Origin of the sequence: Methylobacterium aquaticum (genome assembly GCF_016804325.1) — a bacterium.
Classification (GTDB): Bacteria; Pseudomonadota; Alphaproteobacteria; order Rhizobiales; family Beijerinckiaceae; genus Methylobacterium; species Methylobacterium aquaticum_C.
This window is the reverse complement of record NZ_CP043627.1, coordinates 3,036,145-3,092,375: the sequence shown is the minus strand read 5'-3', so window position 1 is coordinate 3,092,375 and position 56,231 is coordinate 3,036,145. Positions and strand designations below refer to the sequence as shown.

At 71.6% G+C, this 56,231-nt stretch carries 49 protein-coding genes and 4 pseudogenes (2 of these 53 only partly in view); 25 read left to right on the top strand and 28 right to left on the bottom strand.

Annotated features, from left to right (window positions below):
- Together clpS and F1D61_RS14045 are read right to left on the bottom strand one after the other, a co-directional pair.
- On the bottom strand, positions 1–342 hold the 5' portion of the coding sequence (gene clpS / locus F1D61_RS14050) for an ATP-dependent Clp protease adapter ClpS (RefSeq protein WP_048433572.1). 36 nt of this gene lie to the left of the window's left edge; only the first 342 of its 378 coding nucleotides appear in the window; it begins with the start codon at positions 340–342; its stop codon lies beyond the left edge, outside the window.
- A gap of 437 nt (positions 343–779) precedes the next feature.
- Positions 780–1,106: pseudogene (locus F1D61_RS14045) on the bottom strand (phasin family protein); the annotation flags it as partial.
- 329 nt (positions 1,107–1,435) lie between these two features.
- Here F1D61_RS14045 and F1D61_RS14040 point away from each other — a divergent pair.
- Positions 1,436–2,923: a D-alanyl-D-alanine carboxypeptidase gene (locus F1D61_RS14040; RefSeq protein ID WP_203158540.1), complete on the top strand. Its 1,488-nt coding sequence runs from the start codon at positions 1,436–1,438 to the stop codon at positions 2,921–2,923.
- A 293-nt stretch (positions 2,924–3,216) separates the two neighbouring features.
- Here the strand turns inward: F1D61_RS14040 and F1D61_RS14035 are convergent, their stop codons facing one another.
- The 4 genes from F1D61_RS14035 to egtB all read right to left on the bottom strand — a co-directional run bounded on the left by F1D61_RS14035 (position 3,217) and on the right by egtB (position 7,037).
- Positions 3,217–3,969 (bottom strand): DnaJ domain-containing protein, encoded by a 753-nt coding sequence (locus F1D61_RS14035; protein ID WP_203158539.1) that lies wholly within the window; start codon positions 3,967–3,969, stop codon positions 3,217–3,219.
- 42 nt (positions 3,970–4,011) lie between these two features.
- Positions 4,012–4,707 carry a VWA domain-containing protein gene (locus tag F1D61_RS14030; protein ID WP_203158538.1) on the bottom strand — a complete coding sequence of 232 codons (696 nt, stop codon included), beginning with the start codon at positions 4,705–4,707 and terminating at the stop codon, positions 4,012–4,014.
- 7 nt (positions 4,708–4,714) lie between these two features.
- Entirely contained in the window at positions 4,715–5,698 is a 984-nt protein-coding gene (gene egtD, locus F1D61_RS14025; protein WP_203158537.1) for an L-histidine N(alpha)-methyltransferase, read from the bottom strand.
- A 61-nt stretch (positions 5,699–5,759) separates the two neighbouring features.
- Entirely contained in the window at positions 5,760–7,037 is a 1,278-nt protein-coding gene (gene egtB, locus F1D61_RS14020) for an ergothioneine biosynthesis protein EgtB (RefSeq protein WP_203158536.1), read from the bottom strand.
- A gap of 222 nt (positions 7,038–7,259) precedes the next feature.
- Here egtB and murI point away from each other — a divergent pair, with 222 nt between their 5' ends.
- The 3 genes from murI (at position 7,260) to rpsD (ending at position 9,754) form a co-directional block, all read left to right on the top strand.
- Complete coding sequence (gene murI / locus F1D61_RS14015; protein ID WP_203158535.1) at positions 7,260–8,135, top strand: glutamate racemase; 876 nt, start codon at positions 7,260–7,262, stop codon at positions 8,133–8,135.
- 21 nt (positions 8,136–8,156) lie between these two features.
- Complete coding sequence (locus tag F1D61_RS14010; RefSeq protein WP_203159070.1) at positions 8,157–8,975, top strand: alpha/beta hydrolase; 819 nt, start codon at positions 8,157–8,159, stop codon at positions 8,973–8,975.
- A 161-nt stretch (positions 8,976–9,136) separates the two neighbouring features.
- Positions 9,137–9,754 carry a 30S ribosomal protein S4 gene (gene rpsD, locus F1D61_RS14005; protein ID WP_048430210.1) on the top strand — a complete coding sequence of 206 codons (618 nt, stop codon included), beginning with the start codon at positions 9,137–9,139 and terminating at the stop codon, positions 9,752–9,754.
- Between the two features lie 120 nt (positions 9,755–9,874).
- On the opposite strand, the gene F1D61_RS14000 is transcribed toward rpsD, so the two are convergent.
- The 4 genes and pseudogenes from F1D61_RS14000 to F1D61_RS13985 form a co-directional block, all read right to left on the bottom strand.
- Positions 9,875–10,306, bottom strand: coding sequence for an HIT family protein (locus tag F1D61_RS14000; RefSeq protein ID WP_203158534.1), 432 nt, complete (start codon positions 10,304–10,306; stop codon positions 9,875–9,877).
- Positions 10,307–10,773: 467 nt separating this feature from the next.
- The gene (locus F1D61_RS13995; protein ID WP_203158533.1) at positions 10,774–11,943 is read right to left on the bottom strand and encodes a M20 aminoacylase family protein; all 1,170 of its coding nucleotides are present in this window, start codon (positions 11,941–11,943) and stop codon (positions 10,774–10,776) included.
- Positions 11,944–12,177: 234 nt separating this feature from the next.
- Positions 12,178–13,179: pseudogene (locus F1D61_RS13990) on the bottom strand (serine hydrolase domain-containing protein); the annotation flags it as partial.
- Positions 13,180–13,506: 327 nt separating this feature from the next.
- A complete protein-coding gene (locus F1D61_RS13985) occupies positions 13,507–14,727 on the bottom strand; it encodes a GNAT family N-acetyltransferase (RefSeq protein ID WP_203158532.1) in 1,221 nt (406 codons plus the stop codon).
- Positions 14,728–14,872: 145 nt separating this feature from the next.
- Here F1D61_RS13985 and F1D61_RS13980 point away from each other — a divergent pair, with 145 nt between their 5' ends.
- On the top strand, positions 14,873–15,202 hold the full coding sequence (locus tag F1D61_RS13980; RefSeq protein WP_203159069.1) for a hypothetical protein: 330 nt from the start codon (positions 14,873–14,875) through the stop codon (positions 15,200–15,202).
- Positions 15,203–15,449: 247 nt separating this feature from the next.
- Here F1D61_RS13980 and F1D61_RS13975 read toward each other — a convergent pair whose 3' ends face one another.
- Positions 15,450–16,706 (bottom strand): polysaccharide biosynthesis/export family protein, encoded by a 1,257-nt coding sequence (locus F1D61_RS13975; protein ID WP_203158531.1) that lies wholly within the window; start codon positions 16,704–16,706, stop codon positions 15,450–15,452.
- Between the two features lie 550 nt (positions 16,707–17,256).
- Between F1D61_RS13975 and F1D61_RS13970 the strand changes: the two genes are divergently transcribed.
- Together F1D61_RS13970 and F1D61_RS13965 are read left to right on the top strand one after the other, a co-directional pair.
- A complete protein-coding gene (locus F1D61_RS13970) occupies positions 17,257–18,042 on the top strand; it encodes an exopolysaccharide biosynthesis polyprenyl glycosylphosphotransferase (RefSeq protein ID WP_246775880.1) in 786 nt (261 codons plus the stop codon).
- Positions 18,043–18,142: 100 nt separating this feature from the next.
- Entirely contained in the window at positions 18,143–19,342 is a 1,200-nt protein-coding gene (locus tag F1D61_RS13965) for a glycosyltransferase family 2 protein (RefSeq protein WP_203158529.1), read from the top strand.
- Positions 19,343–19,619: 277 nt separating this feature from the next.
- Here the strand turns inward: F1D61_RS13965 and F1D61_RS13960 are convergent, their stop codons facing one another.
- A complete protein-coding gene (locus tag F1D61_RS13960) occupies positions 19,620–20,390 on the bottom strand; it encodes a glycosyltransferase (RefSeq protein WP_203158528.1) in 771 nt (256 codons plus the stop codon).
- Positions 20,391–21,256: 866 nt separating this feature from the next.
- Between F1D61_RS13960 and F1D61_RS13955 the strand changes: the two genes are divergently transcribed.
- Positions 21,257–21,988, top strand: a complete 732-nt coding sequence (locus tag F1D61_RS13955) for a hypothetical protein (RefSeq protein ID WP_203158527.1) — start codon at positions 21,257–21,259, stop codon at positions 21,986–21,988.
- Between the two features lie 813 nt (positions 21,989–22,801).
- On the opposite strand, the gene F1D61_RS13950 is transcribed toward F1D61_RS13955, so the two are convergent.
- The 6 genes from F1D61_RS13950 to F1D61_RS13925 form a co-directional block, all read right to left on the bottom strand.
- On the bottom strand, positions 22,802–23,485 hold the full coding sequence (locus F1D61_RS13950) for a LuxR C-terminal-related transcriptional regulator (RefSeq protein WP_203158526.1): 684 nt from the start codon (positions 23,483–23,485) through the stop codon (positions 22,802–22,804).
- A 900-nt stretch (positions 23,486–24,385) separates the two neighbouring features.
- Positions 24,386–25,546: a DegT/DnrJ/EryC1/StrS family aminotransferase gene (locus tag F1D61_RS13945; RefSeq protein ID WP_203158525.1), complete on the bottom strand. Its 1,161-nt coding sequence runs from the start codon at positions 25,544–25,546 to the stop codon at positions 24,386–24,388.
- Positions 25,543–26,577: an NAD-dependent epimerase/dehydratase family protein gene (locus tag F1D61_RS13940; RefSeq protein WP_203158524.1), complete on the bottom strand. Its 1,035-nt coding sequence runs from the start codon at positions 26,575–26,577 to the stop codon at positions 25,543–25,545. The genes F1D61_RS13945 and F1D61_RS13940 overlap by 4 nt, the downstream gene beginning before the upstream one ends.
- On the bottom strand, positions 26,561–27,676 hold the full coding sequence (locus tag F1D61_RS13935) for a DegT/DnrJ/EryC1/StrS family aminotransferase (RefSeq protein ID WP_203158523.1): 1,116 nt from the start codon (positions 27,674–27,676) through the stop codon (positions 26,561–26,563). Before F1D61_RS13935 ends, F1D61_RS13940 begins: the two co-directional genes overlap by 17 nt.
- Complete coding sequence (locus tag F1D61_RS13930; RefSeq protein WP_203158522.1) at positions 27,676–28,707, bottom strand: Gfo/Idh/MocA family protein; 1,032 nt, start codon at positions 28,705–28,707, stop codon at positions 27,676–27,678. Before F1D61_RS13930 ends, F1D61_RS13935 begins: the two co-directional genes overlap by 1 nt.
- On the bottom strand, positions 28,704–29,195 hold the full coding sequence (locus F1D61_RS13925; RefSeq protein ID WP_203158521.1) for an acyltransferase: 492 nt from the start codon (positions 29,193–29,195) through the stop codon (positions 28,704–28,706). Before F1D61_RS13925 ends, F1D61_RS13930 begins: the two co-directional genes overlap by 4 nt.
- 248 nt (positions 29,196–29,443) lie before the next feature.
- Between F1D61_RS13925 and F1D61_RS13920 the strand changes: the two genes are divergently transcribed.
- Positions 29,444–30,250: a WecB/TagA/CpsF family glycosyltransferase gene (locus F1D61_RS13920; protein ID WP_203158520.1), complete on the top strand. Its 807-nt coding sequence runs from the start codon at positions 29,444–29,446 to the stop codon at positions 30,248–30,250.
- Positions 30,251–30,669: 419 nt separating this feature from the next.
- Here the strand turns inward: F1D61_RS13920 and rplS are convergent, their stop codons facing one another.
- Positions 30,670–31,074 carry a 50S ribosomal protein L19 gene (gene rplS, locus F1D61_RS13915; protein WP_203158519.1) on the bottom strand — a complete coding sequence of 135 codons (405 nt, stop codon included), beginning with the start codon at positions 31,072–31,074 and terminating at the stop codon, positions 30,670–30,672.
- Positions 31,075–31,321: 247 nt separating this feature from the next.
- Here rplS and F1D61_RS13910 point away from each other — a divergent pair, with 247 nt between their 5' ends.
- Positions 31,322–31,609, top strand: a complete 288-nt coding sequence (locus tag F1D61_RS13910) for a GCG_CRPN prefix-to-repeats domain-containing protein (protein WP_246775879.1) — start codon at positions 31,322–31,324, stop codon at positions 31,607–31,609.
- A gap of 49 nt (positions 31,610–31,658) precedes the next feature.
- Here the strand turns inward: F1D61_RS13910 and F1D61_RS34200 are convergent, their stop codons facing one another.
- From F1D61_RS34200 to F1D61_RS13890, 5 genes are read right to left on the bottom strand one after another with little or no spacing between them, the layout of a single operon-like run.
- Complete coding sequence (locus F1D61_RS34200; protein ID WP_246775963.1) at positions 31,659–32,330, bottom strand: PP2C family protein-serine/threonine phosphatase; 672 nt, start codon at positions 32,328–32,330, stop codon at positions 31,659–31,661.
- Positions 32,213–33,322 (bottom strand): sensor histidine kinase, encoded by a 1,110-nt coding sequence (locus F1D61_RS34195; protein ID WP_246775878.1) that lies wholly within the window; start codon positions 33,320–33,322, stop codon positions 32,213–32,215. The genes F1D61_RS34200 and F1D61_RS34195 overlap by 118 nt, the downstream gene beginning before the upstream one ends.
- Positions 33,319–34,260 (bottom strand): GGDEF domain-containing protein, encoded by a 942-nt coding sequence (locus F1D61_RS13900; protein WP_203158518.1) that lies wholly within the window; start codon positions 34,258–34,260, stop codon positions 33,319–33,321. The genes F1D61_RS34195 and F1D61_RS13900 overlap by 4 nt, the downstream gene beginning before the upstream one ends.
- The gene (locus F1D61_RS13895; protein ID WP_203158517.1) at positions 34,257–34,643 is read right to left on the bottom strand and encodes a DUF1987 domain-containing protein; all 387 of its coding nucleotides are present in this window, start codon (positions 34,641–34,643) and stop codon (positions 34,257–34,259) included. The genes F1D61_RS13900 and F1D61_RS13895 overlap by 4 nt, the downstream gene beginning before the upstream one ends.
- 11 nt (positions 34,644–34,654) lie before the next feature.
- Entirely contained in the window at positions 34,655–35,209 is a 555-nt protein-coding gene (locus F1D61_RS13890; RefSeq protein ID WP_203158516.1) for a SiaB family protein kinase, read from the bottom strand.
- Positions 35,210–35,696: 487 nt separating this feature from the next.
- Here F1D61_RS13890 and F1D61_RS13885 point away from each other — a divergent pair, with 487 nt between their 5' ends.
- The 12 genes and pseudogenes from F1D61_RS13885 to F1D61_RS13830 all read left to right on the top strand — a co-directional run bounded on the left by F1D61_RS13885 (position 35,697) and on the right by F1D61_RS13830 (position 47,467).
- The gene (locus F1D61_RS13885) at positions 35,697–36,200 is read left to right on the top strand and encodes a universal stress protein (protein ID WP_203158515.1); all 504 of its coding nucleotides are present in this window, start codon (positions 35,697–35,699) and stop codon (positions 36,198–36,200) included.
- A gap of 129 nt (positions 36,201–36,329) precedes the next feature.
- A pseudogene (locus tag F1D61_RS13880) lies at positions 36,330–36,895 on the top strand (NifU family protein).
- Positions 36,896–37,165: 270 nt separating this feature from the next.
- Entirely contained in the window at positions 37,166–37,864 is a 699-nt protein-coding gene (gene tsaB, locus F1D61_RS13875; RefSeq protein ID WP_203158514.1) for a tRNA (adenosine(37)-N6)-threonylcarbamoyltransferase complex dimerization subunit type 1 TsaB, read from the top strand.
- Positions 37,865–37,875: 11 nt separating this feature from the next.
- On the top strand, positions 37,876–38,358 hold the full coding sequence (locus F1D61_RS13870; protein WP_203158513.1) for a GNAT family N-acetyltransferase: 483 nt from the start codon (positions 37,876–37,878) through the stop codon (positions 38,356–38,358).
- Positions 38,359–38,805: 447 nt separating this feature from the next.
- Entirely contained in the window at positions 38,806–39,675 is an 870-nt protein-coding gene (locus F1D61_RS13865) for a lysophospholipid acyltransferase family protein (protein ID WP_203158512.1), read from the top strand.
- A gap of 69 nt (positions 39,676–39,744) precedes the next feature.
- Entirely contained in the window at positions 39,745–41,115 is a 1,371-nt protein-coding gene (miaB, locus tag F1D61_RS13860; RefSeq protein WP_203158511.1) for a tRNA (N6-isopentenyl adenosine(37)-C2)-methylthiotransferase MiaB, read from the top strand.
- Between the two features lie 11 nt (positions 41,116–41,126).
- On the top strand, positions 41,127–42,254 hold the full coding sequence (locus tag F1D61_RS13855; RefSeq protein ID WP_246775962.1) for a PhoH family protein: 1,128 nt from the start codon (positions 41,127–41,129) through the stop codon (positions 42,252–42,254).
- The gene (gene ybeY, locus F1D61_RS13850) at positions 42,251–42,760 is read left to right on the top strand and encodes an rRNA maturation RNase YbeY (RefSeq protein WP_246775877.1); all 510 of its coding nucleotides are present in this window, start codon (positions 42,251–42,253) and stop codon (positions 42,758–42,760) included. The genes F1D61_RS13855 and ybeY overlap by 4 nt, the downstream gene beginning before the upstream one ends.
- Before the next feature lie 33 nt (positions 42,761–42,793).
- Positions 42,794–43,834: a hemolysin family protein gene (locus F1D61_RS13845; RefSeq protein ID WP_203158510.1), complete on the top strand. Its 1,041-nt coding sequence runs from the start codon at positions 42,794–42,796 to the stop codon at positions 43,832–43,834.
- Positions 43,835–43,990: 156 nt separating this feature from the next.
- A pseudogene (lnt, locus tag F1D61_RS13840) lies at positions 43,991–45,690 on the top strand (apolipoprotein N-acyltransferase).
- Positions 45,687–46,115 carry a helix-turn-helix domain-containing protein gene (locus F1D61_RS13835; RefSeq protein ID WP_203158509.1) on the top strand — a complete coding sequence of 143 codons (429 nt, stop codon included), beginning with the start codon at positions 45,687–45,689 and terminating at the stop codon, positions 46,113–46,115. Before lnt ends, F1D61_RS13835 begins: the two are co-directional and overlap by 4 nt.
- A gap of 134 nt (positions 46,116–46,249) precedes the next feature.
- A complete protein-coding gene (locus F1D61_RS13830) occupies positions 46,250–47,467 on the top strand; it encodes an MFS transporter (protein ID WP_246775876.1) in 1,218 nt (405 codons plus the stop codon).
- Positions 47,468–47,486: 19 nt separating this feature from the next.
- Here F1D61_RS13830 and F1D61_RS13825 read toward each other — a convergent pair whose 3' ends face one another.
- Positions 47,487–47,909: a GNAT family acetyltransferase gene (locus tag F1D61_RS13825; protein WP_203158508.1), complete on the bottom strand. Its 423-nt coding sequence runs from the start codon at positions 47,907–47,909 to the stop codon at positions 47,487–47,489.
- Positions 47,910–48,057: 148 nt separating this feature from the next.
- Positions 48,058–48,993 (bottom strand): LysR family transcriptional regulator, encoded by a 936-nt coding sequence (locus F1D61_RS13820; RefSeq protein ID WP_246775875.1) that lies wholly within the window; start codon positions 48,991–48,993, stop codon positions 48,058–48,060.
- A 93-nt stretch (positions 48,994–49,086) separates the two neighbouring features.
- Between F1D61_RS13820 and F1D61_RS13815 the strand changes: the two genes are divergently transcribed.
- The 3 genes from F1D61_RS13815 to mmsB all read left to right on the top strand — a co-directional run bounded on the left by F1D61_RS13815 (position 49,087) and on the right by mmsB (position 53,428).
- Positions 49,087–50,586, top strand: a complete 1,500-nt coding sequence (locus F1D61_RS13815) for a CoA-acylating methylmalonate-semialdehyde dehydrogenase (protein WP_203158507.1) — start codon at positions 49,087–49,089, stop codon at positions 50,584–50,586.
- 217 nt (positions 50,587–50,803) lie between these two features.
- Complete coding sequence (locus F1D61_RS13810; RefSeq protein ID WP_203158506.1) at positions 50,804–51,946, top strand: isobutyryl-CoA dehydrogenase; 1,143 nt, start codon at positions 50,804–50,806, stop codon at positions 51,944–51,946.
- Positions 51,947–52,540: 594 nt separating this feature from the next.
- Positions 52,541–53,428 (top strand): 3-hydroxyisobutyrate dehydrogenase, encoded by an 888-nt coding sequence (mmsB, locus tag F1D61_RS13805; RefSeq protein ID WP_203158505.1) that lies wholly within the window; start codon positions 52,541–52,543, stop codon positions 53,426–53,428.
- A 254-nt stretch (positions 53,429–53,682) separates the two neighbouring features.
- On the opposite strand, the gene bcsN is transcribed toward mmsB, so the two are convergent.
- Entirely contained in the window at positions 53,683–54,717 is a 1,035-nt protein-coding gene (gene bcsN, locus F1D61_RS13800; RefSeq protein WP_203158504.1) for a cellulose biosynthesis protein BcsN, read from the bottom strand.
- A protein-coding gene (locus F1D61_RS13795) for a hypothetical protein (RefSeq protein ID WP_203158503.1) crosses the window boundary here: on the bottom strand, positions 54,714–56,231 show its 3' portion. It continues 432 nt past the right edge of the window; only the last 1,518 of its 1,950 coding nucleotides appear in the window; its start codon lies beyond the right edge, outside the window; it ends in the stop codon at positions 54,714–54,716. The genes bcsN and F1D61_RS13795 overlap by 4 nt, the downstream gene beginning before the upstream one ends.

Here is a 56,231-nt window from a genome sequence, read left to right as displayed (position 1 = left end):
ATGTTTCCGCGCAAAGTCCATGACCTGCGTCACCTTGGTCTCTGCGACCTCGTAGGTGAAGATGCCGCACTCGCCGACGCCGTTCTGGTGGACGTGCAGCATGATGCGGGTCGCGTCCTCGCGCGACTTGTTGAAGAACCGTTCCACGACGTGGACCACGAATTCCATCGGGGTGTAGTCGTCGTTGAGGAGCAGCACGCGGTAGAGGTTCGGCCGCTTGGTGCGCGGCTTCGTCCGCGTGATCACGGCGGTTCCCGAGCGCCCGTCGCCGTTCCCGGGGGCGCGGGGGTTGGCCGCGACCGGCCTGGTGGAGGGTTCTCCCTGCCTCGGGACCTGAGCCATCTGAATCGTACCGACCTCGCTCTGGGCGACCGCGCCGAGCCGCGCGGGCCTCCTCGCGGGGGTCCGGGCAGTGGTGCGGAGCGGCAGCCTAACACGTCGGCCGCCGGTGCCGAGCCTAATCTATAGGCCGAGTCGGCGCTTCGCCAGTCGGCTGCGCGCTCTTGTCGTTGCAGGCTCCCCCGCGGGGCGTGCAGGCTCCCTCGCGGGGCGTGCGGACCTCTCGATGGACCCCCAAACGCGCGCGACCGGCACGGGGGGCCCGTGCCGGTCGCGATCATGGTCTTCCTGCGCGGAAGAGCGGCGGCCCGAGGGCCGACCGCCCGTGCGCGACGCCCGGCTTACGCGGCGTACTGAACCTTGGCGGCCTCGTCCTCGACCTTCTTGAAGCCGTCCTTGGCGCTGGCGAAGGCGCGGTCCTGGGCCTTGAAGGCCTGCTCCTGGGCCTTGGCGGCGAAGCCCTCGTACGGCTTCACCATCTCCTTGGCGAGGTTCTGGTAGAGCTCGGTCATCTTGGTGGTCTGGGCCACGAGACGCTCGTACGAGGTCTTCATGTAGTCGGTCTGGATCTCGAGCGCCTTGTCGAGCGAGCGCACGCCGGCGAGCTTCTCGAGGGTGGCGGTGCCGAGCTCGAAGGACTGCTTGGCGAAGTCGGTCGCCTCGACGGCGATCGCCTGGCTGGCCTTCGACAGGGTGCCGAAGCTGCGCAGCATCGCGTCCATGCCGTCCTTGCCGAACTTCTGGGCGGCCTCGGCCTGCTGGCTCATGGTCTGCTGGTTCATGGTATGGTGACGCCCTGAAGGGGCGCCCCTCCTCGCGCGGCATTCGGGACGTCGCCGGGACGCCCGCGCGTCGCGCCCCGCTGCCCTGCAATATGTGCAGCGCACAAAATTCGTCAAGGGCGAATTGTGCGTTGCACAATGCAGCGAATCCGAGCATCGGAATTCGTCGCCGGTTAACCGGGGCGTAACCGAGCCTCCCTAGCCTGATTGACAGTGATGCCGATGCGCCACGCCGTTCGTCGCGGGGCGCGGTCGGTCCAGGGCGTCGCCTCCCGTCGCAGGCGCCCTTTTCCATCGAGTGGGGTATGTGCGTGATGCGTTGCGTTCACGGCCAATCTGGACCCGCGTTGCCGGCCGTGCTCGCCGCCGCGGCGGTGCTGACGGCGCTCACCGCCTCGCCCGCCGAGGCGCGCCGGCGCGCCCATCCCGGCGGCGGCGGGGGCTACAACCCGCCCTACGCGGCGATGGTGGTCGATGCCAAGACCGGCCGCGTGATGCACGCGGTCAACGAGGATGCCCTGCGCCATCCGGCCTCGATCACCAAGGTGATGACGCTCTACCTGCTGTTCGAGCAGCTCGAGCGCGGCAAGCTGGACCTCGATTCGCCGCTGACCGTCTCGGCCAACGCCTCCCGGATGCCGCCCTCCAAGCTCGGCGTGCGGCCCGGCTCGACCGTGACGGTCGAGGAGGCGATCAAGGCGCTGGTGACGAAATCCGCCAACGACATCGCCTGCGCCATCGGCGAGAACATCGCCGGCTCGGAAGCCGCCTTCGCCGAGATGATGACGCGCAAGGCCCACGCCCTCGGCATGACGCGGACCCACTATGCCAACGCCTCGGGCCTGCCGGACGCCGACCAGATCACCACCGCCCGCGACCTGACGATCCTCGCCCGCGCGATCCAGGAGCGGTTCCCCCGCTACTACCGCTACTTCCAGACCCGCTCCTTCGCCTTCAAGGGCCGGGTGATCGGCAACCACAACCACCTGGTCGGCCGGGTCGAGGGCGTGGACGGCATCAAGACCGGCTACACCCGCGATTCGGGCTTCAACCTGATGACCTCGGCGCGCATCGGCGAGCGGCACATCGTGGCGGTGGTGCTCGGCGGCAAGTCGGGCGCAAGCCGCGACGTCATCATGACCAAGCTCGTGCGGGCCAACCTGCCGATCGCCTATGCCGGCGCCCGCACGGCGCCGCCGGTGGTCGAGGTGGCCGAGCGGCCGCGTCCCGCCGTGGTCGCCGAGCGCCCGGTGGCGACCCGCACCCTCGTGGCCTCCGCCGACGAGGACGACGCGGTCGAGACCACGAACTCCACCGGCCAGCCCCTCGACATCGCGCCCCGGGGCGGCGCCACGCCGCAATCCTCGCCGAAATGGCGCGCCGGCCTCGGCGCGGTGCCGGCGAGCGCCCAGGCCTATGCCCCGGCGCCCGCCGCGGCCTTCCCGGCGGCCGGGGGGACGAAGTACGCCTCGCGCCTGCCGGCGGCCGAGCCCGGCGAGGCCCGGGCCCCGGCCCCGCGCGAGACCGCCGCCCCCGCGGCGAAGGCCGTCACCGTGACGCCCTGGGTGATCCAGCTCGGCGCCATGGACGACGAGGGCAAGGCCAAGTCGATGCTCAGCGAGGCGCGCCAGCGCAGCGGCGGGGCGCTCGGCAAGGCGGCCCCGTTCACCGAGAAGGTGACCCATGGCGGCACCACGCTGTTCCGCGCCCGCTTCTCCGGCTTCTCGGAAGCCGAGGCCGCGCAGGATGCCTGCCGGGCGCTCAAGCGCAACGGCTTCACCTGCTTCGCGACCCGGAGCTAGGGTTTTCCCCTCCCCAGGAGGGGAGGGCTGTACGGAACAGGAAAAGGCGCGGGTCCCCCCTCTCCCGTGTGGGAGAGGGGCCGGGGGTGAGGGTGACACGCTTCAGTGTGAAACGCTGAACGTGGTGCTGGCAGCGGGACGGTCAGAGCCCAACTCAGAACAGTAGCACCCTCACCCCTACCCCTCTCCCACACGGGAGAGGGGATCCCGCGCCACACTCGTCAAGACTTGAGAACGACCTCCCCCGCCGCGGCGCGTCCCTGCCGCGGCTTCGTCGACACGCGCGTGGAGTATCAGCGATGTCGGTTGAGCAGAAAGTCCTTGGCCGCGTTGACACGGGCCGCCAGGTAGTCGGACCCGCCCTGGTCCGGGTGCAGCCGCTTCATCAGGGTCCGGTGCGCCCGGCGCACCTCCTCGAGGGGCGCCCCGCGCTGAAGCCCCAGGATCTGATAGGCCTCCTCCTCCGTCATCGGCCCTGGCTGCGCCGTACCGCGCGGCCCCGGGTCGCGGTCAGCCTCAGCGTCTACGCGCCATCCGGCAAACCGGCGGTCCAGATACGCCTCTAGCAGCCGGGCGCCGTCCGGGTCGCCCGAGCGGCACTCGGACAGGAGCGCGACGAGGCGCGGCAGCGGCAAACCGTCGAGGGCCTGGCCGGCCAGCGGACCGGCGAGCACCGTGCCGCGCATCGCGCCGCTGGCATGGTCCAGCTCCATCTCCAGCCGGGCGGAGCGCACCCGCGAGACGGCGTCCGGCCGCGGGCCGGCAGTGCCGAGGCCGAACCAGCCACCGAGATTGCCCATCCGCCCCAGGCCGAAGGGAAGGGGCGAGCCCTGGCGCCAGCCGAGCAGCCAGGCGCCGCCGAGGCCGAGCGCCCCGGCCATGTCGAAGCGCCCGCGCAGGAACAGGAGGGCCGCCGCGGCCAGCGCCAGCCAGCCGCCGGCCTGGCGGATCACCCGCGCGATCACCGCGGGATTGGCGGTGGAATAGTGGCGGCCGAGCCACCAGAGGCCGACGAGGACCAGGACACCGAGTCCGAGGGCGATCATGCGTTGTCCGTCACCCTCACGATGCGTGCGGGAAGACCCTGTCTACCCGCCGGTCATGCCGGCGAGGAGCCGGCGCGCCGCCGCATCCTCATGCGCGGCCAGGCGCAATCCGTCGAGTCCCCGGGTGGCGTAGATCGCCGCGGCGCGCAGGAGCGCGGCCAGCACCTCGGGCGCCGTGAGGTCGAAGCGGGCGGCAGAACCGCCGCTCAGCCGGGCGATCTCCGAGAAACCCGCGGCGACCGTGGGATCGGGGCCCTCGTGAAAGCAGAAGGCCGGCAGGCCGAGGAGGCCGAGTTCGCCGGCGACGCCGCACAGGTCGTCGATGTCCTCCTCGATCGCGTCGCCGACCAGCACCAGGGCCTTGACCGGGCCGCGCCCGGCCTCGTTGCGGGCGTGGCGCAGGACCCGGCCGATCTGGGTCTGGCCGCCCTGGCAGGTCACGGCCCGCATCAGGCCGGTGAGCGCCCGGGCGTCGGCGACGAAGCGCGAGGCCCGGCACTCGGAAAAGCCCCGGAAATAGACGAGCTGCACCGACAGCCCGCCGAGCCGGGCCGTCGCCTCGAACATCCCGGCCTGGACCCCGCAGGCGAGGTCCCAGGTCGGCTGCCGGCTCATCGTGGCGTCCAGCGCGAAGATCAGCCGCGGCACGTCGCGAGAGGGCGCCGCGACCTGCCGCGCCGTCTCCAGGAAGGCGTCGACCGCCGCACCCCGCGCCCGGTCGAGGTCGGACCCGGCCATCCGCCGGTCAGTGCCGCCGGATGGTGCTGGCGGTGAGCGCGTGGACCGAGAACAGGGCGTCGGGATCGGTCCAGACCCGGGCATGCTCCCAGCCGGCGCCGCGGGCGAGCGCCCGGAAACCCGGCACCGTGTACTTGTAGCTGTTCTCGGTGTGGATCGTCTCGCCGGAGGCGAAGTGGAACGGCACCCCCGCCACGGTGACGAGCTGGCTGCGCCGGCTCACCAGATGCATCTCGATCCGCCCGAGATTCTCGTCGAAGAAGGCCTGATGGGCGAAGGCGTCGAGGTCGAAATCGGCGCCGAGCTCCCGGTTGATGCGGGCGAGCAGGTTGAGGTTGAAGGCCGCCGTCACCCCGGCGGCATCGTCGTAGGCCGCGTCCAGCACCGCCTTGTCCTTCACGAGGTCGATGCCGACGATCAGCGTCGCTCCGGCCCCCAGCGTCCGGGCGAAGCTGCCGAGGAGCGCCGCGGCGATCTCGGGCTCGAAATTGCCGATCGTCGAGCCGGGGAAGAAGCCGACCTTGGGCGCGTCCCGCAGGTCGTCGGGCAGGGTGACCGGCTTGGTGAAGTCCGCCGCCACCGGCTCGACCCGCAGGCGCGGGAAGTCGCGGCCGAGTTCCTCGGCCTCGCTGCGCAGGAACTCCTCCGAGACGTCGATCGGGACGTAAGTGCTGAGATCGGTGAGGTGCGGCAGCAGGCGGCGCACCTTGGCGGTGGAGCCGCTGCCGAACTCGACCAGGGCCGCCCCCGGCGGGAGCCCGGCGGCGATCTCGGGGCCGTAGCTGTCGAGGATCGCGAGCTCCGTCCGGGTGGGATAGTATTCCGGCAGGCGGGTGATCTGCTCGAACAGATCCGAGCCGCGCCGATCGTAGAAATACTTGGCCGACAGATGCTTTTGCGGCGCGCGCAGGCCCGCGACCACGTCCTGGAGGAAGCTCCGGTCGATGATGCGGGCGGGGGTCTGTTCGAGATGGGGAAGCGGGGCGGTCACGGGCGGGAACTCCGAAATCGGGCGGGGGCCTCACGGCACCCGGATCGAGGCAGAACGCGCCTCAGGCTTGGTATCGAGATAGACGCAGGCCCGTGAACTGCCAGCGCTGGTGGGGATAGAAGAAGTTCCGATAGGTCGGCCGGCTGTGGCCCTGGGGCGTCGCCACCGAGGACCCGCGCAGCACGAACTGGCTGACCATGAACTTGCCGTTGTACTCGCCGAGCGCGCCCGGCAGCGGCCGGTAGCCCGGATAGGCGGAATAGGCGCTGCGGGTCCATTGCCAGACATGGCCGAACCCGGCATCGAGGGAGCCGCTGGCCGCTTCCCACTCGGCCTCGGTCGGCAGGTCGCGGCCGGCCCAGCGGGCGAAGGCGTCGGCCTCGTAGTAGCTCACATGGGTCACCGGCATGGCCGGATCGACGGGCTTCACGCCGGCGAGCGTCATGCTCGACCACACGCCGTCGCGTTGCCGCCAGTAGCCCGGCGCCTCCCAGCCCTCGGTCTGGACGGCCACGAACCCGTCGGAGAGCCACAGTTCCGGCCTGGCGTAGCCGCCATCCTGCATGAATTCGAGCCACTCGCCGTTGGTGACGAGGGCGCGGTCGATCTCGACCGGCCGCAGCAGCACGTCGTGGCGCGGCTCCTCGTTGTCGAAGTGGAAGCCGGAGCCCGCGTGCCCCATCTGGGTCACACCGCCATCGAGCGCCACCCGGCCCGGCCGCTGCGACAGGGCGGGCCAGCGCCAGCCCTCGTCATAGGCCGGGTGCAGCGGGTTCTGGGCGAAGGCGTGCAGGATGTCGGTGAGCATCAGCTCCTGATGCTGCTGCTCGTGGTGCAGGCCGATCTCCACCACCGCGACGATCTCCGCGATCTGCCCCTCGGGGGCATTCGCGATCAGGTCGGCGACCCGGCGGTCGACATGAACCCGGTAGGCCGCGACCTCGTCGCAGGTCGGCCGGGTGACGAGGCCGCGGCTGATCCGCGGGGCGCGGGGGCCCGCCTGCACGTAGTAGGAATTGAACAGGTAGAAGTAGCGCTCGTCGAAGACGGTGTAGCCCGGCACCCGCTCCTTCAGCAGGAACTGCTCGAAGAACCAGGTCGTATGGGCGCGGTGCCACTTGGTCGGGCTCGCATCCGGCATCGACTGGACCTGCTGGTCCTCCGGCGAGAGCGGCGCGGCGCGGCGCTCGGTCTCGTCGCGCACATGGCGGAAGGCCGCGATCCAGGCGCCCCGGTCGACCGGGCGGGCATCGGCGGGCGGCGGAGGAAAGGCGGGGCGCGCGTCATGACGCGCGTCATGGGGCATGTCGAGGACCTGCGCGGTCGCGGTCGCTGCCATCGGATCATCCCTCATGGGTAGACGGATCGTTCACGATCAACGTTGGTCAGGAGTATCCGTTTCTCCAGCGCGGCGTTACCGCGCAGCTTGAGGCGGGCGCCGATCCGGCCGCGTGTGCGTCGCGGGAGAAGCGGGGCCTTTTTGCCGCCGCAGTGACCAAGCCTTAACGATCGCGCCGGACTCTCGCCGGCAACCTTCCTTCCCTCTCGGTCAAAACCTCCCATGCGGTTCGATCTGATGGCCGGCACAGCCGCGGCGCCCCCGGCGCCGATCACCCGTGCCCCGGTGGTCCTCGTGTTCGATTCCGGCCTCGGCGGCCTCACGGTGCTCTCCGAGGTGCGGCGCGCCCGGCCCGATGCCCGGGTAGTCTACGCCGCCGACGACGCCGCCTTTCCGTATGGCGGCCTCGCCGAGCCGGTGCTGGTGGCCCGCGTGCTGGCCGTCATGGAGCGGCTGATCACGGTCCATGCCCCCGACCTCGTCGTGGTGGCCTGCAACACCGCCTCGACCCTGGTCCTGCCGGCCCTGCGGCAGCGCTTCGACATCCCGTTCGTCGGCACCGTGCCGCCGATCAAGCCGGCGGCGGCCGCGACCCGTTCCGGCCTCGTCAGCGTGCTCGCGACACCCGGGACCGTGCGGCGCGACTACACCCGCGAGCTGATCGACACCTACGCGGCGGGCTGCCGGGTCACCCTCGTCGGGGCGACGGGGCTGGCGGCGCTCGCCGAGGCGGCCTTGTCGGGCCTGCCGGTCTCGGATGCCGCCCTCTGGGCCGAGATCGGGCCCTGCTTCGTCGAGGGCGAGGTGGGGCGCACCGACGTGGTCGTGCTCGCCTGCACCCATTACCCGCTGCTGCTGTCCCGCTACCAGGCGATCGCGCCCTGGCCGGTGACCTGGATCGACCCCGCCCCGGCGATCGCCCGGCGCATGACCCAGCTGATCGGCGGCCCCGCCCGCGGATTGGGAGACGACGTGCCCGGCCCGGTGCTCGCCGCCTTCACCTCCGGCGACCGGCTGACGCCGGCCCTGCGCGCGGCGCTCGGCGACCGGGGCTTGGCCGAACTCGCCGTCGAGGCGATGCCGCTCGTCCTCCAGTAAGGCTCGAGCGCCGTGACCGTGATGCGGGTGGCCCTCGGCCTGCTGCTCGTCGTCCTCGCCCTCTACGGCGCCGTGGTGGCGGCGTTCTGGTGGTTCCAGCGCGGCCTCCTCTATCCGGGGCAGGGCGGTCCGGTCCCGGCGACGGGCGCCCGGCTGCCGCCCGATCTCCGGACGATCACCGTCCCGACGCCGGACGGCGAGCGCCTGCGCGCCCTCTGGCTGCCGCCGGCCCGCGGCGCCGGCATGGTGGTGACCTTCCACGGCAACGCGTCGCTGCCCGAATGGCACGCCGAGCGCTTCGCCGCCGGACCCTGGCGGGCGCGAGGGTGGGGCGTGATGGCGCCGGCCTATCGCGGTTATCCGGGCTCGACGGGGAGCCCGAGCGAGGCCGGCCTGATCGCCGACGGGCTCGCGGCCTTGGCGGAGGCGCGCCGCCTCGCGCCGGGGGCGCCGGTGCTGCTGCACGGGCACTCCTTAGGGGCCGCGGTCGCCGTCGCGGTGGCGGCCCGGGCAGGTGCGGCGAGCGTGCTTGGCCTGTACCTCGAAGCGCCGTTCGACTCGATGACCGCGATGGCGCGCCACCATTTCCGGCTCCTGCCGGCGGGCCTCCTGTCGAACACCTGGCACTCCGACCGGATCATCGGCAGCGTCCCGGTGCCGGTCCTGATCGTCCACGGCGATGCCGATCCGGTGATCCCAGCCAAGTACGGCGCCCGCCTCGCGCGCGCGGCCAAAGCCGAGTTCGTCGAGGTGCCGGGCGACCACGTCTCGATCTTAGGCGGCCGGGATTCGGACGCCGAGGCGCGGTTCCGGCCCGGCCCCGGACTCTTGACCAAGTAAGCTTTGTCGCCTAAGAGCGCCCGGTTCGCGGGGCTCCGGTTCGGGGCCCCGAAACATTTTGCGCACCCGCGAGCGGCTCGTCACGGCCGCTCTGTCGCCCCGGTTTACGGGGGAGGAGGGCGCGTTCCTCTCCTACGTGATGCATTTCTAGAGGACACGCGATGTCGAAACGCGTTCAGGCGAAGCACAAGCTCGATCGCCGCATGGGCCAGAACATCTGGGGCCGCCCGAAGAGCCCCGTGAACCGCCGCGAGTACGGCCCGGGCCAGCACGGCCAGCGCCGCAAGGGCAAGATGTCCGACTTCGGCACGCAGCTGCGCGCCAAGCAGAAGCTCAAGGGCTACTACGGCAACATCACCGAGAAGCAGTTCCGCCGTTACTACGCCGAGGCGATCCGCCTGCGCGGCGACTCGGGCGAGAACCTGGTCGGCCTGCTCGAGCGCCGCCTCGACGCGGTGGTCTACCGCTCGAAGTTCGTGGCGACCCCGTTCGCCGCCCGCCAGTTCGTGAACCACGGCCACATCCGGGTGAACGGCGTGCGCGTCAACATCCCGAGCTACCTCGTCAAGCCCGACGACGTGATCGAGATCAAGGAATCCTCCAAGCAGCTCGAGATCGTCCTCGTGGCGAGCCAGCTCGCCGAGCGCGACGTGCCCGACTACATCGAGGTCGACCACGGCAAGATGACCGCCCGCATGACCCGCGTGCCGACCCTGTCCGAGGTCCCGTACCCGGTGCAGATGGAGCCGAACCTGGTCATCGAGTTCTACTCGCGCTGATCTTACGCGACGCTGAGAACCGAGTGTTTTCCGGAAAGCCGCCCGCGAGGGCGGCTTTTCTCGTTGGTGGGGGGGGTCGAGGACCCGGCGCGACGACGTCGCCCCGGGAGAGCCGGCGCGTCAGCCCTCGAGCGCCGCCCGGATCCGCTCCGCATGCTGGGCCAGCAGAGCCGGATCGGCCATGCCGTCGACGTGGCGGCGCGGCGCCACGCCCTCGTGCCGGGGCAGGACGTGGACGTGGAGGTGGAACACGGTCTGGCCGGCCGCCGCCTCGTTGTACTGGTAGACCGCGACGCCGTCCGCCGCGAAGGCCGCCCTGGCGGCCCGGGCCACGGTCTGGACCGCGGCGTAGAGGTGGCCGAGCGTGGCGGGATCCGCGTCGAGGAGGTTGCGGCTCGGGGTCTTGGGCACCACCAGGGTATGGCCGTCGGCCTGGGGCATCACGTCCATGAACGCGACGACGTGCTCGTTCTCGTAGACTTTGTGGCAGGGGATCTCGCCCCGCAGGATCTTGCCGAAGATGTTCTGGGGGTCGTAGGCGGTCTCGGTCATCGCACGGGTCCCTGGAGCCTTGCGCGGCGTGGCCGAGCCCCTTACCCGACCCGCCGCGCGATCGAAACCGCTTCCAGAGCAGTTCCCGATCGCGCTTCGACACGGCACACGACAGAAACCGCTCCCAGCGTCGCCGACCCTTCCCACCCGCGACCTCATCCCGAGGTGTGGAGCGATCGAAGATCGCGGAGCCTCGAAGGAGGCCTCCAGGAATCGCAGCGGCGTCTGGAGCCCTCCTTCGAGGTCAGTCCATCAAGGATGGACTGACACCAATGGCCCAAGATGCTGACGCATCGGGCCATTGAGCCATCTCGAATTTTCCATGCCAAGCCAGAGGCTTGACGAAAATTCGAGAACGGAACCAAAGGTCGTTTCCAACGACCGTTGGTATGACACCTCAGTATGAGGTTGCGGATGGAAAAAGCCTGACAATCGCGGGCTTTGCGCCGGTGTCGTGTACTCCGCTCTCAAGCGGCGGCCGCCGCCGAGCGCCGCTCGACCAGCCGCGCCAGATAGGCCGCGCCGAGGGGGATGATCGCGTCGTCGAAGTCGTAGGCCGCGTTGTGCAGGTTCGCCCCGGCCTTGCCCCCGAGCCAGGCATAGGCGCCGGGCACGGCGTGCAGCATGTCGGCAAAATCCTCGCTGCCCATCTTGGGCTCCGGTGCGGTGTCGACCTTGGCGGCGCCGAACAACTCGGTGGCGATCTCGGCGGCGGCGCGGGTCTGGTCCTCGCTGTTGCGCAGGACCGAGAAGATGTCGCGGATCTCGACCGTGATCTCGGCGCCGAAGGTCGCCGCCACGCCGGCGCAGATCTCGCGCATGCGCCTGGCGACGAGGGCCCGGATGTCGTCGTCGAAGGTGCGGACCGTGCCGGCGAGGTGGGCCTCCTCCGGGATCACGTTGTAGGCCGCCCCGGCATGGACCTGGGTGATCGACAGGACCGCCGATTGCAGCGGGTCGGCGTTGCGGCTGACGATGGTCTGGAGCGCCTGGACCAGGGCGGCCTGGACCACCACCGGGTCGATGCCGCGATTGGGCTGCGCCCCGTGGGCGCCGCGGCCGACGATGCGGATGTCGAAGAAGTCCGCCGCCGCCATGGCCGGGCCCGGCCGCACCGAGAGCTCGCCGCTCCGCCCGCTCGGGTTGTTGTGCAGGCCGTAGACCTCGTCGCAGGGGAAGCGCGAGAACAGCCCGTCGGCCAGCATGGCGCGGGCGCCGCCCAGGCCCTCTTCGGCGGGCTGGAAGATGAACACCGCGGTGCCGTCGAAGTCGCGGGTCTCGGCGAGGTACTTGGCGGCACCGAGCAGCATCGTGGTGTGGCCGTCATGCCCGCAGGCGTGCATCTTGCCCGGCACCGTCGAGCGATAGGGAAGGTTGGTCGCCTCTTCGATCGGCAGGGCGTCCATGTCGGCGCGCAACCCGATGCGGCGCGTGCTGGTGCCGCGGCCCTTCAGCACCCCGACGACGCCGGTGCGGCCGATCTCGCGATGCACCTCGATGCCCCAGGAGGCGAGCTTGTCCGCCACGATGCCGGAGGTGCGCACCTCCTCGAAGCCGAGCTCGGGATGGGCGTGGAAATCGCGCCGGATGGCGGTGAGCGCGTCGAGGTCGGCGGCGATGCGGTCGATCGGGGACATGCGGCGAAGACGCTCCGGATTGCGACCCGGGAGGCGGGCCGGACGGCGCGCATCCTCCGGTGTCGTCACTCGCGAGTCCAGGGGCGCGAATGCATGGCTTTCCGCGCCCCCGAACGGTTCAATCGGCGATGGCGCCGTAGACGAGCTGCTTGATCTCGCGCCGGTAGAAGGCCCGGCTCGGTCCGGGGCCTGGGTCATCATCACCACCGCCAGATCCTCCTTGGGATCGACCCAGAAGAACGTGCCGGCATAGCCCGCCCACATAAACTCGCCCTTGGAGCCCGGCACGCCGGCGATGCCGGCATCCTTGCGCACCATGAAGCCGAGGCCGAAGGTGTAGCCGGGCACGCCCATCAGCAACTCGCCGGGACCGACCACCGGCTTGATCCGGTCGCCGAGATGGTCGGCGGTCATCAACTCGACGCTGGTGCGGCTGAGCACCCGGGCGCCGTCGAGGCTGCCGCCGTCGAGCATGGCTTGCGCGAAGCGCAGGTAATCGGCCGCCGTGCCGTAGCCGCCGGCCCCGCCGGAATCGTTCTTCGGCACCGCGCCGTCGATGAGCCGGTTCGGCGCGCCGGTGGCGGGATCGGTCGGCAGCGCCTGGGCGATCCGCCCGGCCTTGTCGGCCGGCACCGAGAAGCCGGTCTCGCTCATCTTCAAGGGCCGCAGCACCCGGTCGGCGAGATAGTCGCCGAGGCGCTGGCCCGAGGCCTTCTCGACCACGCGGCCGAGCACGTCGACGGCGAGGCTGTATTGCCAGACCGTGCCGGGCTGGTAGGCGAGCGGCGCGCCGGCGATCCGGGCCGTGAATTCTTCCGGGGTGAGGTCGGTGGTGTTGTAGTCGAAATCGGGCTTGAACAGGCCGGCCTTGGCATAGGCCGCCTTCACCGCCGGGTTGGTGGTGATCTCGCCATAGGCGAGGCCGGCGGTGTGGCGCAGGAGATCCTGGATCGTGGGTGCGCGTTCCGCCGGCACCAGATCGGGCGCGGCCTCGCCGAGCGCGTTGGGGCGGGTGCCCGCGACCTTCAGGTCCTTGAACTCGGGCAGGTATTTCGAGACCGGGTCGGTGAGCTGGAGCCGGCCGTCCTCCATCAGCGTCATGGCGGCGACCGAGGTCAGCGGCTTCGTCATCGAGTAGATGCGGAAGATCGCGTCCTTGGCCAGCGGCGCCCCGGCGGCCTTGTCGCGAAAGCCGACGCTCTCGGCATAGGCGAGGCGGCCGCGCCGGGCGATCATCACCACGGCGCCGGGCAGGCGGCCGGCCGCCACTTCCTCCTCCATGACCCGCTTGATGCGGCCGAGCCGCTCAGGCGACAGCCCGACCTCCTCCGGCCGGGCCGGCGCCAGGGCCTCACCGCCGCGGGGCCTCAAGGCCTGATCGGCCAGGGCCGGGGTGGCGAATGCGGCGGCGGCAACCCCGAGGCAGCCCAGCAGGAACCGGCGGGAAGCGCGACCGCGCCCTCCCTCGCTCATGCGCATGGTGTGTCTCTCCCGAACCGGAGCCTCTTGCCGGGCCCCGTGGGATCAGCGTAGCGGCCCGCCGGGCCGGGCGCTACGGCGCCGTCAGTCGTCGCCCTTGCGGAACGGCGTCGCCTCGTCGAGGGCTTCCGCCGCCGCCTCGACGTGGCGGGCCTCGCGGGCGAGGTAATCGGCGATGGCCCGGCGCAAGGACGGGTCGGCGATGTCGTGGGCCGAGTGGGTGATGACCGGGCGGTAGCCGCGGGCGAGCTTGTGCTCGCCTTGCGCCCCCGCCTCGACCCGGGCGAGGCCGCGGGCGATCGCGAAGTCGATCGCCTGGTAGTAGCAGACCTCGAAATGCAGGAAGGGATGGTCCTCGATGCAGCCCCAGTTGCGGCCGTAGAGGGCGCGGTCGCCGATCAGGTTGATGGCGCCGGCGACGTACTGGCCATCGCGCTTGGCCATCACCAAAAGGATGCGCTCCGGCATCCGCTCGCCGATGAGCGAGAAGAAGCGCCGGTTGAGGTAGGGCCGGCCCCATTTGCGCGAGCCGGTATCGATGTAGAACCGGTAGAAGGCGTCCCAATGCGCCTCCGTCAGGTCCGAGCCGGTGACCCACTCGATGGTGAGCCCGGCGGCCAGCGCGTCGCGGCGCTCGCGCTTGATCGCCTTGCGCTTGCGCGAGGCGAGCGCGCCGAGGAAATCGTCGAAGGTGGCGTAGCCCGCATTGTCCCAGTGGAACTGCTGGTCGACCCGGCGCAGGAAGCCGAGATCGCCCGCCCGCTCGGCCTGGGCCTCGGGCAGGAAGGTCGCGTGGATCGAGGAGGCCTCGACCTGCTTGCGCAGGGCCCGCAGGCCCGCGATCAGGGCGGCGGTGGCCTCTTCGGGATCTTCACCCGGGGCGATCAGGAAGCGCGGGCCGGTCACCGGCGTGAACGGCACGCTGACCTGAAGCTTCGGGTAGTAGCGGCCGCCGGCCCGCTCGAAGGCGTCGGCCCAGCCGTGATCGAACACGTACTCGCCCTGCGAGTGGGATTTCAGGTAGCAGGGGGCGTAGCCGATCACCTGCCCGTCGCGCTCGGCGGCGACGTGCAAGGGCAGCCAGCCGGTCCGGCCGCCGACGCAGGCGGATTCCTCCAGCGAGGACAGGAAGGCGTGGCTGACGAAGGGGTTGTGGCTCTCGGCCGCGCCCGCGAGCGATTCGGCCGAGAGGGCGCAGCGGTCCCAGTCGGCCGCCGCGATCTCGGAGATGCGCTGGACGACGCGGACCTGCAAGGTGCCCGTCTCCGGGGTGGCGCCACACCCTGCTCCGCCGGTCTCTTCCATGGGGCGGGAGGTAGGTCGCACCCGGCGGCTCGGCAATGCGGCGCGGCCTCGCAGGCGTGAGGATCGGGAACCGTCCGGCCGCTTTGCTGATTTGTTTCTTGCCATGATGACAGACGACACCACGCGCCGGCCCGTCCCCACGGCGATGCCGAACCCGCAAGGCTCCACGAACCCGCTGGCGCAGGCCTGGGACGACCGCATCGCCCGGCTGCTCGACCTGCTGCCGAAGCGCGTGGGCGATGCGATCGCCTGGCTGCGGGCGCCGTCGCGGCGCTGGGTGCGTATCCCGGCGGCGATCCTGCTGATCCTCGGCGGCTTCCTGGCGGTGCTGCCGGTCTTCGGCCTGTGGATGCTGCCGCTCGGCCTCGCCCTGCTGAGCGAGGACCTGCCGGGCATGAAGCCGTCGCTGGAGCGCGCGGCCCGGTGGCTGGAGGCGAAGTGGGCGCGGGTGGTCGCGTGGTGGCGCGGTCGGTAATCCGGTAAGGGATTCGCTACTGGTAAGGACGCAACAGTCACACCGCACAGAGTCATCCGGGGCCGCGCAGCGGAGCCCGGGATCCAGACACTCAGGTGATAAAGAAGAGAGCGGAACGCCGTCCGCTTATCCTGAATCCTCCGCGGCTCTGGATTCCGGGCTCCGCTGCGCGGCCCCGGAATGACGCGGAGATCTATGGATACTCTCGCGGCAAGAAAGGCTTTGTCGCTGCTCAGACAACGACCCGCTAGTTCAACGACGTCATCGCCCCCGTCCGCGGCGCCGGCCAGGACACCGCCGGCAGGTCGATGTTGGGCAGTTCGACGCTCACCGAATCCCCCGGCATCAGCGCCATGGCCTCGTCGGCGCCGATCTCCTGCACGCCCGTGCCGGTCTGGCGGCTGACGCGGTAGGTCGGCTTGGCGCGCCGGGCCTGGGCGCGGTCGGTGAGGAAGCGCGGGGCCGAGACCTCGGCCTCGAGGATCAGCCGCTCGGCCACCTCCATCCGGGGCTTCAGCTGCTCGAGCTGGCGCTGGGTGTCGCGCGCCTCCGCGGTGACCTCGGTGGCGCGGCGGCTGCGCAGGTCGAGGATCGAGAGGTCGGCCCGCGAGATCGCCTCGCGGGCGCGCAGCAGGTCGGTGGTGGTGCGCAGCTTCTCGCTCTCCATCTGGGCCATCGAGCGGCCGGACGCGATGGTGCGCTGCTGCGTCGCCAGCCCACGCTCGGCGAGCTGCTCGTTGCTGCGGATCTCGGTCGCGATCAGCTTGATCTGGGTGTCGATGGTGGCGAGCTGGCCGTTCAGCGCGTCGATCTGCTGGCGCAGGAACTTCTTCAGGTCCTCGATGGCGTCGACCTGGGTCGCCAGTGCCTTGCGGCGGGCCTCGAAGATCGCGGTCTCGCGGTCGACGAGCGCGAGCAGGCCCGGATCCGGGCGACCGGTCAGCTCCTTCGGCAGCTCGATCCTCGGCTTGTCGTCGCGCTCGGCGGCGAGGCGGGCGAGCCGCAGGGCGAGCTGGTCGCGGTCCTTGTGCAGGCCGGCGAGGTCGCCGCGCGCGGTGATCGCGTCGCGCTCCAGGCGCAGCAGCCCGCCATCGGTGACCCGCGGCGGTCCGCCGGCCAGCGCCACCGCCTTGCCCACCGTGAGCCCCGGCCGGAAGGCGTATTCGCCCGGCTTGTCGACGGCACCGCTGATGTAGAACGGCCGGTAGACGGCGATCTCGACCGCGGTGTCGGGCGGGTCGGCCAGCTCCATCCGGTCGCGCAGGCGCTTCGCCACCAGGCGGCCGACCTCCCGGGTCGGCAGGCCGGCCACCGGGATGTCGCCGATGATCGGCAGGGACAGGGTGCCGTCCGCCCCGATGGTGAACTCGTCGTTGAGCGCGGTCCAGGCGAAGATCTCGTCGCGGCTCGCCCGCCACTCGAACACCCGCAGCCGGATGCGGTCGAGGGGCCCGAGGGCGTAGCCGGGAAGGGAGGTCGACGGGCCGCTCGCGGCGACGGGCACCGACGATGGCGGGGCGGCGGGCGCCGGGCGCGGCCCGTTTGCCGCCCCGCGAGCCCGGCCGGCAGACACATCGCGCCGAGGAGGAGCCCGCGCCGGAGCGAGGCGGGAAGACGGTATGCGGCTCGCATGCGGATCAGGCCTTCTCGTCCCGGAAACTCTCGTCCCGGCCGGCACGGTGCCGGGCTCGTCACGGTGGATGCCGCAAAGCCTCGGCCGTCCGGCCCTACGGCGCAGCCTCCCAATAAGCGGTAGGGACCGCACCACCTCCGAGCGCCTTGCCCCCGCGCCCCTGTTCACCTTCGCTTCGTCGCACAAGGCGCCTGCATCCGAATGGCGTACGCCAAGATGAAGCGACGTATATCCCCGCGCGATTGTGGTGAAATTGACTGCAAGGCCGCGCCTCTGCCTATCGTTAACCGCTCGTTAACGGTGGAGACGGCGCATGGCTCGTGGGGCACGACCGCAATCCCGCGTGGGCGGTGGTGATGAACTTGGCAGTAATGGGCTCGCCGGAACCGGCCTGACGGCAGGGGGCCTGACGGGAGGGGGCTTGCCGGGAAGGGGGCTCGGGGGTGCGGTGCCGGCCGGCGGGCTCGCGCTCCTGCTCGCCCCGGGCCTCCTGTCGCCGGGGTTGCGCGCATCGGTGCTGCCGACAGCCGGGCCCTTGACGCTTGCCCCGGCCTTGGAGGCCGCCGCCGCGCCGGCCCTCGCCCGGAGCCGTCCGGCGGTGCCGCCCCGGCCCGGGGCGGGCCCGGTCGTCAAGCGCGCCGTCGACGTGGTGGGCGCCGCAATCGGCCTCGTCCTGCTGCTGCCGCTCCTCCTGGTCATCGCCGTGTTGATCAAGGGCGATTCGCCCGGGCCGGTGCTGTTTCGCCAGAGCCGCATCGGCCTCGGCAACCGGCCGTTCCGGGTGTGGAAGTTCCGCACCATGACCTGCTGCGAGAACGGCAGCGTGGTCCGGCAGGCCCGGCGCGACGACCCGCGGGTGACCCGCATCGGCCGCATCCTGCGCCGCACCAGCCTCGACGAGCTGCCCCAGCTCGTGAACGTGCTCCTCGGCTCAATGTCCCTGGTAGGGCCGCGGCCGCACGCGGTGGCGCATGACGCGCAGTTCACCGGCACGGTCGCCCGCTACGCCGACCGGCACGCGGTGCGGCCGGGCATCACCGGCTGGGCCCAGGTCCGCGGCTGCCGCGGCGAGACGCCGAACGCCGCCGCGATGCAGCGCCGGGTCGACCTCGACCTCGCCTATATCGAGCATTGGTCGCTGCTGCTCGACCTGGTCATTCTGGCCATGACGCTGCGCGAGATCTTCCGCTCGCAGGCGGCCTACTGATCCTCATCTCCGCTTCATCCTTCCCGTCCCGGCTGCGCACCCGCGCGGCCGGGCGACGATCCTTGACCAGACGATTCTTGACCGGAGGATTCTCGTTCCCATGGCTCTCGTCGATCTCCTCCTCTGCACCCTGGCGCTCGCCGGCGCGGTGCCGGTCCTGGTGCTGACCGCCCAGGTGCTGGCCTCGCTGCCCGCCCTGCGCCCGGCCCCCCTGGGCCCGCGCCGGCCCGCCCTGGCGGTGCTGGTCCCGGCGCATGACGAGGCCGGCCAGATCGCCGGCACGGTGGCGACCTTGCGTGCCGGCCTCACCCCCGGCGACCGCCTGGTGGTGGTGGCCGACAATTGCCGCGACGCCACCGCGGCGGCCGCCCGGGCGGCGGGGGCCGAGGTGGTGGAGCGCCACGACCCCGCGCGGCGCGGCAAGGGCTACGCCCTCGATTGCGGCTATCGCCACCTCGCCCGTACCGGCCTGCCCGAGACCCTGGTGGTGGTCGATGCCGATTGCTCTTTCAGCCCGGCCGGCCTCGACCGGATCGCCCGCCTGAGCGCCGCCCTCGACGGCCCGGTCCAGGCGGCCTACCGCCTCGATCCGCCGCCGCAGGCCTCCTCCGGCCTACGCCTCGCGACCTTCGCGACGGTGCTGAAGCAGATCGGCCGGCCGCTGGGCGCGAGCCGCCTCGGCTGGCCCTGCGGCATCTCGGGCACGGGCTTTGCCGTGCCGACGCGGCTCCTCGGCACGGTCGGGCTGGCCAACGGCCACATCGCCGAGGATCTGAAGCTCGGCCTCGACCTGGCGCTCGCCGGCCATCCGCCCCGCTTCTGCCCGCAGGCCGAGGTCACGAGCGCGCTCCCCGCCGGCGCGGCGGCGCGGCGGGCGCAGCAGACCCGCTGGGAGCACGGCCACCTCTCGCTGATCCCCGCTTATGCCGGCCGACTTCTCGGCGCCGCCCTGCGCCGGGGCGATGCGCGGCTCGCCGCCATGGCCCTCGACCTCTGCGTGCTGCCCCTGGTGACCCTGGCCCTCGCCGAGGCCGCGCTCACCGGCCTCGGCCTCGCCTGGTGGGCTCTGGGGGGCGGGACGGGACCGCTGCTGATCGCGGAGGCCAGCCTCGCCCTCCTCGTCCTCGCCTTCGGGCTCGCGGCCCGGCGCTGGGGCGGCGGCCTGCTGCGCTGGCGCGACCTCGCGGCCGTCCCGCGCCTCGTCGCCGGCAAGGCCGGGATCCTCGGTCGCTTCGCGCTGCGGCGGCGGTCGGAATGGGTGCGGACCGAGCGGGCCGGGGAGGGGCCGTCGGTGGGGTAGGGGCGGTGCGCCGGGGCGAGAGCCCGGCGATTTGTCTTGCGACCGATTCAGGTTTTTCTACGCAGAGAATCTCACACCCTCCACGTCATTCCGGGGCCGCGCAGCGGAGCCCGGAATCCAGACGCTCTGGTGGTGCAGAATGAAGCGGAACGCTGTTCGCCTTTTTCTGAGTCACCTGCGGTTCTGGATTCCGGGCTCCGCTTTCGCGGCCCCGGAATGACGGCGAGGGTACACAATCCCATCGAGGGAAAACAGGGAACGCGTCCGGGCCCCTCGCTCAACCCGCCGGGCTCCGCGACGGCTCCCCCGGCACCCCGACGCCGGACAAACCCGCCGCCCGCCTCCGCGCCGCCTCCAGCACCGTCGCCATGGCGGGCGCGACCGCCCGGAAGGTGGTGCCCTCCGCCACCGTGCGGCGGGCGCCCTTCCCGAGGCGGGCGCGGGCGGACGGATCGTCCCACAGGGCCGCGATGGCGGCGGCGAGCGCTGCCGGATCCTCCGGCGGCACCAGGAGGCCGTTCTCGCCCTCGATCACATAATCCTCGGTCCCGGCGGCCCGGGTCGCCACGACGGGCTTTCCCAGCATCATCGCCTCCAGCACCGTGACCTGGCCCGAGGTGAAGGCGGTGTTGCGCAGGGGCACGACGTTGACCCGCGCCCGGCCGCAGAGGTCGTGGCACTCGGCGAGGGTGAGGCCGCCGCGGACGGTCACGTTGGGCGGGAGGTCGAGGCCGGCGACCGCGTGGGCGCCGGCGACGATCACGGTGGGGAGCCCGAGGGCCGCGACCGCCGCCGCCAGGGTGGCGTAATCCCGGTTGGCCGAGCCCATGGCGAGCACGAAGGGCGCGGCCTCGTCCTCCCGGGTCTCCCGCGGCTCGTCGTGGATCGACAGGGGCACGAACACGAACCGGTCGCGGGGCAGGCCGAGCCACTCGGCGTAGAGCGCGACCTCGCGGCGGGAATGCACCACGAACACGTCGACCTCGCCCAGCAGGCCGCGCGCGAGGCGCGCCTTCCAGCCCCCGGCGTCCGGCCGAGGTTGAAGCACCAGGCGACCAGGGGCACGTCGCGCCGCCCGAGCAGGCGCTTGACCAGGGCCGCCGTCACGGCGAGCTGCGGGAAGCCGGTCATCAGGCCGGCGCTCCCCCGGGGTGCCGCCCGCACCAGGCGCCAGGCCGCCCAGGCATGGCGCAGGTAATCGAACCATTCCGCCGCGCCGGTCACGGCCCGCGAGCGGTCGTGGTCGTAGGGGGCCGGCGCCGTCGTGAAGCGGTGGGGGCCGCCGACATGGCGGGGAATCCAGTCGCCGCCTGCGTCCCGCAGGAAGGGGATGGCGAGCACCCATTGCATCGAACCGGCTGTCGTCATGGTCGATCCGCATCCTCGCCGGGGCGCGGCCGGGGCCGCCTTCCGGGCATCGTAAGGTCCGGGCGACCGGGCCGGACCGGGACAATCCGTCGGCGCGCGGCCTGAGAAAGGCGGCGGGCTCCGCCGAAAGGGGCGGGGGCACCGCCCCGTCCGGTCGAGGGAAGGCCGCCCGAAGGCGACGCTTCGCGCGCACTATCAGCCCGCTACCCTGCCGGCCCTGTCCGCCGGGAGATCCGCGCCGATGCCCCGTTCCGCCGCCCTCCTCGCCCTCGGCCTCGCCGTCATCGGAGTCCCCGCCCGGGCGGAGGGGCCGTTCCGCGATCCGGTCGCGCAGCCCTTCGCCTCGACGAGCATCTGGAACACGCCGCTGGGTCGCGGGGCGACGTTCCAGCCCGGCGACGGGCCCGAGACGGCGCTCCTGCGCAACCAGAATGCCGGCGGGCCGGCCGGCGCCTATGCGTGGATCGGCGGCCACGCCTTCGGGATCTACCGCCAGGGCCCGGACGATCCGGAGCGGACCTGGACCTATCGCGGGCGCCCCCCACCGTGCCGTGGCCGCATGGCGGCAGCCCGGGAGGCGGCCGCTTCACCCTGCGCACCCCGCCGGGCCTCGCCTTCCTGGGCGGCACCGACCGGCACGCGGTGCTGGTCGATGCGGAGGGGCGCTACGCCTACGAGATCTGGCTCGGCGCCGTCGATCCGGCCCGCAAGCTCTACTCGGCGCAGTACCTCGTGCGCACCGACCTGCGCGGCAGCGGCATCTCCGCCACGATGGGCGCCACGGAGGGCATCCGCGCCTTCGGCGGCTCGCTCGTCGGCGGCCTGGTGCGCCGAGCCGAGCTCGAGCGCGGCGAGATCCGCCACGCCGTCGCGATGGCGGCGAGCACCAGCCAGGCGAGCCCGACCCGCATCGTCTGGCCGGCCTCCTCGACCGACGGGGGCGGGCACAACGCCCATACCGGCGTGATTCCGATGGGGGCGCTGTTCGCGATCCCGCCGCAGGTCGAGCTCGACCGCCTCGGCCTCGCCACTCCGGAGGGGCGGGCCCTCGCCCGGGCGTTCCAGGAGTTCGGCGGCTACATCACCGACACCGCCGCCCGCACCCTGGTGATCGCCTATCTGGAGGAGGGCTGCACCCAGACGCAGATCGACCGCCTGCAATCGGACAAGGACCGGATCCTGTCGGTACTGGCGATGGTGACCAACAACGACGCCGCCCATCCGGGCGGCCCCGGCCCCCGGGTGGCGCCCCCGCCGCCGCCGCTGGAGGGGGAGTGAGACGCTGTCCACATGACGCAGCAATCACTCGGAGACTCTTCGACTTAACCGACAGTCTTGACACACTCATCGTCATTCCGGGGCCGCACCAGCGGAGCCCGGAATGACGGGATGAATTCGGACTCTGCAGAGACCAACCAGACAGGTCGTCGGAATGAGGGGGAAAAGGGATAGGTCAACACCGACAGCATGGCCGGGGCTCAGAGCCTATTTGAGCGGATCGGTCCGACCAAACTGAGAGGGATCATGGGATATCCCATCCTTCCACCTCATCCTGAGGTGTTGGCGATCAGAGATCGCACGCGATCGGAGATCGACTGACCTCGAAGGAGGCTTCCAGAAGCCTCTGTGATCCCTGGAGCCCTCCTTCGAGGCTGCTTCGCAGCACCTCAGGATGAGGTTGGAGGAAGAGATGATCTCGCCTAGAGCACTTCACGATCGCGTTGCAATCGCGAAGCTCTCTAGGTCGTTGATTTTGCCGCATTTTCTGCGACGAACCGGTATCCACTTCATCGGAAAATGCTCTAGCTCAAATCATTTATAGGAAATCCTGCTTGAACAGGCTCTCACGCCCAGGCCTTTTAAGGTGGTTTTTATTGTGAATAATATTTATTTTATCAGATGTCGACGCGCCATCTTCTCTCGATCGACGTTCTGGTATCGGGAGCACTTTCGGTCCCGGAGCGCACCATCAAGCTTGGCTGCGCGATAGTGAATTTTTGCAGATCATTCAAGTATTTGACACCTTAAAAGGAATGGCTCTCACGCCCCGGGCGGGACCGCGCGGGAGACCTGCCCCCGCGCCCCCTGGCGTCACAGCTTCATGTCGGACCGGGATTCGAAGGCCCGGATCGCCACCTCGGTCCGGTTGGTCGCCCCGACCTTGCGCATGATGTTGCGCACATGGACCTTGACGGTGCTCTCCTTCATGTTGAGCTCGAAGGCGATGATCTTGTTCGCCTTGCCCTTCTGGAGCTGCTCCAGCACCGCGGTCTGGCGCGGGGTGAACTGGCTGCGGGGATCGGCGGACCCCGCCTCCTCGGCGCCGCGGCGCTGCAGAAGGCAGCTCGCCGGCACGAACACGCCGCCGGCCCGCACCAGGCGCATCGCCTCGATCGCCACCTTCAGGCTGACATTGGTGGGGATGTAGCCGCGGGCGCCCTCGTTGAGCCGTTCGACGATCTCACTCGGATCCTCGCTGTCGCAGAGCAGCACCAGGCTGGTATTCGGCCCGATCCGCGAGCGCAGGGCGGCCTCGCGCTGGGCGGCCCCGCGGCCGGCCTCCCGGGGATCGTAGTAGAGCACCACCAGGTCGCCGTCCCGGTGCCCGACCTTGCCCCGCTCCCACTCGTCGATCGACGCGAAGGTCACGACGTCGTGGTCCGGGATCGCCTCGGCGAGGCAGTTGCGCAGGCATTCCCGCACCAGCTGGCGCGGCTCGATGATCGCGATGGCGGGCTTCAGTCCGGTCTCCTCCTCGGGCTGGAACGCGTCCATCGCGGTTTCGCTCACTTCGACCGGTCTGCGGCCCCGCGAAGCGAGGCCGTAATCAACGAGAGCAGACGTCGACATGCTTCACCTCCACCACTGTACGGTCGATCATTTTTATTGGATGGGTCTCGCGGACCGTCGGTCGTGACGGCGGCAGGCCGCCTCATCCTGGGTCCGGAGCCGGATCTGTTGAGGCAACCGGCACCGCCGGGACTTCGACTGCATGATCCAGTCGATCCGCCCCTTCGCATCCGCCTGCTCCCCATGAATTGAGTCCTAACACGACCAAAAAACAGTTACAATCCTCAATATGACATCACGATCCGCTCTTCATTGATCCTTTGCCACGGCTTGATTGATCGTGATCGAAATTATGCCATTTGATACACACGCAGGACGTGTATCCCGCGACCGGTCAGGGAACAATATTGACGCTGGAGCAGGCATGACGACGCGCGAAGGCGCCCGCTAGGACATTGGATTGTCCGCGGGGTCGGCTATACGCAGATATGTGGGGTGTTCAGCGATTCACGCCTCGGTCCAATGCATGAGGGGCCGGTCGTCAGCGGCCGGTCGCACGGCCAGGCTGTCGCACCTCTCCGCGCGAAGCGGCGCAGCGCGCACCAATCCTCGCAATAGAGGGCGTGCCGTGCGGTCGCAAACCGTCATCCTCGGCCTGCATCATCGCCAGTCCCATCCGTGAATCGACGCATATAATCAGACATTGCCGCAATCGGGAGGTGGCCGCCCGCCACGCTCGACAATCACCCGAAGCATGTCCCGCCAACCATATCGTTTGATAATTTTTAACCGTCAATGCCACGGCAGTTCGGCCTAGACCAGAACAGAACAGCGGCGGACTGGAGGCAGACCGCCGCTGTTTCGCGATCGTGGCGGGCCGGGAGATCACGCCGTGAGGGGCAGGGCGGGCCGGCCCGCCAGGGCCTCCGCCAGGGCGCCCGCGATGGCGTGGACGGTATCCCCGCCCATGCCGGCATAGAGCGGCAGCAGGATGCAGCTTTCGCGCGCGGCCTCGGAATGGGGCAGGGGGGCGCGCAAGGGCAGGTCGGCATAGGCCGGTTCGAGATGGATGCACATCACGCCGCGGCGGCTGGCGATGCCGCGGTCGAGCAATCCCTGCATCACGGAAACTTGATCCGCTCCCTCGCCCAAGCGCACCGCGTAGCTCTGCCAGTTCGACCGGGCCCAGTCCGGCTCGGCCGGCACCGCGACGGGAAGACCCGCCAGCGCCTCGGCGTAGAGGCCGGCGAGGCGCCGGCGCTCGGCCACGATGGCGTCGAGCCGCGCGAGCTGGACCCGGCCGATCGCCGCCTGGAGGTCGGTCAATCTGTAGTTGTATCCGGTTGTGGGGTAATCCTCGAATACCACCGCCCGGCTGGCGTGGCGGGCGACGTCCGACACGCCCATCCCGTGCTGGCGCCAGAGCCGGAACTGGCGGTCCCATGCGGCGTGACGGGTGACCAGCATCCCGCCCTCGCCGGTGGTGAGGATCTTGCGCGGATGCATCGAGAAGCAGGCGACATCCCCGAGCGGTCGGCCGATCCGCTGCCATGCCCCGTCGATCCGGATCTCCGAGCCGATGGCGCAGGCCGCGTCCTCGACGAGGGCGAGGCCGTGGCGGCGGGCAATCGCGATCAGCCGGGCCATGTCGCAGGGCATGCCGATCTGGTGCACCGCCAGGATCGCCCGCGTGCGCGGCGTGATCGCGGCTTCCGCGAGATCCGGGTCGATGGTCATGGTGACCGGGTCGATGTCGACCAGCACCGGCTCGGCCCCGCATTGCCGGATGGCGTTGGCGCAGGCGATGAAGGTGTGGCTGACGGTGATCACCTCGTCGCCGGGACCGACCCCGGCGGCGAGAAGGGCGAGATGCAGGGCGGTGGTGCAGTTCGAGACCGCGCAGGCATGGGGCGCCCCGACGGCATCCGCGAACTCGGCCTCGAAGGCGGCGACCTGGGGGCCTTGCGTGAGCCAGCCGGAGCGGATGACGGCGCTCGCCGCCTCGACCTCGGCCTCGCCGAGGGACGGCTTGATGATCGGGATCACGAGGCGAGCTCCATCACGGGGGCGGGGCGGGGGGTGCGAGCCGGCTCGACGGGCGTGCGGCTGGCCCGCCACCAGGCGACCAGGTCGTCGAGGCCCTGGTCGAGGCCGATTCCGGCCTGGAAGCCGGTGAGCTCGCGGGCGAGCCGCACGTCGGCCAGCCGCCGCGGCACCGGGTTGACGCTGCGCTCGGCCTCGTGGACCGGCACCAGGTCCGGCCGGCCCATCACCGCGGCGAGGCGTTGCGCCAGTGCGAGGAGCGAGGTTTCCTCGCCGCGCCCGATGTTGAGCGCCACGTCGCCCGCCGAGGAGAGCGCCGCCAGGATGTTGGCGCGGGCGACGTCGCGCACGTCGATGAAGTCCATGGTCTGCAACCCGTCGCCGAAGATCAGCGGCGGCTCGCCCCGCGCGATCCGCTCCATCCAGCGGATCAGGACCTCGGTGTAGCGCCCGTGCAGGTCCATGCGCGGGCCGTAGACGTTGAAGTAGCGGAGCGCCACGTAGTCGAGCCCGGCCATGTCGTTGTACGAGCGCAGCAACCCTTCCCCGAAGCTCTTGGCCGCGCCGTAGAGCGTGCGGTTGCCGGAATGCGCCTCGGATTCCGGGGTCGGGAAGGTCGTCGCCATGCCGTAGACCGAGGCCGAGGAGGCGTAGACCACCTTGCCCACGCTTGCAGCGACGCAGAGCTCGACGAGGCCGGCGGTGGCATCCACCATCACCTCGATCGCCTCGCGCGGCTCGGCGGCGCAATGGGTGATGCGGAGTGCCGCCTGGTGGAAGACGGTGTCGCAGCCCGCCACCAGCCCGGCCATCAGGTCGCGGTCGCGGATGTCGCCGATGACGAGTTCCACCGCGCCCGACGCCATGGCGCCGGCGACGTTCTCGGTCCGGCCCCGGATCAGGTTGTCGACCACCACGATCTCGCGGCAGCCGCGGGCCACCAGGAGGTCGACGATGTGGGAGCCGACGAAGCCGGCCCCGCCGGTGACGAGGACCCGGCCGAGATCACGAGCGGGCTCACACGGCTTCGGCATAGTTGCCTCCCAGGCTGTCGGTCAGGGCCGCGACGACCGTGGCGATCTGGCGGTCGGTGATCTCGGGAAAGAGCGGCAGGGACAGCCACTCGCCGGCCAGGGCCTCGGAGACCGGGCAGGGCGTGCCGAGGCGCACGCTGTCGGCATAGGCCGGCTGGTGATGCACGGCCCTGGGATAGTGGATGCCGGTGGCGACCCCCGCCTCCTGCATCCGGGCCCGCACCGCGTCCCGGTCCGGCACCCGCACGGCGTAGACGTGGTAGACGTGGTCGCGCCCGCCGGCCTTCGGCGCCTTGAGGCCGGCCTGCGACAGGAGCGCGTCGTAGCGCGCGGCCGCCCGCCGCCGGCCTTCGGTCCAGCCGTCGAGGTAGCGCAGCTTCACGCCCAGCGCCGCCGCCTGCACGGTGTCCAGGCGGTAGTTGAAGCCGGGGCGGACATGGTTGTAGCGCCCCTCCTGGCCCCAGTCGCGCAAGCTCCGGAGCGTCCTGGCGATGTCGGGATCGTCGGTGGTGACCGCCCCGCCCTCGCCGCAGGCGCCGAGATTCTTGCCCGGGTAGAAGCTGAAGCAGCCGACCGTCCCGAAGGCGCCGGCCTTCACCCCACCCCGCTCGGCGCCATGGGCTTGCGCGGCATCCTCGATGACCGTGATGCCGTGACGCTCGGCGATGGAACAGATCGCCGCCATGTCGGCGAGCCGCCCGTGCAGGTGAACCGGCACCACCGCGCGGGTGCGGGGCGTGATCGCCGCCGCGAAGGCCGCCGGATCCATGGTGTAGGTCTGAGGATCGACATCCACCAGGACGGGCTTCCCGCCGGCATAGAGGATCGCCGCGATGGTGGCGACGAAGGTCATGCCGACGGTGATCACCTCGTCGCCGGGGCGCACCCCGGCGGCGACCAGCCCGAGATGGAGCGCGGCGGTGCCGGTCGAGACCGACACGGCCTCACGCGTCCCGCAATGGGCGGCGAAGTCGCGCTCGAAGGCGGCGACGGGGGGCCCGAGCACGTAGGCGCCGCTGCGGAGCACCGCCAGCACCGCCTCTTCCAGGGGTTCCTGCACGGCCCGGTACTGGGCCTCGAGGTCGAGAAGCGGGATCATCAGGCGGCCCTCAGGGGAGACAGGTCGATCGGGTGGCCGCGCTGGGCGAGCGACTGCGAGGCGGCCTCGAGCAGGCGCACCACCCGCAACCCGCTCTCGCCGGAGGTGAGGGGCGTCTCACCTTGGGTGATGCAGCGGGCGAAGTGCTCGACCTCGGTGACGAGCGCTTCCTTGACTGGGATGTGCGGGGTCCAGACGTCGCCCATGCGGTAGGCCGGCAGGATGCGCCGGATCTCTTCCTGCGAGGGCCGCTCGGCGAACTCGACGCCGCGGTCGTAGACCTTCACCTTCTCGCTCGGCTCCATGTCGTCGAAGACGATCATCCGGCGGCTGCCGCCGATCAGCGTGCGGCGGATCTTGACCGGCGCGAGCCAGTTCACGTTGAGATGCGCGGTGACCCCGCCCTCGAGGTAGAGGGTGATGTGGGCGAGGTTCTCCGGGCTGCCCTTGATGTGGCCGGCGCCGGTGGCGGAGATCGCCAGGGTCTCGGCCGGCAGGAGGTAGTCCAGGATGGCGAGGTCGTGGACCGCCAGGTCCCAGATCACGTTCACGTCGTCCTGGAACAGGCCGAAATTGATCCGCGTCGAGTCGTAGTAGAACAGGTCGCCGGTGACCCCGGTGTCGATCAGCTCGCGGATCTTCTGGACCGCGCCGGTATACACGAAGGTGTGGTCGACCATCAGCGTCAGGCGGCGCTTGGCGGCCTCCGCCACGAGCCGGGCCGCCTCGCGGGAGGTCGGCGTGATCGGCTTCTCGACCAGCACGTGCTTGCCGGCCATGAGCGCGGCGAGCGCGATCTCGTAATGCAGCTTCGTCGGCGTCGCGATGGCGACCGCGTCGATCTCCGGGTCGGTCAGCATCCGCTGCCAGCTCTCGTCGATCGTCACCCCCGGATGGCGGGTGGCGGCGCGCCCTTGCGCCGCCGGCGACGGATCGGCGATGGCCTTGAGCGTGGTGCCGTTCGCCTCCGCGACGCAGCGGGCGATGTTCGGCCCGAAATAGCCGTAACCGATGACTCCGATCCCGATCATGATGCCTCCGCGAGGTCGAGCAGGGAAGAGGGGCGAGTGGGGGTGGCGGGCACGCCCGCGACGTGGGCACCGTCCGGCACGTCGCGGGTGACCACCGAGCCGGGGGCGATCCGGGCGCCGGCGCCGATCGTGAGCCCGCACAGGATCGTGGCGTTGGCGCCGATGACCGCGCCGGCCCCGATCCGGGTCGTTTCCAGGGTCCAGTCGTCGGGCCCCATCAGGGTGCCGGCGGCGGTGACGGCGCGGGGATGACGGTCGTTGGTGAACATCACGCCGGGGCCGATCACGACCTCGTCGGCGAGGCTCACGCCCTCGCACAGGAAGGCGTTGGCGCCGATCCGGCAGCGCGCCCCGACCGAGGCGCCGCGCTGGATCTCCACGAAGGGCCCGATCCGCGTGCCCGGACCGACCGCGCAGCCATAGACGTTGACGAGGGCGGGATCGGCGAACTCGGCGCTGGCATCGATCCTCGCATTCACGACCGGCATCCCGTCCCCCGTCGCCACCCAGGATTGCGACGCTAGGCGGCCGGCGCGGCCAAGTAATCGTGCCAATGCGGGGGTGGACGTTACACCCTAATCACCCCGAACGACGCCAGAACGGTCCGGTCTTTCTACCGCTTCGGGCGTATATCCCGCCGGCATGACTGATCCGCCGGGGCGGAACGCCTCGCCGTTTTCCGGTCTGGGCAGGGGAGGGGGCGGATTCCGACACTCGTCCGCGAAGGAGCACCACCATGCCGACCTTAGCGGACAAAACCCCGACCTGCGTGGTCCGGGGCCTGAGCTTCGACGCCCTGGCGACGGCCCTGGGCAGAGGCCGGACCTCGGTCTTCACCCTCAACATGATGCATATGCGGCTGCTCGCCCGGGAGCCGGAATTCCGCGAGAGCTACCGCCAGGCCTCGATCGTCACCCTCGACAGCAACCTCCTCAACACCTGCTTCCTGCGCCGGCGCATGACGGTCGCGACCGGCAGCGACCTGGTGCAGCACCTCTCGGCACGGCGCACCTTCCGCGATCGGTCGGTCCTGGTGATCGGCAACGTGACGGCGGAGGAGGCGGCCTCGGTGATGGCGAGCCGGCGCCTCGAGGTCTTTCGCCCGCCCTTCGGCTTCATCCACGACCCGGCGGCGGTCGACGCGGTGATCGCCCGGGTACGCGAGATGGCGCCCGACATGGTGTTCATCGCCGTCGGCGCGCCGCAGAGCGAGATGCTCACCCTGCGGCTTCGCCGCGCCGGCCTCGTCGAGCCGTCGATCCTGTGCTGCGGCGCCGCCTTCGAGTTCCTGCTCGGCAAGCAGGCCCGCTCGCCGGTGTTCTTTCGCCGCACCGGCCTCGAATGGGCCTGGCGGCTCGCCGGCAATCCCCGGCGGCTCGCCGGCCGCTACGCCTCGGATGCCGGCTTCCTGCTGTCGATGCTGGGACCGTTGCACCGGCTGGCGCGGTCGGGGGCGCTGAGGGTCGGCGGGTTGCAGCTGCAGTTCCGGCAGGAGGCAGGCCCGGGGCTCACGCTTGGGCGGGGCGCGCTGGGGGCAGGATGACGGGGTATGTCATTCCGGGACCGCGAATGCGGAGCCTGGAATGCACGGCAGACGACATAGGAGGCTGCGCGGCAGCGGGCGCGACGGCCGCCGCGCATCAACCCTCACCCCTCTGCGGGGGAGGGTGGTCCCTGCGTCAGCAGGGGCCGGGAGAGGGACAGCGCGACGATGCCGGGTGGCGCCCGTCACCATGGTCGCGACCTCTCCGGAAGCGTGGTTCCCCTCTCCCGCCCCGCTCCGCGGGGCACCCTCCCCCGCAGAGGGGGGAGGGTTCATGCTCTCGACCGTCGCTCCCGCACCTCGCAACATGTTGTGTCATGACGATCGAGGCTACCCAGGCCCCAAACGCAAAAAGGCCGCCTCGACCCGTGAGGGGAGGCGGCCTCCTTCCAGCGAGCACAGGGTGCTCGCGAAAAATCTTACTCCGCGGCGGCGGGCTTCTTGGCCTTGGTCTTGCCCTTCTCGGCGCCGCGCTCGGCGCGCTCGGCGATACGGGCCGACTTGCCGCGACGATCGCGCAGGTAGTACAGCTTGGCGCGACGCACCTTGCCGCGACGGACCACCTTGATCGAGTCGATGTTCGGCGAGTAGACCGGGAAGACGCGCTCGACGCCCTCGCCGTAGGAGATCTTGCGGACGGTGAAGCTCTCGTTGATGCCGCCGCCGGAACGGGCGATCACGACGCCCTCGTAGGCCTGGACGCGGCTGCGCTCGCCTTCCTTCACCTTGACGTTCACGATGACCGTGTCGCCGGGCTCGAAGTCGGGGATCGTCTTGTCGAGCTTCGCGATCTGCTCCTGCTCGAGCTGCTGGATGATGTTCATCGGTCAAACTCCTGCCGTCGTCGCCGCGCCCCGGGATGGGATCCGGCGTCAGGATTTCGGCGTCCTGTTGTGAGTTGCCGGCTCCATACAGGAACGGCCGCGGCTTGTCGACACGCGCCGGCACGGCATTTTTCGGGGAACCGGACGGCGCGGCGCCTGTTGTGTGCGCTCGGTGCGGCACCGGTCTCCGATGCCCGCCGTCCCACGGACCTCAAGTCCTAACGACGACACGGAAGGACCATCCGCCATGTTGATGCGTTGGAAGATCGCCGGCCTCGCCGCCCTGGCCTTCGGCGGTCTCGCCGCCGCCCCCGCGAGCGCGGCCCCGGCCGGGCCCGGCCTCGCCGGCCTGCTCGCCCCCGATGCGCCGGTGACGCAGGTCGCCCAGGGCTGCGGCCCGGGTTTCGCCCGCGGGCCCTGGGGCCGCTGCCGGCCGATGTACGGCCGCCGCTATTTCGGCCCGCCGCGGGTCTACGGTCGCCGCTGCTTCATCCGGCCGACGCCCTACGGGCCGCGGCGGATCTGCCGGTTCTGACCGATCGTGCGTGACGCGGGCGGGGCTCCTTTCGGGATCCCCGCCTCCCTCATCCGGCGATCGGCCGGAACGCCACCAGGGCCATGTCGTCCCGCCGCGGCTCGGGCCCGCGATGGGCGGCGAGCGCCGCCTCCAGGGCCGCCACCTGGTCGGCGAGGGGCAGGCCGCCGTGCCGGCGCAGGATCTCGGCGATGCCGCGATGGCCGAGGAGCCGGCGGGACGCACCCCCCATCTGGTCGCTGATCCCGTCCGTCATCAGGAAGAAGGCTTGGCCGTCGCGCAGCGGCAGGCCGACCCGCGCGAAGGGCTCCTCCCGGCCGGTGCGCCGGTAGCCCAGCCCGTGGCGCCGCCCCTTGATCCGGGTGATCTCGCCGTCCGCCAGCATCGTCAGGGCGAGGCCCGCACCGGCGAAGTCCAGGGTGCCGCTCGCCCGGTCGACGACGCAGATCCCGCAATCGAGCCCGTCATCGGACCCGTCCGGCGATCCCGCCTCCTGCCGCAGCCGCGCCCGCACCACGCCGTCGAGGGCGGCCAGGATCTCGTCGGGCCGGCGCAAGCCCTGATCGTGCAGGATCCGGTCGAGGGCGGTCGCGACGATCAGGGTCAGGAAGGCGCCGGGCACGCCGTGGCCGGTGCAATCGGCCACCACCACGAGGCCGAGGCCGTCGATCTCCTCCATCCAGTAATAGTCGCCGCCGACGACGTGCAGCGGCTCCCACAGCACCGCGACCTCGAGCCCGGTGCCGCGCAAGGCGCCCGGCCCGGCAGCACCGCCTGCTGGATACGGCGGGCATAGTTCAGGCTCTCCATCACCAGCCCGTTGGCCTCGGCGAGCCGCCCATGCGCACGCTCCAGCTCGGCCAGGAGGTGGCGCGCCTCGTCGCCGCTCCTCAGCCCCTCGACCATGCGGTTGAAGGCGGCGGAGATGTCGGCGATCTCGCGGCTCGGCCGCCGGCTGCCGGCGAGGTCGACCGTGACCCACTCCTTGCGCTCGACCCGCCCCATCGCCGAGAGCAGCCGGCGCAAGGGGACGAGCACGTGACGCCCCACCGCCAGCCTCAAGGACAGCGCGAAGGCCAGGATCAGCACCAGGCTGGCGCCGAGCACCATCACGACCTGCTTCTCGGCATTGGCCCGCAGGCCCTCCGCCGACAGGACCAGGGTCAGGCTGCCGGCGGGCTGGGCGTCGGGGCCGGGCTCGATCTCGGCCGAGACCTGGATGCGCTCGAAGCTGCGCCCCCGCGGCTCCTCGCCGAGCCGGGCCACCACGCCTCCCGACGCATCGCGCAGGATCGCGGAGCGGAAGGCGGGATCGAGGCCGAGGGCCTGGAGCGCGGGGCCGTAGGCCGTGGTCCAGCCCGGATGGGCGAGAGCCCGGGCGGTCATGTCCGCCATGGTCCGGGCGCGCTCGCCCTCGATCCGGATCTGGTCGCCGTAATTGACCCAGGCGATCACCACCTGGGTCGCCAGCACCAGGGCGGCGATCACCGGCGAGAGGCGCAGGAACAGGGTATGGGCGAGGCCGTCGAGGTTGCGGCCCCGCGCCGCGCCGCGCAACGCCCCCGGGCGCATCGTGTCGGCGCCGCCATCCCGGGTCGTCGGCACCCCGGTGGCACCGAGATCGGCCGGCGCATCGCCCCGGCGCATCGGGCCGGCCCCCCGCAGGGAGCCGCCGCGGCGGGAGGCGCCCTCCGCCAGAGGCTCGCCGCTCACCCGCGCGTCTCCGAGCCGCCCGTCTCCTGAGCATGCGTCTCCGGCTCGGCCTCCGGGGAGGGGGCCCGCTCGACCCGGTTGCGGCCGCCGCGCTTGGCCGCATAGAGCGCCGCGTCGGCCCGGCGCATCGCGGACTGGAAGCTCTCCCCCGGCCCGGCCGCCGCGAGGCCGATGCTGACCGTGATGCCGATCGGCCCGTCCTCGGTGGCGACGGGATTGCCCGCGACAGTGGCCCGGATGCGCTCGGCGATCACGGCCGCGTCCTCGGGCCCGGTCTCGACCAGCAGGACCGCGAATTCCTCGCCCCCGAGCCGCCCGACCGCGTCGAGGGAACGCAGGGCCGAGCGGCAGGCGACGACGAAGGCGATCAGCGCCGCGTCGCCGGCGGCGTGGCCGTGGCTGTCGTTGACGAGCTTGAACCGGTCGAGGTCGAGCATCAGCAGGCAGGCGCGCTGCCCGGGACGGCGCGGCCAGTCGCGGGCGCAGACCTCCAGGAAGCGCCGGCGGGCGAGCGCCCCGGTCAGCGGGTCGGTATCGGCGAGCCGGCGCAGCTCCGCCTCCAGGCGGGCGCTGGTCTCGATCTCGCCCGACAGGGCCTCGTTCAGGTTCTGCAGGTCGCGCTGCTGCTCGCCGAGGCGCTTGTTGGCCTTCTGGAGGTCGGCCTGCATCCGGTCGCTCAGGCGCACCAGCCGGCGCTGCTCGCGGTAGCCCCGGCGATAGGCCTCGGCCAGCACCTTCACCCCGTCCGCCACCGCGGCGAGCTGGGTCAGCATCACCTCGGTCCGGTCGAGGATCGCCTCCTCGTTGTCGAACAGGCTGAAGACGTTGGCCGGTCCCCCGGGACGCTTCGCCCCGTTGCCGCGCTGTCCCGTCTCGGGCTCCGGGGGAGCCTCGCCGTCGGTCGTCGCCACGGGCTCCGGAAGCCTCCTGGTCGTCATGCCGCCGTCTCCTGCACCATCTCGAACCGGGCATGGGAGAAATCCGCGGAAAAGTCCTCGCCGGCTTCCGCGATGGTGTCGTCTCCTTCCGCGTAGAGCCAGCGGATCGTCACCGCACGGCCCCCCTCGGCGGCATCCTCGAGCGGCATGAACAGGTTCATCAACGCCTTGGCGCTCGACGAGTTGAAGTAGGACAGGGCCACCTCGAAGGTGATCGGCTCGCCCTCCTCCTCCAGGCAGGCGCGCAGGGCCTGGAGCAGCGGGCCGTAGAAGGCAGCGGCGTCCTCGGGGTAGGATTCGCCGCGCAGGAGCAGGCGCCCGGCGGCAAAGTCGAAATCGACCAGCGGCGAGCGGCTGGTGGCGGGGATCTGGATGCGGTCCATCGTCGGGCGCCTCAGATGAAGGCCTTGAGGCAGAAGAACGAGCGGTCGTCGCCGCGTGCCTGGAAGTCGTACTCGACCGGGGCGCTGGAGCGCCGGGCGATCTCGATCAGCCCGATGCTGCCGCCGAAGCTGCCCTCCTCGGCGGGCTGGCGCAGCCGCTCGCGATAATACTTCTTCAGTTCCTCGCCCGACAGGCCGACGATGTGGTCGAGCCGGGCGCGCAACGCCGTGACGTGCTCGCCCGGGACCTCGTTGCCGCAGGCGACGAAGAAGCGCCCGTCCTCGATGCCGACGACGATCAGGCCCGAGCTGACCATGCCGCTCGCGGGCGAGCCGTGCGGCACCAGCTTGTCCGCCGAGTAGCGGATGACGTTCTGCGCCTGCTCGACGAAGATCGAGAAGACCCGCTTCGACACGCCGGCATCGGTGGCGCCCTGCTGCATCCGCAGCTTCAGGACCTCGCCGAGGGAGAACAGCACGTTCTCCGACAGATCGCCGCCGAACGACAGGATGATCCCGTTGCGCCGGGACGCCTCGTGGAACGCCATGAAGTCAGATGCGAGCACCGTTCTCTTCTCCCGCCCCGGCGCGCCGGCCGCGAAGCCTCTCGCCCCCGCCGCCCGCCTTGCCCGCCGAAGGCGGCCAGGCGTCATGATAGCCGGGAAGGGCTCACTGGAGTGTTACTGCATTGCACAACGGAAGTCCGCACACAGTCGACAGGATTTTTTCGTCGACCGCTCGCCGCGTGGCGGCTTTCCATTCAGGATATGCTTAAAAATTTCGCCACCTGCTTTCCGGTTGTGCAGTCGCAGGCGATCCTGCCGCGAGGGCGATCTTGCAGGCAATTCAATCGCGCCGTTGCCGTCGCCGATCCCGGGCCGGGAGTGGAGCGCCGGACCGGCCTCGCATCCACCGATTCGGGGCCTGGATGCCGGGGCGAGCCGTCCTCCCCGCGCGCCGCTCCCTGTCCCGCTTGCCTTGCCCCTGGCCTCGCCCCTTGCGGGCGACCGGCGGCGCGGGCAGCATCGGCCGTCGGCGGAAGGGCGTCCGGGCATGGTCAAGATCAAGCGGCGCCGGTCCTTCGAGGCCGGGCATCGGCTCAAGTTCATGGTGCTGGTCGACGAGACGCCGGAATGCGACCGCGCGGTGCATTTCGCCGTGCGCCGGGCGGCGCGGCTCGGGGCCCGGGTGGTGATGCTGGCGGTGGCCGAGCCGCCCGAGACGATGGAATGGCTCGGCGTCGGCGACGCGATGCGGGCCGAGGCCGAGGCCGAGACGCGTGCGCGCCTGGAGGCGCTCGCGGCGGCGGCGCGGCAGGCGGCGGGCGTCGATCCCGAGCTGGTGGTGCGGACCGGCGAGCGCGCCGAGGCGATCCTGCGCCAGATCGAGGCCGATGAGGACATCGCCTTCCTGGTGCTCGGCGCCGCCGCCGGCGGCGAGGGGCCGGGGCCGCTCGTCACCTCGATCGCCGGGCGGAGCGCCGGCAGCTTCCCGGTGCCGGTGGTGATCGTGCCCGGCGCCCTGAGCGAGGCGGAAATCACGGCGCTCGCCGGATAACGGCGCCTGCTCCATTGAGCTTTCGCCCGTTCGGGTCCACATCTGCGGGCAGGCGCGGGGGTCCCGACGGACCTTGCGCCGTTCCCGGCCGGCCTTGAACCGGCGCAGAGAACGTCTCGAGGATCACCGATGTTCATCCAGACCGAAGCCACCCCGAACCCCGCCACCCTGAAGTTCCTGCCCGGCAAGGTCGTCCTGCCCGAGGGCACCTTCGAGGCCCGGGACGAGGGTGCAGCTTTGCGCTCGCCGCTCGCCCGCGCCCTGTTCGGCGTCCAGGGCGTCTCCGGCGTCTATCTCGGCCACGACTTCATCTCGGTGACCAAGGCCGAGGGCGAGCCCGGCTGGCCGCAGGTCAAGCCCGCGGTGCTCGGCGCCATCATGGAGCACTTCATGTCCGGCGCCCCGGTCATGGAGGCCGGCCACGCCCCGAGGAGGCGGCGGAGGAGTTCTACGACGAGGCCGACGCCGACACGGTCGTCACCATCAAGGACCTGCTCGAGACCCGGGTGCGCCCGGCGGTGGCGGGCGACGGCGGCGACATCACCTTCCGGGGCTTTCGCGATGGCGTGGTGTACCTGGAGATGAAGGGCGCCTGCTCGGGCTGCCCGTCCTCCACCGCCACCCTGCGCCAGGGCGTGCAGAACCTCTTCCGCCACTTCCTGCCGGACGTGCGCGAGGTCCAGGCGGTCTCGTAAAGGCGCCCCCGCCGCCCGCCGCCCGCAGATCGGCGAGGCGGGAGCGTCGTTTCTGCCGCCGACCGGTTTCCTCCCCGGCGGGGGATGATCTAAAGGCTGAACCGAACCGGGCCGCCTCGCCATACGTGGGGCGGTCCTTCTTATGTTAACCTGTCTGTGCCAGGCTGGGATTCAAGCGGCGGGCCGACGAGCGGCCCGGCGCGGCCGGCGTCACGGACCCGGCCGCGGCGTCCCAACCCCGCGGACGAGAGAGGGCGGAGCCTGACTGTGATGCGGATCCTGGCCATCGATACGGCGCTGGAGCGCTGCGCGGCCTGCATCATGGCGGATGCGTCGCCCGAGCCCCTGGCCCAGGAGAGCATGGACCTCGCCCGCGGCCATGCCGAGGCGCTGCTGCCCCTCGTCGAGCGGGTCATCGCCCGGGTCGAGGGCGGGTTCGAGAGCCTGGACCGGGTCGCCGTCACGGTGGGGCCGGGCTCCTATACGGGCCTGCGGGTCGGCCTCTCGGCCGCCCGCGCCGTGGGCCTGGCCTGCGGCATCCCGGTCGTCGGCGTCACCACCCTGTCGGCCCTGCTGGCGCCGCTGCTCGCGGCGGAAGAGGATTTCCTCGGCCAGGGCTACCTGCTCGCCGCCGCGATCGATGCGCGCCACGGCCACGTCTATTTCCAGGCCCTGAGCCAGGACGGCGGCATCGCCGTGCCGCCGAGCCTGCTGCCGCTGGCGGACGCCGTGCGGCTCCTCGGGCACGGCCCGGCGGCGCTCGCCGGTTCCGCCGCCCCGGCGCTCGCCGCCGCCGCGACCGCCCTGGGCAACCGCGCCGTGGTGCCGGAGGGGCACATCGCCCCGCAGATCGCCTGGGTGGCCTCGCTCGGCCTCGTCGCCGATCCGGCCCAGGCCCTCGCCCGTCCTCTCTACCTGCGCGGGCCGGACGCCCAGCCGCAGGACCACGCCCGCCTCGCCCGCCGCTGACGGAGACCCCGATGAAGTGGATGCCGTTCCGCTCTCCCCCGACCGCCCATGTCGCGCCCCTGATCTCGGCCGACCGGGCCGGAGAGCTCGCGGCGCTCCACGCCACCGCCTTCGCGCGGCCCTGGGAGGCGGACGAGTTCGAGCGCATGCTGTGCGAGCGCGGGCACATCGCCCACGCCTTGATGCTCGGCACGGTGATCGGCGGCTTCGTTCTGTCGCGCCAGGTGCTCGACGAGGCCGAGATCCTCACCATCGTGCTCGGCCCCGCCTCCCGCGGTGCGGGCCTGAGCCGCCAGCTCCTCCGCGCGCATCTCGTCGCCCTGGAGGATGCCGGCGTGCGCCGGGTCCATCTCGAGGTCGATGACGGCAACGCCGCCGCGCTCGCCCTCTACCACCGCTACCGCTTCGCCGAGACCGGCCGGCGGGCGAGCTACTACGCAAGGCCCGACGGCAGCCGCGCCAACGCGATCATGATGCAGGCGGCGTTGGGGTAGGGGATTACGGGGCGGCGGGGGAGGAAAATGGCGCAGGTTTCCCTTCTCCCCGCGGACTCATACTCCTTCTCTGGGAGCTAAACCTTTGTAAATTCGCGCGCTTTCCCCTCCCCCTTGTGGGGAGGGGTTAGGGGTGGGGGTGGTGCCGGAGAAGCCTCAGCGGTGCCTCCTGCACCACCCCCACCCCATACCCCTCCCCACAAGGGGGAGGGGAGACGCGCTACCTTCAAGGGGAGAAGCGCTCAAGCCGAGTTGTGTGAAGGCGATAGCCGCCAGCGGAGAGGGGATACCTACGCCACGTCCTTGCCCAGACAGCCTTGCGATTGGCAGGGCGATCCGGCGCGGTGGACGCCCACGGCCGGACTTGGTATGCGGCAGACCACACGCGGCCCAGACCGCGCGACCCGCGAAAACACCTCCCCGAGCCGAGCACCACGCCGTCGAACCATGACGTATCTCGTCGCCGGCCTGCGGCTCCTCGCCTATGCCCTGACCTTCGCGCTCCTCGCAGGACCCCACTGGCTCGCCCTGAAGCTCGGGCGGGGGCGGTTCGCCGGGCATGCGCCGGTCTGGCTGCACCGGGTCTTCGTCCGCCTGTTCCAGCTCCGCATCACCGTGACCGGCACGCCGCCGGCCCCGGGCGAGGCGGCGCTCGTCATCGCCAACCACATCTCCTGGCTCGACATCCCGGTGCTAGGGAGCGTGCGGCCGCTCTCCTTCGTGGCGAAGTCCGAGATCGCCGGCTGGCCGGTGATCGGCACGCTCGCCCGGCTCCAGCGCACGGTGTTCATCGATCGCGCCCGCAAGCGCCACACCGCGGTGGTCAACACCGAGATGAGCCGACGCCTGCGCGACGGCGACCTGATCGTGCTGTTCGCCGAAGGCACCACCGGCGACGGCACCCGGCTCCTGCCGTTCCGCACCTCGCTGGTCGGCGCGGCGCGGGCGGCGATCACCGAGGGCGGGCTCGACCGGGTGCGGCTCCAGCCGCTCTGCATCGCCTATACGCGCCGCCACGGCCTGCCGCTGACCCGGTCCGAGCGCCCGGACATCGCCTGGTACGGCGACATGGCGCTGGGACCCAGCGTCAAGCTGTTCTTCGAGCGCGGGCCGATCGACGTCCAGGTGACCTGGGGCGAGCCGGTGGCCTTCGCGGCCGGCACCGACCGCAAGGCCGCCACCGCGCTGGCCGAGGCCTCGGTGCGCCGCGCGCTCCAGGAGGCGGTCACCGGCCGCCCGCCGGCCCCGGAGCCGATGCCCGCTCCGCGCCCCGCCCACGAGGCGCCGCCTATTCTCATTCCGGCCGCGACGGCGTAAATGAAGGGGAGGCGGTTCCGCACGGGCCGTCCCCGCCACCTCCGATCATCTCCGCTCAGGGCCGGTTCGTTGAAGAAAGCGTTCGTCAAATCCTACGGCTGCCAGATGAACGTCTACGACGCCTCGCGGATGGTCGACCTGCTCGGCCGCGAGGGCTTCGTCGAGACCGGCGCCGTCGAGGAGGCCGACGTCGTCGTCCTCAACACCTGCCACATCCGCGAGAAGGCGGCGGAGAAGGTCTATTCCGAGCTCGGCCGCCTGCGGGTGCTGAAGGGCGAGCGGGCGGAGGCCGGCCGGGACACCACGGTGGTGGTGGCGGGCTGCGTCGCGCAGGCCGAAGGCCGCGAGATCCTCAACCGCGCCCCGGGCGTCGACGTGGTGGTGGGCCCGCAGAGCTACCACCGCCTGCCGCAACTGCTCGCGGCCTCGAAGGACGGCCGGGTCGTCGACACCGAATTCCCGGTCGAGGACAAGTTCGACCACCTGCCGGCCCGGCGTACTCCCGGCGTCTCCGCGTTCCTCACCGTGCAGGAGGGCTGCGACAAGTTCTGCGCCTTCTGCGTCGTGCCCTATACCCGCGGGGCCGAGGTGTCGCGCCCGGTCGACAAGATCGTCGCCGAGGCCGAGCGGCTGGCGGCGGCCGGCGCCCGCGAGCTGACCCTGATCGGCCAGAACGTCAACGCCTTCCACGGCCCCGGGCCGGACGGGCGCGACTGGACGCTCGGGGAACTGCTCCACCGCGTCGCCGCGATCCCCGGCGTCCTGCGCCTGCGCTACACCACCAGCCACCCGCGCGACATGGACGAGGCGCTGATCGCGGCCCATCGCGACCTGCCGGCCCTGATGCCCTACCTGCACCTGCCGGTGCAGTCGGGCTCGGACCGGATCCTGCATGCCATGAACCGCAAGCACGATGCCGACACCTATCGCCGGCTGATCGACCGGGTGCGGGCGGCGCGGCCCGACATCGCGCTCTCCTCGGACTTCATCGTCGGCTTCCCCGGCGAGACCGACGCCGACCACGCCGAGACGATGCGGCTGATCGCCGATGTCGGCTTCGCCAGCGCCTTCTCGTTCAAGTACAGCCCGCGCCCCGGTACGCCGGCGGCGGAGAGCGACGACGCGGTGCCGGAGGCGGTGAAGAGCGAGCGGCTGGCCGAGTTGCAGGCCCTGCTCGAGCGCCAGCGCCAGGACTTCAACCACGCCACCGTCGGCCAGGTCGTGCCGGTGCTGCTCGAGAAGCCAGGTCGCCATCCGGGCCAGGTCGCCGGCAAGTCGCCCTATCTCCAGGCGGTGCAGATCGAGGGCGACGTGGCGGGTATCGGCACGGAAATTCCGGTGCGGATCACCCGGGCCGGCTCGAACAGCCTGTTCGGTGAGGCGTTGACCGCGACCCCGGCCGCAACGGCCAATGCGGCCGCGACGACGGCCGCCGCGTGAGGAACGACAGGATGGCGATGGGAGAGGGCGGGCGCGGCCCGAGGGGGCGTGAGCCCGCGCGCGAGCGGGAACTCGCCCCGCGGGCGGTGGCGGGCCTGAGCGAGGCGGCGGAGATCGCCCTCACCTTCGACGACAACCGCCTGGCGAGCCTGGTCTTCGGCCAGTACGACCAGAACGTCGCCCATCTGGAGCGGCGCCTCGGCGTGGTAGCGACCGCGCTCGGCAACCACGTCGTGGTCAAGGGCCCGCCCGATTCGACCGAGCGGGCGCGGCGCGTGCTCGAACTGCTCTATGCCCGCGTCCGCGACGGCGGCGGGGTACCGCTGACGCTCGGCGACGTCGACGGGGTGATCCAGGAATCCTCGCTCCAGGGCAACCTGTTCTCGCCGGCCGAGGCCCCGGCCAACGGCGAGCGCCCGTCCTTCGACCAGATCGCCACGCGCCGCCGCGGCGGCGTGCGGGCCCGCAATGCGGCGCAGGACGCCTACATCAAGGCGTTGCGCGCCCACGAGCTCGTCTTCGCGGAAGGCCCCGCCGGCACCGGCAAGACCTGGCTCGCGGTGGGCTACGCCGTCTCGCTGCTCGAACAGGGCCATGCCGAGCGGCTGATCCTGTCGCGCCCGGCGGTCGAGGCCGGCGAGCGGCTGGGCTTCCTGCCCGGCGACATGCGCGAGAAGGTCGATCCCTATCTGCGCCCGATCTACGACGCCCTCTACGACTTCATGGAGGCGCGCCACGTCGATCGCGGCCTCCAGACCGGCATGATCGAGATCGCGCCGCTCGCCTTCATGCGCGGGCGCACGCTCACCAACGCGGTGGTGCTCCTCGACGAGGCGCAGAACACCACCTCGATGCAGATGAAGATGTTCCTGACCCGGCTCGGTGAGAATTCCCGGATGATCGTCACCGGCGATCCGAGCCAGATCGACCTGCCGCCGGGCCAGAAATCCGGCCTCGTCGAGGCGGTACGGATCCTCGACGGCGTCGAGGGCGTCGGGCGGGTCACGTTCCGCGACGTCGACGTGGTGCGCCACGACCTGGTGCGCCGGATCGTCACGGCCTACGAGACCGATGCGCGGGAACATCCGGACGAGACGCCGCAGCGTCCGTTCCCGCAGCGCCGGGGGCCCCAGCCGTGACCGAGCACGACATCGACGAGAACGAGCAAGAGAACGAGATCGACGTGGCGGTCGAGGACGAGCGCTGGGAGGGCGTCGCGCCCGACCTCGACGGGTTCGTCGCCCGCGCGGTCGAGGCGGCGCTCGCCATCGTGCCGCCGGACGGCCCGATCGAGATCAGCATCGTGCTGACCGACGATCCCGCGGTGCAGGAGCTGAACCGCACTTGGCGGGGCAAGGACAAGCCGACCAACGTGCTGTCCTTCCCCAACGAGCAGCCGCATGGCGGCGGCCCGCGCCTGCTGGGCGACGTGGTTCTTGCGTATGACACAATGCTGCGCGAGAGTGGCGAGCAGTCCAAGCCCCTCGATCACCACCTCGCCCATCTCGTGGTCCATGGCACGCTGCACCTCCTCGGTCACGACCACGAGCTCGGCGATGCCGAGGCCGACGCCATGGAGGCGTTGGAGGTCGCGGCCCTGCGGCGCCTCGGCGTGCCGGACCCGTATGGCGACGTGGCGGGTTGAACCGCGGACGCCCTCACCCCAGACGCGAGAGACATGAGCAACGATCGAAGTCGCAGCGCCGCCGCGACCGCGCAGGCGATCCCGGAGGACGACAGTCCGGGGCGCGAACCCTGGTATGACCGCCTCCTCAGCATCTTCCACCTGAAGACGCGCGATGCCCAGCGCGACGGCCTCTCGGACGCCCTCGCCGAGGTGCAGAACGGCGACCACCCGGTCTCAGCCGTCGAGCAGGCGATGCTCAAGAACGTGCTGAGCCTCCACCGGGTGCGGGTCGACGACGTGATGATCCCCCGGGCCGACGTGGTGGCGGTCTCGATCGACACCGCGCTCGGCGCCCTGCTCAAGGTCTTCCGCAGCGCCGGCCATTCCCGCCTGCCGGTCTACGGCGAGAGCCTGGACGACCCCCGCGGCATGGTCCACATCCGCGACTTCGTCGACTACATGGCGAGCCGGGCGGAAGCCGATGGCGACCGCCTGCCCGACCTGTCCGGGGTCGACCTCGCGGCGACGCTCGCCACCACCCGCATCCTGCGGCCGGTCCTGTTCGTGCCGCCCTCGATGCCGGCGATCGACCTGCTCGCCCGGATGCAGGCCAGCCGCACCCACATGGCGCTGGTCATCGACGAGTATGGCGGCACCGACGGCCTGATCTCGATCGAGGACCTGATCGAGGTCGTGGTCGGCGACATCGAGGACGAGCACGACGTGACCGAGACCCACCGGGTCCTCAAGGTCGACGGCGAGAGCGAGATCTTCGTCGCCGATGCCCGCGCCAGCCTCGACGACGTCGCCGAGGCGACCGGGGTCGATCTCGCCGCGGCGGTGGGGGAGGCGGCCGAGGAGGTCGACACCCTCGGCGGCCTGATCGTCACCCTGGCGGGCCGCGTGCCCGCGCGGGGCGAGGTCATCGCCGTGCCGGGCAACTTCGAGGTCGAGGTGCTGGATGCCGATCCGCGGCGGATCAAGCGCCTGCGCATGCATCGCGGATTCGCCCGGCTCGAAGGACCGGAGACGCCGCTGGCCCTGCCGCCGCCCCAGAGCGAGACCCGCCTGCGGACAGAGACCGCCGCCTGATCCGTCCCGCGGCGCTCCCATGCCTCAAGCCACCGGCTGCCTTGCGGCCGGTGCCGAAGCGGCGGCCGGTCCGGCGCGCGGAATGATGCTACGACAGGACAACGCGCAGAGAGGCCCGACGCCTCTCCGCCCGAGCGCCGCCCCGCGAGCCCACCCATGCACGACATCGACACGAACGGGGCGGCGCCGGCCGCCCCGGCGGCGCCCTTCGGCCTCGCAACCCTCGCCCACCGCATCGCCCTGACCTCCGGCTGGACGAGGCTGGCGCTCGCCTGGCTCGCCGGTGCCTGCGGCGCCCTGGCGATGCCGCCCTTCGGGTTCCTGCCCGCCCTCTGCGTCGCCCTGGTGCCGGCGGTCTGGCTGCTCGACGGGGCGGCCACCGCCTCCTCGCGCCTCGGCCGGCGCGCCGGCACGGCGCTCTCCGCCGGGCTGATCGGCTGGGCCTGGGGCTTCGGCTACCTCACCGCCGGCCTGTGGTGGCTCGGGGCCGCCTTCCTGGTCGAGGCCGACCAGTTCGCCTACCTGATGCCGCTCGGCGTGCTCGGCCTGCCGGCGGCGCTCGGCCTGTTCTACGGCGCGGGATTCGCCGCCGCCCGGCTGCTGTGGTCCCCGGGCCCCGGCCGCATCGCCGCGCTCGCCTTCGGGGTCTCCGCCGCCGAGTGGCTGCGCGGGCACCTGTTCACCGGCTTTCCCTGGAACACGCTGGGGATGGCGCTGGGCCAGAATCTCTGGCTGATGCAGGCGGCCTCGGTCGTCGGCCTCTACGGGCTGACCGTGCTGGCGGTCCTGGCCTGCGCCGCACCCGCCACGCTCGCGGATGCCGGTGATGCCTCGCGGCGGCTCGGACCGCCCGCCGCCGCCATCCTGCTGCTCGCCGGCCTCGCCGCCGGCGGGGCGCTGCGGATACCGTCGGGCCCGATGCCCGAGGTGCCGGGCGTGCGCCTGCGCCTCGTCCAGGCCGCCATCCCGCAGGATGCCCGCTTCAACCCGCGCAACCGCGAGGGCATCCTGGAGCGCTACCTGGGCCTGAGCGACAGCGCCACCGCGCCGGACCGCCAGGGCCTGCGCGATGTCACCCACCTGATCTGGCCGGAATCCTCGTTCCCGTTCCTGATCCAGCGCGATCCCCAGGCCCTGCGGCGGATCGGCACCGCGCTGCCCCCGGCACGCTGCTCGTCACCGGCGCGGCGCGGGCCGACGAGCCCCTGCCCGGCGAGCGGCTGCATTTCTACAACTCGATCCTGATGATCGGGCAGGACGGCCTCACGGGCGGCCGCTACGACAAGCTCCACCTCGTGCCCTTCGGCGAATACCTGCCGGGGCCGGTGGACAGCCTGCTGCGCGCGCTCGGTCTCAAGCAGTTCGTCGCCGTGCCGGGGGGCTTCACCGCAGGCGAGGCGCATGAGCGGACGCCGCTCGCAGTGCCGGGCCTGCCGCCGGTGGCGCCCTCGATCTGCTACGAGGCGATCTTTCCCGGCGCCGTCGCCTCGCACCGGGAGCGTCCCGGCCTGCTCCTCAACGTCACCAACGACGGCTGGTTCGGCGACACGCCCGGCCCGCGCCAGCATTTCGCCCAGGCCCGCCTGCGCGCAGTAGAGGAGGGAATTCCTCTCGTGCGCGCCGCGAACACCGGAATCAGCGCCGTGGTCGATCCTTACGGAAGGGTGACCGGGATGTTGTCGGTCGGCACCGAGGGCGTCCTCGATCGCAACCTTCCGAGAAACCTTAGGGAAAGTCCGGCATACGTACGTTTCGGCGATGTTCTTTTCATCCTGATGCTTCTAGGGTGCGGGGTACTGGCCCTCGTGGCGCGCCGTCGTCGCGCGCCGTCACCGCCCCGCGGAGCGTCGATGTGAAAAAGGCACCGGACCCGGTCGATCGTCATGTCGGGCATCGTGTCCGCGTCAGGCGGCTTCTGGTCGGCGTGAGCCAGGAGAAGCTGGGCGACGCCCTCGGCGTGACCTTCCAGCAGATCCAGAAATACGAGAAGGGCGCCAACCGGATCAGCGCCAGCCGGCTGCGCCAGATCGCCGACATGCTGGGCGTGCCGGTCAGCTTCTTCTACGAAGGCGCGCCGCGCCAGGACGGCACGCGCAGCGACGACGCGCCGGAGAATGCCGTCGAAGCGGGCCCCCACGACGTGTTCTGGACCAGCCAGGACCTGCAACTGGTGCGCGCCTTCCAGCGCATCGGCGACAACCAGCTGCGCCGGCGGATCATCAGCCTCGTCGAGGCGATCGGCACCAGTTCCGCCCCGGCCTCGCCCGACGCGCCGGAGTGACGATCCCGTCCGCCGACCCTTGGGTGACCGGGGTTGCAAAGGTTTCGGTGCTCACGCGGCCGCCATGACGGTATGACCCTCCCGAACGCGACCGCGCCCCACGGCGTGCTTAAGGCGCGACAGGGAGGACGATCGTGCGGACCATCGAACGGGAGCCCGAATCCGAGACCGCGCGGCCGGGGAGGGCGGGGGCCGGCTTCCATCCGGTCCTGATCGGCCTCGGGCTGATGCTGGTGGCCTTCAACCTCCGGCCCGCCCTGTCGAGCATCGGCCCGCTCCTGCCGGGCATCCGGGCGGAGACCGGCCTGTCCGGCGCCTGGGCAGGCGCCCTCGTCACCCTGCCGGTCCTGTGCCTGGGCGTGTTCGGTCGCCTCGCGCCGGTGCTGGTACGGCGCATCGGGCCGGATGCCGGGGTGCTGGCGGCCCTGGTCGTGCTGGCTCTGGGCCTGGCCTTGCGCGGTCTCGGCGGCCTGCCGCTGCTGTTCCTCGGCTCGGTGGTCGCCGCGGCGGCGATCGGGATCGTCGGGGTGATCCTGCCCGGCATCGTCAAGCGCGACTTTCCCGACCGGGCCGGCCTGATGACCGGCCTCTACACCGCGCTCCTCTGCCTCGGCGCCGCCGCCGGGGCCGGCTTCACCGTGCCGGCGCGCCACGCGCTGGGCCTCGGCTGGGAAGGCGCCCTGATGCTGTGGGCCGCGCCCGCCCTCGTGGCCGCCGCCTTGTGGCTGCCCTTCGTGCGCGGCCGGCCGATGGCGGCGGCGGGCCCGCGCCCGTCCGGCCGGCTGTGGCGCGACCCGCTGGCCTGGCAGGTCACCGCCTTCATGGGCCTGCAATCGTCGCTCGCCTACATCGTGTTCGGCTGGCTGCCCGCCGCCCTGGTCGACCGGGGCTTCGACATCGTGGCAGCCGGCCTCGTCGCCTCGGTCTCGGCGCTGGCGCAGGGCGCGCTCGCGCTGCTGGTGCCGACGCTCGCCGCCCGCCGGCCGGACCAGCGGCCCTGGGTGATCCTCGTCGTCAGCCTGCCGCTCGTCGGCTTCACCGGGCTGCTCGCCGGGCCGCTCGCCTTCGCCTGGGGCTTCGCGCTGCTGCTGGGTCTCGGCCTCGGCGGCTGCTTCGGCCTCGCCCTGACGCTGATCGTGCTGCGGGCCGGCGATCCGCGCGCCGCCGCCGAGCTCTCCGCCATGGCGCAGGGCGTCGGCTATTGCGGCGCGGCGCTGGGACCGTTCCTCGTCGGCATCGCGCACGATCTCAGCGGCGGCTGGGGCCTGCCGGCGGCGCTCTATGCCGGCTTGTGCCTCGCGGCGGCGAGCTTCGGATGGCTCGCCGCGCGGGACCGGACGGTGCGGATCTGAGAAGCAGGCGCCGGCCGCCTCACCCCTGCGCGATCACCTTCTGCAGGCAGACCGCGTTGGTATCGCGATAGCCGAGGTGGTCGTAGAAGCCGAGGACGCCCTCGTTCTCCCGGCGCACCAGCAGCTGCACCTTCCACACGCCCCGCGCCGCGAGCCAGGCCTCCCCCGCCTCGACCATAAGCCGCCCGAGCCCGGTGCCCTGCCGGTCGGGCGCCACCGCGACGTAGTAGAGCCAGCCCCGGTGCCCGTCCTCGCCGGCCATCGCGCTCGCGACGATTCGGCCCTCGACCTCCGCCACCAGCACGGTGCCGTGGGGGCCGCGCCGGGCGAAGGCGATGTCGGTGGCCGGGTCGTTCCACGGCCGCGCCACCCCGGCCTCGTGCCACAGGGCGATCAAAGCCGGCACGTCGGCATCCTCGATCATGCGGATGGTCGGCGTCATGGTCGGGCTCTCGTCTGCGATGCCGGCGTGCCGGGCTTGGTCCGGCAAGGTGCGGACAGGCGCTACACCATCATGGGGGCCGCCGGAATGCCCCCGGCCTGATGCGGCCCGGCCGGACATCGCGCGCCCGGCGCCGTGGATCCCCGCCTCACCCCTCCGCCGCGAACAAGGCCCGCTCCCCCTCGACGACCGCATAGATGTGCTCGGCCACCGCGCGGATGCGGGCGAGGTCGCGGCTGTCGGCATGCATCATCAGCCAGAAGCTGCGGGTCAGCGTCACCGCGTCCGGCAGCACGCAGGTCAGGTCCGGGCGTCCGGCGGCCATGAAGCAGGGCAGCACCGCGATCCCCAACCCCGCCACCGTCGCCTGGAGCTGGGCATTGAGGTTGGCGCTGCGCAGGCGCGCGCTCGCCCCGGGCGCGACCTGATGCAGGTAGTCGAGTTCCGGCGAGTAGAGCAGTTCGTCGATATAGCCGATGAAGCGGTGGCCCTGGAGGTCGCGGCGCGCCCGGATCGGCGGGTGGCCGGCCAGGTAGGCGGGGGCGGCGTAGAGCTTGAGGGCGTAGTCGGTGAGCTTGCGCCCGACGATGCGGCCCTCCGGCGGCAGGCTCAACCCGATGGCGATGTCGGCCTCGCGCTTCGACAGGCTGAACAGCCGGGCGGTGGCCACCAGCTCGATGTCGAGATCCGGGTGGCGCTCGACCAGCGCGGTCAGGCGGGGCGCCAGGAACGCACTGCCGAAACCGTCCGGCGCGCCGATCCGCACCGTGCCGACGAGCCGCGACGCCGCCCCGCCGATCGCCGCCTCGCCGTGGATGATCGCCGATTCGACCGCATCCGCCGTCGCCACCAGTGCGAGGCCGGCCTGCGTCGCGGTGTAGCCGGAGGCCCGGCGGTGGAAGAGCTTTTCGCTCAAGCGCCGCTCCAGCCGGTCGATCCGCCGGATCACCGTGGCGTGGTCGACCCCGAGCCGGCGCGCCGCCGCCGAGACCGTGCCGGCGCGATGCACCGCCAGCACGAAGCGGTAATCGTCCCACATGTCGCCCTTGGCATCGGCTTTCGCGCCGCCCGCCGGTTCCCGCATCCGCGCACACCCGTTCCGCTCCCACGCCCCTTCCGCTATGGGGATCGCCAGGGCAAGGTAGCCCGAACACGATCGATCCAGGGAGGATCCCCAATGGCGCGCGAAGTCGGGCACTTCATCGGCGGCGAGCACGTTCCCGGCCGCTCGGGCCGGTATTCCGACATCTACCAGCCGATGACCGGCGAGGTGATCGGGCGGCTGGCTCTGGCGAGCCAGGCCGAGATGCGCGCGGCCATCGAGAATGCCGCCAAGGCGCAGGTGGCGTGGGCCGCTACCAACCCGCAGCGCCGCGCGCGGGTGATGATGCGCTTCCTCGACCTCATCGCCCGCGAGATGGACAGCCTCGCCGACCTGCTCGCCCGCGAGCACGGCAAGACCATTCCCGACGCCAAGGGCGACATCCAGCGCGGCGTCGAGGTGGTGGAGTTCGCCTGCGGCATCCCGCACCTCCAGAAGGGCGAGTACACGGAAGGGGCGGGCCCGGGCATCGACATCTACTCGATGCGCCAGCCGCTCGGGGTCGTCGCCGGCATCACGCCGTTCAACTTCCCCGCCATGATCCCGATGTGGAAGTTCGCGCCCGCCATCGCCTGCGGCAACGCCTTCATCCTGAAGCCCTCGGAGCGCGATCCGGGCGTGCCGATGCGGCTCGCCGAGCTGATGATCGAGGCGGGCCTGCCGGCCGGCATCCTCAACGTCGTCAACGGCGACAAGGAGGCCGTGGACGCGATCCTCGACGACGACATCATCCAGGCGGTCGGCTTCGTCGGCTCCTCCGACATCGCCCAGTACGTCTATGCCCGGGCGACCGCGACCGGCAAGCGCGCCCAGTGCTTCGGCGGCGCCAAGAACCACATGATCATCATGCCGGACGCCGACATGGACCAGGCGGTCGACGCCCTGATGGGTGCCGGCTTCGGCTCGGCCGGCGAGCGCTGCATGGCGGTCTCGGTGGCGGTGCCGGTCGGCGAGAAGACCGCCGACGCCCTGATGAGCAAGCTGATCCCGCGGGTCGAGAGCCTGAAGATCGGCCCGTCCACGGATCCGAGCGCCGATTACGGCCCGCTGGTGACCAAGGCGGCGCTGGAGCGGGTGCGCAACTACGTCGAGATCGGCGTGAACGAGGGCGCCAAGCTCGCGGTCGACGGCCGGGCCTTCAAGATGCAGGGCTACGAGAACGGCTTCTACATGGGCGGCTGCCTGTTCGACCACGTGACGCCGGAGATGCGGATCTACAAGGAAGAGATCTTCGGCCCCGTGCTGTCGGTGGTGCGGGCCAAGGACTATGCCGAGGCGCTGCGGCTCCCCAACGAGCACGAATACGGCAACGGCGTCGCGATCTTCACCCGCGACGGCGACGCCGCCCGCGACTTCGCCGCCAAGGTCCAGGTCGGCATGGTCGGCATCAACGTGCCGATCCCGGTGCCGCTGGCCTACTACACCTTCGGCGGCTGGAAGCGCTCGGGCTTCGGCGACCTCAACCAGCACGGGCCGGACGCGGTGCGCTTCTACACCAAGACCAAGACGGTCACCCAGCGCTGGCCGTCGGGGGTGAAGGAAGGCGCGCAGTTCTCGATGCCGGTGATGCAGTAGCACTTCCCCCTCTCCCGTGTGGGAGAGGGGCCGGGGGTGAGGGTGACACGCTTCAGGATCAAACATTGAACGTCGTGCTGGCAGCTCAACGCTGAGTGCTCGATCCAGAACCGTAGCACCCTCACCCCTACCCCTCTCCCACACGGGAGAGGGGATCCCGCGCCCTTCACGGAGCGAGGGTTAGAACAAGAAATTCAGAACAGGAGGAAAAGCCGCCATGACCCTGTTCACCCTCCCCGAGGACCAGATCGCGATCCGCGACATGGCGCGCAGCTTCGCGGCCGAGCGGATCGCGCCGCACGCCCTCGACTGGGACGAGCGCAAGCATTTTCCCCTCGACGTGCTGCGCGAGGCCGCGGCGCTCGGCATGGGCGGCATCTACATTGCGGAGGAGCATGGCGGCTCGGGGCTGACCCGGCTCGACGCCGCCCTGATCTTCGAGGCGCTGAGCCTCGGCTGCCCGACGGTCGCGGCCTTCCTGTCGATCCACAACATGGCCGCCTGGATGATCGACCGGTTCGGCTCGGACGCCCAGCGCGAGCGTTTCCTGCCGGGTCTGTGCCGGATGGACCAGGTCGCCGCCTATTGCCTGACCGAGCCGGGCTCGGGGTCGGATGCCGCCGCGCTGCGCACCACCGCCCGGCGGGACGGCGACCACTACATCCTCGACGGCGCCAAGCAGTTCATCTCGGGCGCCGGCGCGGCCGACCTCTACGTGACGATGGTGCGCACCGGCGAGGCGGGGCCGAAGGGCATTTCGACCCTGGTGGTGCCCGCCGACGCAGCCGGCCTGTCCTTCGGGCCGAACGAGCGCAAGATGGGCTGGAACGCCCAGCCGACCCGCCAGGTGATCTTCGACGGCTGCCGGGTCCCGGTCGAGAACCGCCTCGGCGAGGAGGGGATCGGCTTTCGCATCGCCATGGCGGGGCTCGATGGCGGCCGGCTCAACATCGGCGCCTGCTCGCTCGGCGGGGCGCAAGCGGCGCTGGACAAGAGCCTCGCCTACATGGCCGAGCGCAAGGCCTTCGGGAAGCGCCTCGACGACTTCCAGGCGCTGCAATTCCGCCTCGCCGACATGGCGACCGAGCTGGAAGCCGCCCGCGCGCTCCTCTACGGCGCCGCCGCCAGCCTCGACCGCAAGGACCCCGACGCCACCCAGCGCTCGGCCATGGCCAAGCGCTTCGCGACCGATACCGGCTTCCGGGTCGCCAACGAGGCGCTGCAGCTCCATGGCGGCTACGGCTACCTGTCGGAATACGGGGTGGAGAAGATCGTCCGCGACCTGCGGGTGCACCAGATCCTGGAGGGCACCAACGAGATCATGCGGGTGATCGTGGCGCGGGGCCTGGTGGGGACCTGAGAGGTGGTCGCGTCACCCCGGACGCGCCGCGAGGGTCCGACACAAGGCGCGGATGCGGGGCAGGCGTCGGGCGCCAGCCAAGCCCTCAGGGGTGGTCGGACGCGCATCCGGATCGGCCGGCGCAGCCGCGGAAACCTCCGCGTCGGTCATCGGGCGCACCGGAGCGGGTGGGAACACCATTTCACTTCCATCCGGCTCGCGCCGCACGACGGTGCCGTCAGGTCGAATTCTCGCGGAAATCATGGTCTCGCTCATGTCGCTCTGCCCGTCGCGCGGAGATCAGGCGGACTCTCGACGGCCTTGACACCCACTGCGTCATTCCGGGGCCGCGCAGCGGAGCCCGGAATCCAGAACCGCGGATGGTCTAGAAAAAGGCGGATCGCGTTCCGCTTTATTCTTTTCCACCTGAGTGTCTGGATTCCGGGCTCCGCTTTCGCGGCCCCGGAATGACGATGGAGGGCTTCATTTCCCCCGAGGGACAATCGGCTTTCGGAATGAGCGCGCGGTCTCGGCGAGGTCTCTCGCGCCTGCCATGGGCGCGCCGGATTCCCTGCACCCCCTTCAACCAACCATAGGGCAACGAGGACAACAACGATGACGCAGATCGCCTTCCTGGGCCTCGGCAACATGGGCGGGCCGATGGCCGCCAACCTCGTCGCGGCGGGCCACGCGGTGACGGGCTTCGACCTGGTGCCGGAGGCGCTGGACGCCGCCCGCGCCGCCGGGATCACGGTGGCGGACAGCGCCGAGGCCGCGGTGGCGGGGGCCGAGATCGTCGTCACCATGCTGCCGGCGGGGCGTCACGTGCTGGCGGTCTACGACGCGGTGCTGCCGCATGTGGGCGGCGGCGCCCTGATGATCGACTGCTCGACGATCGACGTCGCCAGCGCGCGGAGCGCCCACGACAAGGCGCGGGAACGCGGGCTCATCAGCCTCGACGCCCCGGTCTCCGGCGGGGTCGGCGGCGCCAAGGCGGCGACCCTGACCTTCATGGCCGGGGGCTCGCCGGAGGCCTTCGCCCGGGCCGAGCCGATCCTGGCGAAGATGGGCCGCAAGGTCGTGCATTGCGGCGAGGCCGGCGCCGGCCAGGCGGCCAAGATCTGCAACAACATGATCCTCGGCATCTCGATGATCGGCGTCGCCGAGGCCTTCGTGCTGGCGGAAAAGCTCGGCCTGTCGCACCAGGCGCTGTTCGACGTCGCCTCGACCTCGTCGGGCCAGTGCTGGTCGCTCACCACCTATTGCCCGGTCCCGGGCCCGGTGCCGACCTCCCCGGCCAACACCGACTACAAGCCGGGCTTCGCCGCCGCCCTGATGCTGAAGGACCTGCGCCTGGCGCAGGAAGCTGCCGCGGGCGCCGGCGCCGCGACGCCGCTCGGCGCGCACGCGGAAGCCATCTACGCCGCCTTCGAGGCGGCCGGGCAGGGCGGCACCGACTTCTCCGGCATCGTCCGCCACCTGCGCGAGGCGGGGCGGGACTGAGCGGGGGTGCGCGCACGGTCCACGACGACAGCGTGAGACCGACGGGGGATTCTCTTCCCCCACCCGCAACCTCATCCTGAGGTGTCAGTCGATCGAAGATCGACTGACCTCGAAGGAGGGCTCCAGGGATCGCAGAGACATCTGGATCGCTCCTTCGAGGCTCCTTGCAGTCGCACCTCAGGATGAGGTCGTGGGGTGGAAAAGCCTAGCCTCTGCGTAGGTCAGGCCCTGTCGTGAGCCTTGGACACCCTCCCTCACCGCCCCGGGCCGCGATCCGGCGGCGGGCGGTAGGCTTCGGGGGGCAGGTCGCGCGACAGGGTCTCGCCGGTACCGCGGCCCGGGACCGGGCTCGGCGTCGGGGTGGCGCCTTGGGGCTCGGCGGGCTGGGGCCCGTCGGTGATGTAGCGCTGCGACCCGCCGCGGGGCGCGGCTTCCGGGGCCGGCGGGGTCTCGGGTGCCCGCGGCTCGGGCGCCCGTGGGGCGAGGTAGCGGCGACCGCTCTCCGTCGGGACCTGCGGCGGGACCGGGACGGTCGGGCGGGTCGGGGCCGGGTCCGCCGGGAGCGGCGGACGCTCCGGCGGGGGACGCACCGGGCGGGTGTCCAGCTTCTCCTCCGGCCTCACTTCGGGTCTGGGCTCGGCCGGCGCGGGGCGGGGCGCCGGCTTGCGCTGGACGCGGCGCGGCGCCGGGCGCGGGGCGGCGGGCGCCCGGACCGCGCCGTCGCCCGGCAGCGCGATCGTCAGGTGCTGGACCGCCGCCACGAGGTCGTCGAGGCTCGCCTGCGCGGTGCGGCAGAGCCGGATCCGCAGCGACAGGGCGCGGCGCGGGGCGGACGGGTCGGTCGTGCCGAAGATCCCGTCGCGGGACGCCTCCCCCGTGCCCCGGCGCGGCCGCTCGAACCATTGCCACGCGTAGAGGCAGTCCGTCCCCAGCGCCAGGCCGACCGGGCCGTAGGCGTTGCGGCGCGGCGCCTGGATCCGCATCGGCTCGCCGGGAAAGCGCACGGCGATCTCGCCACTGATGCCGAACTCGCTCGGCTTGGCGAGCCGCGGCGGGAAGGCGAGGAGCAGGTCGCCGGTCTCGTTGCGCAAGGCGATCTCGGCGTGGTTGCGTCCGTCGCCGCCCTCGTAGGCAATGCGCTGGTCGAAGCCGTCGCGGTGGCGCGTCTCGATCACCGCGGCGACCCGGCCGGCGCCGGGCAGCCGCAGGGCCGGGGCGGATTGCGCCAGGGCCGTGTCGGGGGCGCTCCCGATCAGGCCGAGGAGACAGACGGTCAGGCGCAATCTCACGGATAGCCTTTCTCGGCGGGCACCGTCCGCTCCGAGGTGGTGCGCGCCGGCACCGAGAAGCGGTCGCTCTCGGGCGAGGCGGAGCGGTTGCGCTCGCCCTGCTGGTCCTGCCACAGGGTGCCGGGCGGCGGCGCGGTCAGGCCCTCCGGCTTGTCGAGGCCGTTATAGCCCGGCAGCAGCGTGTAGCCGTAGCGCTCGTAGGGCATCGCCCCGGCGCCGGGCACCCGGCGGGCGACCAGCGGCGGGGCCGGCACCGTGGGCTCGCGGGCATAGAGGCCCGGGGCGGCGCCCTGGCCGATCCCGGCGGGCGGATAGCGCAGGGGATTGTCGAGGGGGACGGCCAGGGGGAACTCGCCGCGCTGGACCGCCTGCGGCACCGCCTCCGTCCGGCCGCCGGCGCCGGGAGCGTCCGGCCGGGGCACGCGGCCGTAGGAGGGCGGCGGCTCGGGACGGGTCGCGTTGGCCGCCGCGGGCGCCGCGGGCGCGGCCCGGCCGCCGGAGGCGGTCTGTACCGCGCAAGGCAGCGGCGGGCCGCCCTGGCCCTCGCGGAACAGCAGGTCGACCACCTTCGGGAACAGGCCGTCGTAGCGGTTGACCACCTCCAGATACGGCCGCTGGCGCCGCTGGCGCTGGAGGGTGAGGGCGTAGCCGAACACCGTGCTCTCGCTCGGCATCCAGGCGACCGCGCGCTGGAACCACTCCAGGGCCGCGTCGAACTGGCAGGAATTGTAGGCGTACCAGGCCAGCCCCTGCGCGCCCTCGCCCGACGCCGTGGCGTTGACGACGCGGGCGTAGCGCTCGATCCGGGCCGGCTCGATATAGGGCGGGCTCGCCAGCGTCAGCTTGCGCTCGAGGAGGTCGATGAACAGGAGCTCGTTGCCGACGAAGCGGTCGCGCCAGGCATACGCCACCTCCTCGGCCTCGCGCATCATGTTGAGCTCGCGCAGGGTATGGGCGAGGCCGTGCGCCACCATGGCGTCGCCGCCTCGCGCGATCGCCAGCTTGAACCATTCCAGCGCCTCGCGGAACTGGCGCCGCTTGTAGGCGTACCAGCCGAGCAGCCCGGTCTGGCTCGGCTCAGCGGTCTTGCGGGCATAGGCCTGGAAGGCGGTGAGGTCGGCCAGCGTCGGGGTCTGGGCCGGCTCGTCGTGCAGGAAGGCGGCGATCCGCGCCCGGGTGATGTCGAGGCGGATCGGGTCGAACTCGGACGCGCCGGACGGTTCCTGCCTCCCCATCGCGATCAACCGCTCGGCCTGCTCCATCTTGAGATGGGCCATCGCCTTCTGGATCGTGGCGAGCCGCGCGCCGGTATCCGCGTTGCCGTCCAGCACCGACTTGTAGAGGGTGAACGCGTCCTCGCTCGCTCCCGTGGCGGCGAGGTCGTCGGCGATGGTCCAGATGCTCTCGATGTCGGAGGGGTCCAGCGCGCTCGGGTCGGCCCGGTAGAGCGCCACGACCCCTTCCGGGTTCTTGCCCGCGGCGGCCGCGATGCTGGAGCGGAACTCGGCCCGGCG

Coding starts and splice junctions, on each gene's coding strand:
- F1D61_RS14040 (WP_203158540.1), top strand. CDS start 1,436: ATGCGTTGCGTTCACGGCCAATCTGGACCCGCGTTGCCGGCCGTGCTC.
- F1D61_RS14035 (WP_203158539.1), bottom strand. CDS start 3,969: ATGATCGCCCTCGGACTCGGTGTCCTGGTCCTCGTCGGCCTCTGGTGG.
- F1D61_RS14030 (WP_203158538.1), bottom strand. CDS start 4,707: ATGGCCGGGTCCGACCTCGACCGGGCGCGGGGTGCGGCGGTCGACGCC.
- egtB (WP_203158536.1), bottom strand. CDS start 7,037: ATGGCAGCGACCGCGACCGCGCAGGTCCTCGACATGCCCCATGACGCG.
- murI (WP_203158535.1), top strand. CDS start 7,260: ATGCGGTTCGATCTGATGGCCGGCACAGCCGCGGCGCCCCCGGCGCCG.
- F1D61_RS14010 (WP_203159070.1), top strand. CDS start 8,157: ATGCGGGTGGCCCTCGGCCTGCTGCTCGTCGTCCTCGCCCTCTACGGC.
- rpsD (WP_048430210.1), top strand. CDS start 9,137: ATGTCGAAACGCGTTCAGGCGAAGCACAAGCTCGATCGCCGCATGGGC.
- F1D61_RS14000 (WP_203158534.1), bottom strand. CDS start 10,306: ATGACCGAGACCGCCTACGACCCCCAGAACATCTTCGGCAAGATCCTG.
- F1D61_RS13995 (WP_203158533.1), bottom strand. CDS start 11,943: ATGTCCCCGATCGACCGCATCGCCGCCGACCTCGACGCGCTCACCGCC.
- F1D61_RS13985 (WP_203158532.1), bottom strand. CDS start 14,727: ATGGAAGAGACCGGCGGAGCAGGGTGTGGCGCCACCCCGGAGACGGGC.
- F1D61_RS13980 (WP_203159069.1), top strand. CDS start 14,873: ATGCCGAACCCGCAAGGCTCCACGAACCCGCTGGCGCAGGCCTGGGAC.
- F1D61_RS13965 (WP_203158529.1), top strand. CDS start 18,143: ATGGCTCTCGTCGATCTCCTCCTCTGCACCCTGGCGCTCGCCGGCGCG.
- F1D61_RS13950 (WP_203158526.1), bottom strand. CDS start 23,485: ATGGACGCGTTCCAGCCCGAGGAGGAGACCGGACTGAAGCCCGCCATC.
- F1D61_RS13940 (WP_203158524.1), bottom strand. CDS start 26,577: ATGCCGAAGCCGTGTGAGCCCGCTCGTGATCTCGGCCGGGTCCTCGTC.
- F1D61_RS13935 (WP_203158523.1), bottom strand. CDS start 27,676: ATGATCCCGCTTCTCGACCTCGAGGCCCAGTACCGGGCCGTGCAGGAA.
- F1D61_RS13930 (WP_203158522.1), bottom strand. CDS start 28,707: ATGATCGGGATCGGAGTCATCGGTTACGGCTATTTCGGGCCGAACATC.
- F1D61_RS13925 (WP_203158521.1), bottom strand. CDS start 29,195: ATGCCGGTCGTGAATGCGAGGATCGATGCCAGCGCCGAGTTCGCCGAT.
- F1D61_RS13920 (WP_203158520.1), top strand. CDS start 29,444: ATGCCGACCTTAGCGGACAAAACCCCGACCTGCGTGGTCCGGGGCCTG.
- rplS (WP_203158519.1), bottom strand. CDS start 31,074: ATGAACATCATCCAGCAGCTCGAGCAGGAGCAGATCGCGAAGCTCGAC.
- F1D61_RS13910 (WP_246775879.1), top strand. CDS start 31,322: ATGTTGATGCGTTGGAAGATCGCCGGCCTCGCCGCCCTGGCCTTCGGC.
- F1D61_RS13900 (WP_203158518.1), bottom strand. CDS start 34,260: ATGACGACCAGGAGGCTTCCGGAGCCCGTGGCGACGACCGACGGCGAG.
- F1D61_RS13895 (WP_203158517.1), bottom strand. CDS start 34,643: ATGGACCGCATCCAGATCCCCGCCACCAGCCGCTCGCCGCTGGTCGAT.
- F1D61_RS13885 (WP_203158515.1), top strand. CDS start 35,697: ATGGTCAAGATCAAGCGGCGCCGGTCCTTCGAGGCCGGGCATCGGCTC.
- tsaB (WP_203158514.1), top strand. CDS start 37,166: ATGCGGATCCTGGCCATCGATACGGCGCTGGAGCGCTGCGCGGCCTGC.
- F1D61_RS13870 (WP_203158513.1), top strand. CDS start 37,876: ATGAAGTGGATGCCGTTCCGCTCTCCCCCGACCGCCCATGTCGCGCCC.
- F1D61_RS13865 (WP_203158512.1), top strand. CDS start 38,806: ATGACGTATCTCGTCGCCGGCCTGCGGCTCCTCGCCTATGCCCTGACC.
- F1D61_RS13855 (WP_246775962.1), top strand. CDS start 41,127: ATGGCGATGGGAGAGGGCGGGCGCGGCCCGAGGGGGCGTGAGCCCGCG.
- F1D61_RS13845 (WP_203158510.1), top strand. CDS start 42,794: ATGAGCAACGATCGAAGTCGCAGCGCCGCCGCGACCGCGCAGGCGATC.
- F1D61_RS13825 (WP_203158508.1), bottom strand. CDS start 47,909: ATGACGCCGACCATCCGCATGATCGAGGATGCCGACGTGCCGGCTTTG.
- F1D61_RS13820 (WP_246775875.1), bottom strand. CDS start 48,993: ATGCGGGAACCGGCGGGCGGCGCGAAAGCCGATGCCAAGGGCGACATG.
- F1D61_RS13815 (WP_203158507.1), top strand. CDS start 49,087: ATGGCGCGCGAAGTCGGGCACTTCATCGGCGGCGAGCACGTTCCCGGC.
- F1D61_RS13810 (WP_203158506.1), top strand. CDS start 50,804: ATGACCCTGTTCACCCTCCCCGAGGACCAGATCGCGATCCGCGACATG.
- mmsB (WP_203158505.1), top strand. CDS start 52,541: ATGACGCAGATCGCCTTCCTGGGCCTCGGCAACATGGGCGGGCCGATG.